This window comes from Klebsiella sp. Lac1, from assembly GCF_009825425.1.
Lineage (GTDB): Bacteria > Pseudomonadota > Gammaproteobacteria > Enterobacterales > Enterobacteriaceae > Klebsiella > Klebsiella electrica.
On record NZ_VJZJ01000002.1, the window covers coordinates 630552 to 688222 of the forward strand.

51 protein-coding genes (2 of these 51 cut by a window edge) are annotated in these 57671 nt (G+C 56.4%); 29 read left to right on the top strand and 22 right to left on the bottom strand.

Going from position 1 to position 57671, the window contains the following annotated elements:
* From lpdA to FNY10_RS18420, 8 genes are all read left to right on the top strand, one after another.
* Nucleotides 1-819, top strand: the 3' portion of a protein-coding gene (gene lpdA, locus FNY10_RS18385) for a dihydrolipoyl dehydrogenase (protein ID WP_100682540.1). 606 nt of this gene lie to the left of the window's left edge; only the last 819 of its 1425 coding nucleotides appear in the window; its start codon lies off the left edge, out of view; it ends in the stop codon at nucleotides 817-819.
* A 163-nt stretch (nucleotides 820-982) separates the two neighbouring features.
* Nucleotides 983-1267 (top strand): hypothetical protein, encoded by a 285-nt coding sequence (locus FNY10_RS18390; RefSeq protein WP_160702308.1) that lies wholly within the window; start codon nucleotides 983-985, stop codon nucleotides 1265-1267.
* Nucleotides 1268-1636: 369 nt separating this feature from the next.
* Entirely contained in the window at nucleotides 1637-4234 is a 2598-nt protein-coding gene (gene acnB / locus FNY10_RS18395; protein ID WP_131049246.1) for a bifunctional aconitate hydratase 2/2-methylisocitrate dehydratase, read from the top strand.
* Nucleotides 4235-4419: 185 nt separating this feature from the next.
* A complete protein-coding gene (gene yacL / locus FNY10_RS18400) occupies nucleotides 4420-4782 on the top strand; it encodes a protein YacL (RefSeq protein WP_100682537.1) in 363 nt (120 codons plus the stop codon).
* 174 nt (nucleotides 4783-4956) lie between these two features.
* A complete protein-coding gene (locus FNY10_RS18405) occupies nucleotides 4957-5916 on the top strand; it encodes a 2-keto-3-deoxygluconate permease (RefSeq protein WP_100682536.1) in 960 nt (319 codons plus the stop codon).
* Nucleotides 5916-7190 carry a D-threonate kinase gene (gene dtnK / locus FNY10_RS18410; RefSeq protein WP_160702306.1) on the top strand — a complete coding sequence of 425 codons (1275 nt, stop codon included), beginning with the start codon at nucleotides 5916-5918 and terminating at the stop codon, nucleotides 7188-7190. The genes FNY10_RS18405 and dtnK overlap by 1 nt, the downstream gene beginning before the upstream one ends.
* Nucleotides 7150-8163 carry a D-threonate 4-phosphate dehydrogenase gene (locus FNY10_RS18415; protein WP_160702304.1) on the top strand — a complete coding sequence of 338 codons (1014 nt, stop codon included), beginning with the start codon at nucleotides 7150-7152 and terminating at the stop codon, nucleotides 8161-8163. Before dtnK ends, FNY10_RS18415 begins: the two co-directional genes overlap by 41 nt.
* A 127-nt stretch (nucleotides 8164-8290) precedes the next feature.
* Nucleotides 8291-9049 (top strand): DeoR/GlpR family DNA-binding transcription regulator, encoded by a 759-nt coding sequence (locus FNY10_RS18420; protein WP_160702302.1) that lies wholly within the window; start codon nucleotides 8291-8293, stop codon nucleotides 9047-9049.
* A gap of 37 nt (nucleotides 9050-9086) precedes the next feature.
* Here FNY10_RS18420 and speD read toward each other — a convergent pair whose 3' ends face one another.
* From speD to FNY10_RS18435, 3 genes are all read right to left on the bottom strand, one after another.
* Nucleotides 9087-9881, bottom strand: coding sequence for an adenosylmethionine decarboxylase (speD, locus tag FNY10_RS18425; protein ID WP_100682532.1), 795 nt, complete (start codon nucleotides 9879-9881; stop codon nucleotides 9087-9089).
* Between the two features lie 14 nt (nucleotides 9882-9895).
* Complete coding sequence (gene speE / locus FNY10_RS18430) at nucleotides 9896-10765, bottom strand: polyamine aminopropyltransferase (protein ID WP_160702300.1); 870 nt, start codon at nucleotides 10763-10765, stop codon at nucleotides 9896-9898.
* A gap of 195 nt (nucleotides 10766-10960) precedes the next feature.
* Nucleotides 10961-11308, bottom strand: a complete 348-nt coding sequence (locus tag FNY10_RS18435; protein ID WP_015585138.1) for a YacC family pilotin-like protein — start codon at nucleotides 11306-11308, stop codon at nucleotides 10961-10963.
* A 146-nt stretch (nucleotides 11309-11454) separates the two neighbouring features.
* Between FNY10_RS18435 and cueO the strand changes: the two genes are divergently transcribed.
* Nucleotides 11455-13080 carry a multicopper oxidase CueO gene (gene cueO, locus FNY10_RS18440; protein WP_160702298.1) on the top strand — a complete coding sequence of 542 codons (1626 nt, stop codon included), beginning with the start codon at nucleotides 11455-11457 and terminating at the stop codon, nucleotides 13078-13080.
* Nucleotides 13081-13170: 90 nt separating this feature from the next.
* Here cueO and FNY10_RS18445 read toward each other — a convergent pair whose 3' ends face one another.
* A complete protein-coding gene (locus FNY10_RS18445; RefSeq protein ID WP_131049251.1) occupies nucleotides 13171-15561 on the bottom strand; it encodes a glucose/quinate/shikimate family membrane-bound PQQ-dependent dehydrogenase in 2391 nt (796 codons plus the stop codon).
* Between the two features lie 202 nt (nucleotides 15562-15763).
* Between FNY10_RS18445 and hpt the strand changes: the two genes are divergently transcribed.
* Nucleotides 15764-16300: a hypoxanthine phosphoribosyltransferase gene (gene hpt / locus FNY10_RS18450; protein ID WP_015585135.1), complete on the top strand. Its 537-nt coding sequence runs from the start codon at nucleotides 15764-15766 to the stop codon at nucleotides 16298-16300.
* A gap of 61 nt (nucleotides 16301-16361) precedes the next feature.
* Here hpt and can read toward each other — a convergent pair whose 3' ends face one another.
* On the bottom strand, nucleotides 16362-17024 hold the full coding sequence (gene can, locus FNY10_RS18455; RefSeq protein ID WP_100682528.1) for a carbonate dehydratase: 663 nt from the start codon (nucleotides 17022-17024) through the stop codon (nucleotides 16362-16364).
* Nucleotides 17025-17130: 106 nt separating this feature from the next.
* Between can and FNY10_RS18460 the strand changes: the two genes are divergently transcribed.
* The 6 genes from FNY10_RS18460 (at nucleotide 17131) to FNY10_RS18485 (ending at nucleotide 21687) form a co-directional block, all read left to right on the top strand.
* Nucleotides 17131-18057 carry an ABC transporter ATP-binding protein gene (locus tag FNY10_RS18460; RefSeq protein WP_100682527.1) on the top strand — a complete coding sequence of 309 codons (927 nt, stop codon included), beginning with the start codon at nucleotides 17131-17133 and terminating at the stop codon, nucleotides 18055-18057.
* The gene (locus FNY10_RS18465; protein ID WP_100682526.1) at nucleotides 18054-18824 is read left to right on the top strand and encodes an ABC transporter permease; all 771 of its coding nucleotides are present in this window, start codon (nucleotides 18054-18056) and stop codon (nucleotides 18822-18824) included. Before FNY10_RS18460 ends, FNY10_RS18465 begins: the two co-directional genes overlap by 4 nt.
* Nucleotides 18825-18943: 119 nt before the next feature.
* A complete protein-coding gene (locus tag FNY10_RS18470; RefSeq protein ID WP_141965309.1) occupies nucleotides 18944-19384 on the top strand; it encodes a PTS sugar transporter subunit IIA in 441 nt (146 codons plus the stop codon).
* Nucleotides 19385-19446: 62 nt separating this feature from the next.
* On the top strand, nucleotides 19447-20694 hold the full coding sequence (locus tag FNY10_RS18475; RefSeq protein WP_100682659.1) for a polysaccharide deacetylase family protein: 1248 nt from the start codon (nucleotides 19447-19449) through the stop codon (nucleotides 20692-20694).
* 505 nt (nucleotides 20695-21199) lie between these two features.
* On the top strand, nucleotides 21200-21445 hold the full coding sequence (locus FNY10_RS18480; protein WP_227699453.1) for a tlde1 domain-containing protein: 246 nt from the start codon (nucleotides 21200-21202) through the stop codon (nucleotides 21443-21445).
* Complete coding sequence (locus tag FNY10_RS18485; RefSeq protein ID WP_131049255.1) at nucleotides 21445-21687, top strand: hypothetical protein; 243 nt, start codon at nucleotides 21445-21447, stop codon at nucleotides 21685-21687. Before FNY10_RS18480 ends, FNY10_RS18485 begins: the two co-directional genes overlap by 1 nt.
* Before the next feature lie 59 nt (nucleotides 21688-21746).
* On the opposite strand, the gene panD is transcribed toward FNY10_RS18485, so the two are convergent.
* The 9 genes from panD to thpR form a co-directional block, all read right to left on the bottom strand.
* Entirely contained in the window at nucleotides 21747-22127 is a 381-nt protein-coding gene (gene panD / locus FNY10_RS18490; RefSeq protein WP_004858002.1) for an aspartate 1-decarboxylase, read from the bottom strand.
* Nucleotides 22128-22329: 202 nt separating this feature from the next.
* Entirely contained in the window at nucleotides 22330-23184 is an 855-nt protein-coding gene (gene panC, locus FNY10_RS18495) for a pantoate--beta-alanine ligase (protein WP_131049256.1), read from the bottom strand.
* A gap of 11 nt (nucleotides 23185-23195) precedes the next feature.
* A complete protein-coding gene (gene panB, locus FNY10_RS18500) occupies nucleotides 23196-23987 on the bottom strand; it encodes a 3-methyl-2-oxobutanoate hydroxymethyltransferase (protein ID WP_048024065.1) in 792 nt (263 codons plus the stop codon).
* Between the two features lie 123 nt (nucleotides 23988-24110).
* Complete coding sequence (folK, locus tag FNY10_RS18505) at nucleotides 24111-24590, bottom strand: 2-amino-4-hydroxy-6-hydroxymethyldihydropteridine diphosphokinase (protein ID WP_100682520.1); 480 nt, start codon at nucleotides 24588-24590, stop codon at nucleotides 24111-24113.
* Nucleotides 24587-25981: a polynucleotide adenylyltransferase PcnB gene (gene pcnB, locus FNY10_RS18510; protein ID WP_100682519.1), complete on the bottom strand. Its 1395-nt coding sequence runs from the start codon at nucleotides 25979-25981 to the stop codon at nucleotides 24587-24589. Before pcnB ends, folK begins: the two co-directional genes overlap by 4 nt.
* A gap of 111 nt (nucleotides 25982-26092) precedes the next feature.
* Complete coding sequence (gene gluQRS, locus FNY10_RS18515; protein WP_100682518.1) at nucleotides 26093-26974, bottom strand: tRNA glutamyl-Q(34) synthetase GluQRS; 882 nt, start codon at nucleotides 26972-26974, stop codon at nucleotides 26093-26095.
* Between the two features lie 62 nt (nucleotides 26975-27036).
* Nucleotides 27037-27492 carry an RNA polymerase-binding protein DksA gene (dksA, locus tag FNY10_RS18520; protein WP_004858018.1) on the bottom strand — a complete coding sequence of 152 codons (456 nt, stop codon included), beginning with the start codon at nucleotides 27490-27492 and terminating at the stop codon, nucleotides 27037-27039.
* 164 nt (nucleotides 27493-27656) lie between these two features.
* A complete protein-coding gene (gene sfsA / locus FNY10_RS18525; protein ID WP_160702296.1) occupies nucleotides 27657-28373 on the bottom strand; it encodes a DNA/RNA nuclease SfsA in 717 nt (238 codons plus the stop codon).
* Nucleotides 28373-28909 (bottom strand): RNA 2',3'-cyclic phosphodiesterase, encoded by a 537-nt coding sequence (gene thpR, locus FNY10_RS18530; protein ID WP_141965307.1) that lies wholly within the window; start codon nucleotides 28907-28909, stop codon nucleotides 28373-28375. Before thpR ends, sfsA begins: the two co-directional genes overlap by 1 nt.
* Before the next feature lie 72 nt (nucleotides 28910-28981).
* On the opposite strand from thpR, the gene hrpB reads away from it, so the two are divergent.
* From hrpB to fhuB, 6 genes are all read left to right on the top strand, one after another.
* Nucleotides 28982-31411 (top strand): ATP-dependent helicase HrpB, encoded by a 2430-nt coding sequence (gene hrpB / locus FNY10_RS18535; RefSeq protein WP_160702294.1) that lies wholly within the window; start codon nucleotides 28982-28984, stop codon nucleotides 31409-31411.
* A gap of 651 nt (nucleotides 31412-32062) precedes the next feature.
* Nucleotides 32063-34612 (top strand): bifunctional glycosyl transferase/transpeptidase, encoded by a 2550-nt coding sequence (gene mrcB / locus FNY10_RS18540; protein ID WP_160702292.1) that lies wholly within the window; start codon nucleotides 32063-32065, stop codon nucleotides 34610-34612.
* 228 nt (nucleotides 34613-34840) lie between these two features.
* On the top strand, nucleotides 34841-37093 hold the full coding sequence (gene fhuA / locus FNY10_RS18545) for a ferrichrome porin FhuA (protein ID WP_160702290.1): 2253 nt from the start codon (nucleotides 34841-34843) through the stop codon (nucleotides 37091-37093).
* A gap of 46 nt (nucleotides 37094-37139) precedes the next feature.
* A complete protein-coding gene (gene fhuC, locus FNY10_RS18550) occupies nucleotides 37140-37937 on the top strand; it encodes a Fe3+-hydroxamate ABC transporter ATP-binding protein FhuC (RefSeq protein ID WP_160702288.1) in 798 nt (265 codons plus the stop codon).
* Nucleotides 37937-38827 (top strand): Fe(3+)-hydroxamate ABC transporter substrate-binding protein FhuD, encoded by an 891-nt coding sequence (gene fhuD, locus FNY10_RS18555; protein ID WP_160702286.1) that lies wholly within the window; start codon nucleotides 37937-37939, stop codon nucleotides 38825-38827. The genes fhuC and fhuD overlap by 1 nt, the downstream gene beginning before the upstream one ends.
* The gene (gene fhuB, locus FNY10_RS18560; protein WP_160702284.1) at nucleotides 38824-40806 is read left to right on the top strand and encodes a Fe(3+)-hydroxamate ABC transporter permease FhuB; all 1983 of its coding nucleotides are present in this window, start codon (nucleotides 38824-38826) and stop codon (nucleotides 40804-40806) included. Before fhuD ends, fhuB begins: the two co-directional genes overlap by 4 nt.
* A 234-nt stretch (nucleotides 40807-41040) precedes the next feature.
* On the opposite strand, the gene hemL is transcribed toward fhuB, so the two are convergent.
* Nucleotides 41041-42321, bottom strand: a complete 1281-nt coding sequence (gene hemL / locus FNY10_RS18565; protein ID WP_131049267.1) for a glutamate-1-semialdehyde 2,1-aminomutase — start codon at nucleotides 42319-42321, stop codon at nucleotides 41041-41043.
* Between the two features lie 178 nt (nucleotides 42322-42499).
* Here hemL and clcA point away from each other — a divergent pair, with 178 nt between their 5' ends.
* Nucleotides 42500-43918: a H(+)/Cl(-) exchange transporter ClcA gene (gene clcA / locus FNY10_RS18570; RefSeq protein ID WP_141965300.1), complete on the top strand. Its 1419-nt coding sequence runs from the start codon at nucleotides 42500-42502 to the stop codon at nucleotides 43916-43918.
* An 81-nt stretch (nucleotides 43919-43999) separates the two neighbouring features.
* Nucleotides 44000-44344 (top strand): iron-sulfur cluster insertion protein ErpA, encoded by a 345-nt coding sequence (erpA, locus tag FNY10_RS18575; RefSeq protein WP_004858085.1) that lies wholly within the window; start codon nucleotides 44000-44002, stop codon nucleotides 44342-44344.
* 57 nt (nucleotides 44345-44401) lie between these two features.
* On the opposite strand, the gene FNY10_RS18580 is transcribed toward erpA, so the two are convergent.
* From FNY10_RS18580 to mtnN, 3 genes are all read right to left on the bottom strand, one after another.
* Nucleotides 44402-45025 carry a TRIC cation channel family protein gene (locus FNY10_RS18580; protein WP_131049269.1) on the bottom strand — a complete coding sequence of 208 codons (624 nt, stop codon included), beginning with the start codon at nucleotides 45023-45025 and terminating at the stop codon, nucleotides 44402-44404.
* A gap of 143 nt (nucleotides 45026-45168) precedes the next feature.
* A complete protein-coding gene (btuF, locus tag FNY10_RS18585) occupies nucleotides 45169-45969 on the bottom strand; it encodes a vitamin B12 ABC transporter substrate-binding protein BtuF (protein ID WP_160702280.1) in 801 nt (266 codons plus the stop codon).
* Nucleotides 45962-46660, bottom strand: coding sequence for a 5'-methylthioadenosine/S-adenosylhomocysteine nucleosidase (mtnN, locus tag FNY10_RS18590; protein ID WP_100682506.1), 699 nt, complete (start codon nucleotides 46658-46660; stop codon nucleotides 45962-45964). The genes btuF and mtnN overlap by 8 nt, the downstream gene beginning before the upstream one ends.
* Before the next feature lie 84 nt (nucleotides 46661-46744).
* Between mtnN and dgt the strand changes: the two genes are divergently transcribed.
* From dgt to FNY10_RS18605, 3 genes are all read left to right on the top strand, one after another.
* Entirely contained in the window at nucleotides 46745-48259 is a 1515-nt protein-coding gene (dgt, locus tag FNY10_RS18595) for a dGTPase (protein ID WP_160702278.1), read from the top strand.
* Between the two features lie 133 nt (nucleotides 48260-48392).
* On the top strand, nucleotides 48393-49832 hold the full coding sequence (gene degP, locus FNY10_RS18600; RefSeq protein WP_131049289.1) for a serine endoprotease DegP: 1440 nt from the start codon (nucleotides 48393-48395) through the stop codon (nucleotides 49830-49832).
* 190 nt (nucleotides 49833-50022) lie between these two features.
* Nucleotides 50023-51180: a CdaR family transcriptional regulator gene (locus FNY10_RS18605; protein WP_100682503.1), complete on the top strand. Its 1158-nt coding sequence runs from the start codon at nucleotides 50023-50025 to the stop codon at nucleotides 51178-51180.
* A gap of 70 nt (nucleotides 51181-51250) precedes the next feature.
* Here FNY10_RS18605 and FNY10_RS18610 read toward each other — a convergent pair whose 3' ends face one another.
* The 4 genes from FNY10_RS18610 to map all read right to left on the bottom strand — a co-directional run bounded on the left by FNY10_RS18610 (nucleotide 51251) and on the right by map (nucleotide 56345).
* Complete coding sequence (locus FNY10_RS18610; RefSeq protein ID WP_100682502.1) at nucleotides 51251-51637, bottom strand: DUF3461 family protein; 387 nt, start codon at nucleotides 51635-51637, stop codon at nucleotides 51251-51253.
* A 107-nt stretch (nucleotides 51638-51744) separates the two neighbouring features.
* Nucleotides 51745-52569: a 2,3,4,5-tetrahydropyridine-2,6-dicarboxylate N-succinyltransferase gene (gene dapD, locus FNY10_RS18615; protein WP_004858103.1), complete on the bottom strand. Its 825-nt coding sequence runs from the start codon at nucleotides 52567-52569 to the stop codon at nucleotides 51745-51747.
* Nucleotides 52570-52604: 35 nt separating this feature from the next.
* The gene (glnD, locus tag FNY10_RS18620) at nucleotides 52605-55268 is read right to left on the bottom strand and encodes a bifunctional uridylyltransferase/uridylyl-removing protein GlnD (protein WP_141965296.1); all 2664 of its coding nucleotides are present in this window, start codon (nucleotides 55266-55268) and stop codon (nucleotides 52605-52607) included.
* 282 nt (nucleotides 55269-55550) lie between these two features.
* Complete coding sequence (gene map, locus FNY10_RS18625) at nucleotides 55551-56345, bottom strand: type I methionyl aminopeptidase (RefSeq protein ID WP_100682500.1); 795 nt, start codon at nucleotides 56343-56345, stop codon at nucleotides 55551-55553.
* A gap of 322 nt (nucleotides 56346-56667) precedes the next feature.
* Here map and rpsB point away from each other — a divergent pair, with 322 nt between their 5' ends.
* Together rpsB and tsf are read left to right on the top strand one after the other, a co-directional pair.
* A complete protein-coding gene (gene rpsB, locus FNY10_RS18630; RefSeq protein ID WP_100682499.1) occupies nucleotides 56668-57393 on the top strand; it encodes a 30S ribosomal protein S2 in 726 nt (241 codons plus the stop codon).
* Nucleotides 57394-57510: 117 nt separating this feature from the next.
* Nucleotides 57511-57671, top strand: the 5' portion of a protein-coding gene (gene tsf / locus FNY10_RS18635) for a translation elongation factor Ts (RefSeq protein ID WP_095103655.1). 691 nt of this gene lie beyond the right edge of the window; the window shows 161 of its 852 coding nt (coding positions 1-161); the start codon lies at nucleotides 57511-57513; its stop codon lies off the right edge, out of view.

Sequence of the window (57671 nt, forward strand, 5' to 3'; positions counted from 1 at the left end):
GTGGTTGAGATGTTCGACCAGGTTATCCCGGCTGCCGACAAAGACGTGGTGAAAGTCTTCACCAAACGCATCAGCAAGAAATTCAACCTGATGCTGGAAACCAAAGTGACTGCCGTTGAAGCAAAAGAAGACGGTATCTATGTTTCCATGGAAGGCAAAAAAGCCCCAGCGGAAGCACAGCGTTATGACGCGGTGCTGGTGGCTATCGGCCGCGTACCGAACGGTAAAAACCTCGACGCAGGCAAAGCGGGCGTTGAAGTTGACGAGCGCGGCTTTATCCGTGTTGACAAGCAGCTGCGTACCAACGTGCCGCACATCTTCGCTATCGGCGATATCGTCGGTCAGCCGATGCTGGCGCACAAAGGCGTTCACGAAGGTCACGTTGCCGCCGAAGTTATCTCCGGTCTGAAGCACTACTTCGACCCGAAAGTGATCCCGTCCATCGCCTACACCGAGCCAGAAGTTGCCTGGGTTGGTCTGACCGAGAAAGAAGCGAAAGAGAAAGGCATCAGCTACGAAACTGCCACCTTCCCGTGGGCAGCCTCTGGCCGTGCGATCGCTTCTGATTGCGCAGACGGTATGACCAAACTGATCTTCGACAAAGAGAGCCACCGTGTTATCGGCGGCGCGATTGTCGGCACCAACGGCGGCGAGCTGCTGGGTGAAATCGGTCTGGCTATCGAAATGGGTTGTGACGCAGAAGACATCGCGCTGACCATCCACGCCCACCCGACTCTGCACGAGTCCGTTGGCCTGGCGGCAGAAGTCTTCGAAGGTAGCATCACCGATCTGCCGAACCCGAAAGCGAAGAAAAAGTAAGTTTTTCTTTCCGGCAAAATGCAAAAGCGGCTCTGAGAGCCGCTTTTTTTATGCCCGATGTTCAGAACTGTGTCTGCGTTAATAAATCGCCACACCTTATAGATACCCTGGTAATAATTACGTCGTAAACTTATAGGTGGTTAACTATATGGTGAGGTGTGTCATGAAACTCGTTTTAACAACAGCCCTGTTAGCCGCCACCCTGGCTTCCGGGGCGGCTTGCGCCGCAGATCCTGCCATTCCGTGGGCCGACAACAGCGGCGGCACGGAAAATACCCATATCGCCGCCATGGGGCAGAACCTGAATGCACAGCATCAGGCGATCAGCAAAACCCCGGAAGGCGTGTGGGCGGCGAACTCTGGCAGTATTCACCAGGATGAGGCGGCATTAAGCAGCAGCAAGCCGGCCTTCAGGGGCTATCCGCAGCTGATGCCGCATCAGGGCTAAACACTGTTTCAGCGTCTCAGATGTCCGGCGCAGGACGAGGCGCCGGGCATGTTTTTATGCCTTTTCTCCTGCAAGGGCGTGCCAGCCGTACGAGGGGATGAAGCGGCTGATTTTTTCCGGAATCCTGGTCAGCTATCGGCAGCGGCCTGAAATTTATATCCCGGGAAATGTACCTAAAGCCTGTAAAATCCTGCCCTTAACGATTCAGCTAAATTTTAATGTTGCTTTTTTGTAAACAGATTAACACCTCGCTGAAATCCTGCTATGCTGCCGACGCGGTATCGGGCATTTACCCTACAAACTGCTGTCTCACAGGAGCGTGAAGAGAATCGCCTACCGCATTTTACAATGAGAGCGAGGAGAACCGTCGTGCTAGAAGAATACCGTAAGCACGTAGCTGAGCGTGCAGCCGTTGGGATTGTTGCCAAACCCTTAGATGCAACCCAAATGGCCGCGCTGGTAGAACTGCTGAAGAACCCGCCTGCGGGTGAAGAAGAATTCCTGTTAGACCTGTTAATCAACCGTGTACCGCCGGGCGTCGACGAAGCCGCCTATGTTAAAGCCGGATTCCTTGCCGCTGTCGCCAAAGGCGAAGCAACCTCCCCACTGGTTACCCCTGAAAAAGCCGTTGAACTGCTGGGCACCATGCAGGGCGGTTACAACATTCACCCGCTGATCGATGCGCTGGACGATGCTAAACTGGCGCCGATCGCCGCCAAAGCGCTGTCCCATACCCTGCTGATGTTCGATAACTTCTACGACGTCGAAGAGAAAGCCAAAGCGGGTAACGAGTACGCTAAACAGGTGATGAAATCGTGGGCTGACGCCGAGTGGTTCCTGAACCGTCCGCCGCTGGCTGAGAAAATCACCGTCACCGTCTTCAAAGTGACCGGCGAAACCAACACCGATGATCTCTCTCCGGCGCCGGATGCCTGGTCCCGCCCGGATATCCCGCTGCACGCGCTGGCGATGCTGAAAAATGCCCGCGAAGGTATCGAACCGGATCAGCCGGGTTCCGTGGGCCCGATCAAGCAAATTGAAGCGCTTCAGCAAAAAGGTTTCCCGTTGGCCTACGTCGGTGACGTGGTGGGTACCGGTTCTTCGCGTAAATCCGCCACCAACTCGGTGCTGTGGTTTATGGGCGACGATATTCCGAACGTGCCGAACAAGCGCGGCGGCGGCCTGTGCCTGGGCGGCAAAATCGCACCGATTTTCTTCAATACCATGGAAGATGCGGGCGCGCTGCCAATTGAAGTGGACGTGAACAACCTGAATATGGGCGACGTGATTGACGTTTACCCGTTCAAAGGCGAAGTGCGTAACCACGAAACTAACGAGCTGCTGGCAAGCTTCGGGCTGAAAACCGATGTGCTGGTTGATGAAGTCCGCGCCGGCGGCCGTATTCCGCTGATCATCGGTCGCGGCCTGACCACCAAAGCGCGTGAAGCGCTGGGTCTGCCGCATAGCGACGTCTTCCGTCAGGCAAAAGACGTGGCAGAAAGCAGCCGCGGCTACTCGCTGGCGCAGAAAATGGTCGGTCGTGCCTGCGGCGTAGCCGGTATTCGTCCGGGCGCTTACTGCGAACCGAAGATGACTTCCGTGGGCTCCCAGGACACCACCGGTCCGATGACCCGTGATGAACTGAAAGACCTGGCGTGCCTTGGTTTCTCCGCCGACCTGGTGATGCAGTCCTTCTGTCACACTGCGGCCTATCCGAAGCCGGTTGACGTCACCACTCACCATACGCTGCCAGACTTCATTATGAACCGTGGCGGTGTCTCTCTGCGTCCGGGCGATGGCGTTATCCACTCGTGGCTGAACCGTATGCTGCTGCCGGATACCGTCGGTACCGGTGGTGACTCCCATACCCGTTTCCCGATTGGTATCTCCTTCCCGGCGGGCTCTGGTCTGGTGGCGTTTGCCGCCGCGACCGGCGTGATGCCGCTGGATATGCCGGAATCCGTGCTGGTTCGCTTCAAAGGTAAGATGCAGCCGGGGATCACCCTGCGCGATCTGGTCCATGCGATCCCGCTGTATGCAATTAAGCAGGGGCTGCTGACCGTTGAGAAGAAAGGGAAGAAAAACATCTTCTCTGGCCGCATCCTGGAAATCGAAGGTCTGCCGGATTTGAAGGTGGAGCAGGCGTTTGAGCTGACCGATGCTTCCGCAGAACGTTCTGCTGCCGGCTGTACCATTAAGCTGAATCAGGAGCCGATCGTTGAGTATCTCAACTCCAACATCGTCCTGCTGAAGTGGATGATTGCCGAAGGCTACGGCGATCGTCGTACCCTGGAACGTCGTATCCAGGGGATGGAAAAATGGCTGGCGGATCCGCAGTTGCTGGAAGCCGACGCTGACGCGGAATACGCGGCGGTGATCGACATCGATCTGGCGGATATCAAAGAGCCTATTCTGTGTGCGCCGAACGATCCGGACGATGCGCGTCTGCTGTCCGACGTACAGGGTGAGAAGATCGACGAAGTGTTCATCGGTTCCTGCATGACCAACATCGGTCACTTCCGTGCGGCGGGTAAACTGCTGGACAGCCATAAAGGCCAGCTGCCGACTCGTCTGTGGGTGGCTCCGCCAACCCGTATGGATGCGGCGCAGCTGACGGAAGAAGGCTACTACAGCGTGTTTGGTAAGAGCGGTGCGCGTATCGAAATCCCTGGCTGTTCCCTGTGTATGGGTAACCAGGCGCGCGTGGCGGACGGTGCGACGGTGGTGTCCACTTCGACCCGTAACTTCCCGAACCGTTTAGGGACCGGCGCTAACGTTTATCTGGCCTCTGCGGAACTGGCTGCGGTCGCTTCTCTGCTTGGCAAACTGCCGACGCCGGAAGAGTACCAGACCTTCGTCGCGCAGGTGGATGAGACCGCGGCGGACACCTATCGCTACCTGAACTTCAACCAGCTGGAACAGTATACCGATAAAGCTGATGGGGTTATTTTCCAGACGGCGGTCTAAGGTGAGGCGTCAGCTCGCCTGACGAATTGCCTGTAAACTCTCCAGTGCCCGGTGAACATTGCATCACCGGGCATTTTTATTTCCAATCCTTCATCCGCCCGGCTTTTTTTCTTCCCCGGTACTGCGATAATTACCCTATGGGTACAATGTAGCGGTGACGCATTGCCCTTGCAGAGGAAGACACTATGGATTACGAATTTCTGCGCGATATTACCGGAGTGGTAAAGGTGCGAATGTCGATGGGCCACGAGGTGGTAGGGCACTGGTTTAACGAAGAGGTGAAAGATAACCTCGCCCTGCTGGACGAAGTGGAACAGGCCGCGCGTACCGTACAAGGCAGCGAGCGTTCCTGGCAGCGTGCCGGACATGAATACACGCTATGGCTGGATGGCGAAGAGGTGATGATTCGCGCTAACCAGCTGGAGATTTCAGGTGATGAAATAGAAGAGGGCATGAGCTACTACGACGAAGAAAGCCTCTCTTTGTGCGGCGTTGAGGATTTTTTACAGGTCGTTGCCGCCTACCGTCGCTTCTTACAAGACCGCTAACTCCCCGGCAGCGCTCTTTCAGGCGCTGCCCGCACTACCCTTCTTGATTACATTTAATCAAATAATCATTAAACGGCTTAATATTGGCCTGGAACTGCGATCTGAGCCTTATTTTTCTTTTATTTGATTTAATATAATCATTTGTGATTATATTAAATCAACCAGGAGGGCGATGTGAAAATTAAAGCGACAATAGAAAAAATCCCGGGAGGGATGATGGTCGTCCCGCTTGTGCTGGGGGCTATGCTCAATACTTTCGCCCCCGAGGCGCTGCAGGTCGGGGGCTTTACCACGGCATTATTTAAGAACGGCGCCGCGCCGCTTATCGGGGCGTTTTTACTCTGCATGGGGGCGGGTATCCATATAAAAGCCGCCCCTAAATCTCTGTTGATTGGCGGCGGTATTACCTTCACTAAATTTGTTGTGGCGGTGGCGCTTGGATTTACCGTCGAGACGTTTTTTGGCGTCGACGGTCTGTGGGGGCTCTCCTCCGTCGCCATTATTGCCGCGATGAGCAACACGAATGGCGGCCTGTATGCCGCACTGGCCGGCGAGTTTGGCAGCGAGAATGAGGTGGGGGCTACGCCGCTGATGTCGCTGAGCGATGGCCCGATACTGACGATGATCGCTCTGGGCGCGGCGGGTATGGCTAATATTCCGCTGATGTCGATCGTGGTGGTGCTGATCCCCATGCTTATCGGCATGCTGCTCGGCAATCTGGATGTGCAGATGCGTGAATTCCTCACGAAGGGCGGCCCGCTGCTGATCCCGTTCTTTGCTTTTGCGCTAGGCGCCGGAATCGACCTGTCCATGCTGCTGAAGGGCGGGCTTGCCGGGATCCTGCTGGGCGTGCTGACCACTCTGGTAGGCGGTTTCTTCAATATTAAAGTCGATCGTCTGCTGGGCGGCACTGGTATTGCCGGTGCAGCGGCTTCCAGCACCGCGGGTAACGCCGTTGCCACGCCGATGGCCATTGCCCAGGCGGATCCCGCGCTGGGCGAGATCGTGGCGGTGGCAACGCCGCTGGTGGCCACGTCGGTGATTGTGACCGCCCTCTTAACGCCAGCGCTGACGTCGTGGGTGGCGAAACGTAACCAGCAGCAGGCGAAGGTAGTCCTCGGGGAGAAACCATAATGAAGATGATTGTTATCGCAGATGATTTTACCGGAGCAAATGATACAGGAGTCCAGCTGGCCAAAAAGGGCGCGCGTACTGAGGTCATGTTCAATGAGCGGCAGCAAGCGTCACGTCAGGCTGATGTGCTGGTGATAAATACCGAAAGCAGGGCGTTGGAGCCGGCTCAGGCGGCAGAGAAGGTGGGCGCGGTCGTCGCGCCCTGGTTTTGCGAGCGGGACAATTCACCGCTGGTATACAAAAAGATAGATTCGACGTTCCGCGGTAACGTCGGCGCGGAGGTCGAGGCGGCAATGCAGGCCAGTGGTGCCAGGCTGGCCATCGTGGCGGCAGCGATTCCCGCGGCGGGCCGGGTGACGAGGAACGGGCAGTGTCTGGTGCATGGCGTACCGCTCGTCGAAACAGAATTTGCCAGCGATCCCAAAACACCGATTATCTCTTCCCATATCAAGACATTGCTTGAATTACAGACCACCTGTCCGGTTTATGAGCTGGATCTGGCGACGGTACGTGGCGGTGGCTCAGGCGCCGAACTCCAGCGTATCGGTGAGAGCGACGGCGGGATTGTGGTCGTTGATGCCGAAAACGATGGCGATTTGGCTCTGCTGGCGCAGGCGGTGGCTGGGCTTAACCAGCGTTACTTACTCGTTGGCGCGGCGGGTTTTGCTAACGCGCTGCCGGCAGAGTGTTACCTCAGTCCACGGCTGCAGCTGCCGGTGCTGGTGGTTGCCGGTTCGATGAGTGAGGCAACCCGGCAGCAGATTGTGTTTGCGGCGAAAGAGAGGGCGCTGGGGATTGTCGATATTGATGTTGAGGCGCTGCTACAAACGGACAGCGATAGCATAAAGGAAAAGATAGTCCGCCAGGCCAGCGCTATTTTGCGCGACCGTCAGCATTGTGTGCTGAGAACCTGCCGCGACGCCGATGCGCGCGGGATGATTGAGACGCTGTGCGAACGCTACCAGCTTTCACGCCAGCAGCTAGGAGACAGCATTAGCTCAGCACTAGGCGGTATCACGCTCGCCGTCATCAACCGGGCGCAAATCGGAGGGCTGTTCCTCACGGGCGGAGATATTGCCATCGCCGTGGCGAGAGCGCTCGGGGCTGAAGGTTATCGTATCGCCGGCGAAGTGGCGCCCTGCGTGCCCTGCGGAACGCTGGTGAACAGCGAAATTGACGATCTACCGGTGATCACCAAAGCCGGCGGATTTGGCGGCGAAGCCACGCTTCGGGATGCACTTTATTTTATTGAGGAGCTGTACAGTGACAAATAACGTAATTGCCGTCACGATGGGCGACCCGGCAGGCATCGGGCCCGAAATCATTATCAAATCTCTGGCCGAAGGCGCGCTTTCCGGCACGCCGGCAGTGGTGGTGGGATGTTTACAGACGCTACAGCGTCTGCAGGCGTCCGGCGTCACGCCGCCCGTAGAATTACGTCCGATCAAGCAGGTTTCCCAGGCGCGCTTTGCGCCGGGGATCGTTAACGTCATTGACGAACCGCTGAAAGACCCGGCCAGGCTTATACCGGGAAAGGTGCAGGCTCAGGCTGGCGATCTGGCGTACCGCTGCGTTAAGCGGGCCACCGAAATGGCGCTGGCGGGAGAGGTTTCCGCCATTGCGACCGCGCCGCTGAATAAAGAGGCGCTTCATCTGGCGGGGCACATGTATCCGGGCCATACCGAACTGCTGGCCCGCCTGACGGACAGCCGTGATTATGCGATGGTGCTGTATACCGACAAGCTGAAGGTCATACACGTTTCGACGCATATTGCGCTGCGTAAGTTCCTCGATACGCTGAACGACGAGCGTATTAAAACGGTTATCTCGCTTGCCGACACTTTCTTACGGCGCGTGGGGGTCAGCTCCCCGCGTATCGCGGTCGCCGGCGTTAATCCTCATGCTGGTGAAAACGGTCTTTTTGGCGATGAGGAGATCAACATTGTCGGCCCGGCGATTGCGCAGATGCAGCAGCAGGGCGTGGCCGTTTATGGCCCTTGCCCGCCGGATACCGTCTTTCTGCAGGCCTGGGAAGGGCAGTACGATATGGTGGTGGCGATGTATCACGACCAGGGGCATATTCCGTTGAAGCTGCTTGGCTTCTATGATGGCGTTAATATCACCGCCGGGCTGCCGTTTATCCGCACCTCAGCGGATCATGGCACCGCGTTTGATATTGCCTGGACAGGTAAAGCTAAGTCTGAGAGCATGGCGATTTCTATCCAGCTAGCCGCTCAGCTTGCTTAATTTATAGACTGTTATCCGGATTCATTCAGGTTGCACAAGGCGGCAGTCCGCAGTGCCTGAGGCGGTTACCCGCGCCGGTTAAGCGCTGGCGTGGCTGTCGGCTTACAACGTGAAAGATGAAAGGGATATGAAGTCACAAAATCGCTTAGACCAGATTCTGGACTATCTGAAAGGCCATAATCTGGTCACCGTTGAACAACTGGTTACCGCTATTGACGCTTCGCCCGCGACCATACGTCGCGATCTGATTAAGCTGGATGAGCAGGGCGTGATTAATCGCAGCCACGGCGGCGTGGCGCTTAACCGCTTTATCCCGGCCCAGCCGACGACCAATGAAAAGCAGCTGCTGCATCCCCAGGAAAAGAGCGCGATTGCCCAACTGGCCCTGTCGATGATTAAAGCCGGCGATTCGGTCGTGCTGGATGCCGGGACGACGATGCTGGAGCTGGCGCGTAACCTGACTTCGCTGCCGCTGCGCGTAATTACCTCCGATTTACGCATCGCCCTGTTTCTCTCGGAGTTTAAGCAGATCGAGGTGACCATCATCGGCGGTCGCATCGATGACAGCAGCCAGTCATGCATTGGCGATCACGGTCGTAAACTGCTGCGCGGTATCTACCCGGATATCGCATTTATTAGCTGTAATTCATGGAGTCTGGAGAAGGGGATTACCACGCCGACGGAAGAGAAGGCGGGGCTCAAGCAGGATCTGGCGCTGAATGCGAGCCGCCGGGTGCTGTTAGCGGACAGCAGCAAATATGGCTCCTGGTCGCTGTTTTGCGTCACCCCGCTTGCCAGTCTGACGGATATCGTCACCGATCGCGGCCTGGCGACCCAGGCGCAGGAGGCGCTCGCCAACCTGCCTTGCCGGCTTCACCTGGCATAACCAGACAGGGCCACTGCCGTAGCCCTGTCTGCGTTTCTCAGATATGCGGAATGTTGCGGGCGTAGTAAATTTCTCGCATCTCTTTCCACAGTAGACTGGTGATGGACTTGCGCTCTTCTGCGCTGAGGTCTTCGGGCCTGGTGTGGAACATGTAGTGCTTCAGATCGAACTCTTTCAGCAGCATTTTGGTGTGGAAGATATTTTCCTGGTAGACGTTGACGTCTACCATGTCATACAGCGCTTTGATGTCCTCGGACATAAAGTTCTGAATGGAATTGATTTCATGGTCAATAAAGTGCTTCATGCCATTGATATCACGGGTAAAACCGCGGACGCGATAATCAATAGTGACAATGTCAGATTCCAGCTGATGGATGAGATAATTCAACGCATTAAGCGGTGAAATAACCCCACAGGTGGAGACTTCGATATCAGCACGGAAGGTGCACAGCCCGCCCTCGGGATGGCTTTCCGGGTAGGTGTGCACGCAAATATGGCTCTTGTCGAGATGGGCGACAACGGCTTCCGGGAGCGGGCCCGGGCGTTCGGTCTGGTCGATAAGCTGCGGATCAACCGGTTCTTCACTGACCAGAATCGTGACGCTGGCCCCCTGAGGTTCATAATCCTGGCGGGCAATGTTCAGAATGTTGGCACCGATGATCGAGCAGGTCTCTGACAAAATCTCGGTCAGACGGTTGGCGTTATAGAGTTCATCGATATAGGCGATGTAGCCATCGCGCTCCTCTGCCGTTTTGGCGTAGCAGATATCGTAAATACAAAAACTCAGGCTCTTGGTCAGGTTGTTAAAGCCGTGCAGCTTCAGTTTTTTCAATTTAGTTCACCCCCTTACTGAGGATCGCTGGCGGACAGCGCATCCTGTAAATATTGCGGTAGGGCAAAGGCCGCCTTGTGAATGGCCGGATTATAGTAACGGCACTTCAGGTTCGCTTTGTGAAAACGCGCCTGGATAATTTCATTGGACAGGTCGCGCAGGGCAGCATTATCGGTCGCCCACGCGAAGGTCATAATGCCGCCATAGTAGGTCGGAATCGCGGCCTGATAGAAGCTGACATCGCTGAAATAGTGGCCGAGTTTGCGGTGGCTGTCGATCGCTTCATCCTGTTGCAGGAAGCAGACGCCGTTCTGGGCGACAAAAATACCGCCGGGGTTCAGGCAGCGCTTGCAGCCTTCGTAAAAGGCCGAGGTGAACAGGCTCTCGCCGGGACCGATAGGGTCGGTGCAGTCGGAGATTATCACATCAAACGTTTGCGTGGTCTGGTTAACAAAATTGACGCCATCGTCAATCACCAGCGTAAAGCGCGGATCGTCATAAGCGCCCGCGTTATGATTTGGCAGATACTGGCGGCAGAACGAGACCACGCCAGCGTCGATTTCGACCATAGTGATGGTTTCGATGGTGCTGTGACGAGACACTTCTCGCAGCATCGCGCCGTCACCGCCGCCGATGATCAGCACATGTTTCGCCTGGCCGTGGGCCATCAGCGGGACATGGGTCATCATCTCATGATAGATAAACTCATCGCGTTCGCTGGTTTGTACCACCCCGTCCAGCGCCATCACGCGGCCAAAGGCTGCATTCTCAAAAATGATCAAATCCTGGTGATCGGTCTTTTCGTGATACAGCACCTTATCAACCGCAAAATACTGACCAAAATGGTCGTGCAGCGTTTCATGCCACAGATTGTTATCAGCCACAGGCGGGTTCCTCCATTGTGAACATCCGGTACGCTCGAAAAACGAGCGCAACATCATAGCCAACTCTGGATGATGATGCACGGTGGATATTTCAGCCGTTCGCATGGCGGCAGGCTGCATGGCAGGAATGGCGGGACGGGAAGACCATGCCACCTTATACAGGCGGCGGGATTGTGTTCGGGCCCGGCGGGTGGACTATTTCACGTAAGCGAGCAGGCTCAGCGAATCGCGGGCCAACGCCTTGCATTTTTTCGTCGTGGGGATTTTGATACCGCTGAGGTCGCGGTAGCTATCTTCACCGAGCGCCTTCATATTGAAGCTGTCGTAGTTGCTCAGATCCCATTGGTTCTGTTGAGCAAAAAAGACCAGCGCGCGACGAATTTGGGTATTCGGCAGATTCTGGTAACCGCAGTCGTTTTTCAGAAAGACAAATACCGCCGTTAAATCAGCCATATCTTCCGCTTCGGACTCACTTAACGCATAGCTATTGGCGGATAGAGCAAGCAGGCTGCCGAGCACTATTGTTCTGAAAAGCGTCTTCATTTTCTCTACCATTGAATCACGGACGCTCAACGTTAGCATACTTCTTTACACTACGTAGAGCTTTATTCTTACTCTTCTGCTTGACCTTCCTGCTGGTGGAAGGTTTAAGCTCAAAAGTTCACCAGCAGAATAAAAAGGATGTGAAAATGCAACGTCGTGAATTTATCAAATTAACCGCGGCGGCCAGCGTATTCAGCGCGCTGCCGCTGTGGAGCCGCTCGGTTTTCGCCGCCAGCCGCCCGGCTCTGCCGGTGCCCGATCTTCTGACCGCCGACGCACGTAATCGCATCACATTAACGATCCAGGCCGGAAAAACGCAGTTTGGTCCGCATCAGGCGACCACCTGGGGCTATAACGGCAATCTGTTGGGGCCGGCGCTGAAGCTCAAAAAAGGGGAGGCGGTGACCGTGGATATCCATAATCGCCTGGCCGAAGAGACCACCGTACACTGGCATGGGCTGGAGGTGCCGGGTGAGATCGACGGCGGTCCGCAGGGGATCATCGCGCCAGGCGCCTCCCGCAGCGTGAACTTTACCCCCAGCCAGCGGGCCGCCACCTGCTGGTTCCACCCGCACCAGCATGGAAAAACCGGTCGTCAGGTGGCGATGGGGCTGGCGGGGCTGGTGCTGATTTCTGATGAGGAAAGCGAGCGGTTGCTGTTGCCCAGGCAGTGGGGGATCGATGATGTACCGGTGATTGTGCAGGATAAGCGTTTTACCGCCGCCGGCGAGATCGATTATCAGCTCGACATCATGAGCGCGGCGGTCGGCTGGTTTGGCGATACCTTGCTGGCAAACGGGGCGCTCTACCCTGAACATGCCGCGCCGCGCGGCTGGCTGCGCTTACGTTTACTGAACGGCTGTAACGCCCGCTCGCTGAATTTCGCCACCAGCGATAACCGGTCGATGTACGTTATCGCCAGCGACGGCGGACTGCTTGCCGAACCGGTGAAAGTCAGCGAGCTGCCGGTGTTAATGGGGGAGCGCTTTGAAGTGCTGGTGGATACCCGCGACGGTAAAGCCTTCGATCTGCTCACCTTGCCGGTGAGTCAAATGGGGATGGCGATCGTGCCGTTCGACACCCCGCAGCCGGTCCTGCGCATCCAGCCGCTGACTATCCAGGCATCCGGCACACTGCCGGATTCTTTGGTCAGCATGCCGGCGCTGCCGTCGCTGGAGGGGCTGACACAGCGCACGCTCCAGCTGTCGATGGATCCGATGCTGGACATGATGGGAATGCAGGCGCTGATGCAAAAATATGGTGATCGGGCGATGTCCGGCATGAACCACGGTAGCATGATGGATCACGGCAATATGGGTCACGGCATGATGGGCAACATGAGCGCCAAGGGGCAGATGAATCATGGCGATATGGGGAACATGAACCACGGCGGCATGGGACAGATGAACCACGGTGCCGACGGTTTCGATTTCCATAATGCTAACCGGATCAATGGCCAGGCCTTTGATATGAATACCCCGCTGTTCGCCGCGGCGAAAGGGCAGTTTGAGCGCTGGGTGATTTCCGGCAAAGGCGACATGATGCTGCACCCGTTCCATATTCACGGCACCCAGTTCCGTATTCTGTCGGAAAATGGCGCTGCGCCTGCCGCGCATCGTTCAGGCTGGAAAGATACCGTCCGGGTTGAGGGGGGCGTTAGTGAAGTGCTGGTGAAGTTCGATCACGGGGCGTCGAAAATGCATGCCTATATGGCGCACTGCCACCTGCTGGAACATGAAGATACCGGCATGATGCTCGGCTTTACGGTGTAGGTTTTTCCCCGCCGGGGATATTCTGCCCGCATAATAAAGAGGCCCGGTGTTCACCGGGCCTTCTGTTTTGTTACCGCGTTTTACCTGGGCTTATTGCGCCTCATCAGGCAGCGCATAGGCGACGATATAGTCACCCATCTTCGTGCCAAACGAGCCGTGGCCGCCTGCGGCGATGACCACATACTGTTTGCCATTCACTTCATAGGTCATCGGCGTCGCCTGGCCGCCTGCCGGCAGACGGGCCTGCCACAGTTTTTCCCCGTTGCTCATGTTGTAGGCACGCAGGTAGTTATCGGCGGTAGCGCCAATAAACAGCACGTTGCCCGCGGTGGAGATTGGGCCACCAAGCATCGGCATACCGAGGTTAAACGGCAGCTGAACCGGCATCGGGAACGGCAGGCTATCCTGCGGCGTACCGATACGTTTTTTCCATACCACTTCGTTGGTTTTCAGATCCAGCGCGGAGATGTAACCCCAGGCCGGCTGTTTGCACGGCAGGCCAAACGGCGACAGGAAGGCGTTGAGGGTCACGCCGAACGGTACGCCATACTGCGGCTGTATGCCGGATTCGGTACCGGAACCTTTCGCGTCTTTTGGCGGCTCCATCGGGTTGCCCGGGCCGCGTGGGATCAGTTTCGATACAAACGGCAGCGCCATTGGGTTGGCGATGGCCACCTGACGGTTCGGATCAACGGAAATCCCGCCCCATTCAAACATTCCCAGGTTACCCGGGAAGACCAGCGTGCCTTGTTCTGACGGCGGGGTGAAGATGCCTTCATAACGCAGCTGGTGGAAGATAACGCGGCACACCAGCTGATCGAACATGGTGGCGCCCCACATATCCGCGCCGGTCAAATCTTTCTTCGGACGGAAGCTCAGGTCGGAGAATGGCTGAGTTTTCGAGACATAATCGCCTTTCGCTGCGCCCTGAGGAACCGGTTTTTCCGGTGCCGGGACAACCAGTTCGCCGTTACGACGGTCGAGAACGAAGATATTACCGGTTTTGGCCGGTGCGTAGATGACCGGAACAGTTTTACCGTTAACGTCGATATCCGCCAGCGTAGGCTGAGACGGCATATCCATGTCCCACAGATCGTGGTGAACGGTCTGATAGCTCCATGCCAGTTTACCGGTGGTCGCGTTCAGCGCCACGATAGAGCTGGCGTAGCGTTCCTGTTCCGGCGTACGGTTACCGCCCCAGATATCCGGCGTGGTCACGCCCATCGGCAGGTACACGAGGTCCAGCTTCGCATCATAGGCCGCAGGCGCCCAGGAGTTCGGGGAGTTCAGCGTGAAATGATGTTGATCATCCGGAATGGCGTTCGGATCTTTCGCGCCCGGATCGAAGACCCACAGCAGTTTACCGGTGTTGACGTCAAAGCCGCGAATAACGCCCGACGGTTCGCGCGTTGAGAAGTTATCGGTCACGGCGCCGGCAATGATAATGGTGGTATCGGTCACGATCGGCGGAGACGTTGGTTCATACATCCCCGGCGTGGTGACCGGCATATTGGTCTGCAGATTGAGAATACCTTTGTTGGCAAAGGATTCGCACAGCTGGCCGTTGTCGGCGTTAATCGCGAACAGGCGACCATCGTTGACCGGCAGGATAATCCGGCGCGGACAGTTGGCGACGACGTCTGCCGGCGCCTTGTCTGCTTTCGCTTCGTGATAAGAGACGCCGCGACAGGTGACGTGCTGGAAGGACGGATCCGCGTTCAGCTGCGGGTCAAAGTGCCATTTTTCTTTCCCGGTAGCCGCATCAAGAGCAAACAGACGCTGGTGGGCGGTACACAGGTACAGCATGTTCCCCACTTTAATTGGCGTCACTTCGTTGGTGATTTCACCCGGATCGTTCGGCTGCTTCAGGTCGCCGGTGCGGAACACCCAGGCTTCCTTCAGGTTTTTCACGTTATCGGCATTGATTTGCTTCAGCGGCGAATAACGCTGACCTTCCTGATTACGGCCATACGCCGGCCAGTCGCTATCGGCAACCGCGGAGATCGGCGCCGCAGGCGTCGCATCGGCATTCAGGGTACCGTTCACTTCCTGCGGGTCATTAAAACCGGCCCAGGTCAGGATGCCGCCGCTGATCAGCAGGGCAACGATCAGACCGGCGACCGCGCCGCCCGATGGGATCGGCAGACGACGCCAGACAAAAGGCAAAATAAGCCAGATGCCGAAGAAGACCAGGATATCGCTACGCGGCGTAAGCGCCCAGAAGTCAAAGCCGACTTCCCAGACGCCCCAGATCATGGTGGCGAGAAGCAGCGCAGCATACAGCCAGAGCGCTGCGCGTTTGCCCTGTAACAGCATCACGGTGACGGCCAGCATGACCAGGCCAGCAATAGGGTAGTACCAGGAGCCGCCAAGAGCCGCCAGCCATACCCCGCCAATAAGAAGATACAGGCCGCAGAACGCTGCAAAGAGCGCTGTCAGCGTCACGAGAAGCCGTGATTGTTGAGACTTTGTTTCTGCCATAGAAAGACACTCGGTTGTTTGTTAATTTTTAATTGCAATTAATTATAGGATTTAACAAGTGTGATCGGAATCACAAAATGGGCTTTATTATTCCCTGCATCGCATATTTCTTTTTACTGGTATACTGCATAGCTTGCCGGTCAATGTCGGTGCATTCGCAGCGGTATTGATGATTTACATTAAGAATCAAATGGTTAGTTTAATGAAACATACTGTAGAAGTGATGATCCCGGAAGCCGAGATCAAAGCGCGTATCGCCGAACTGGGTCGTCAAATCAACGAGTGCTACAAAGACAGCGGCAGCGAAATGGTGCTGGTGGGGCTGCTGCGCGGCTCATTTATGTTTATGGCCGACCTGTGCCGTGAAGTGCAGGTGCCGCATGAAGTCGATTTTATGACCGCCTCCAGCTACGGCAGCGGCATGTCGACGACCCGTGACGTGAAAATCCTGAAAGATCTGGATGAAGACATTCGCGGTAAAGACGTATTGATTGTGGAAGACATTATCGATTCCGGCAACACGCTGTCTAAAGTGCGTGAAATTCTCAGCCTGCGTGAGCCGAAATCTCTGGCTATTTGTACGCTGCTGGATAAGCCGAGCCGTCGTGAAGTGAACGTGCCGGTCGAGTTTGTTGGTTTTGCCATCCCGGATGAGTTCGTGGTCGGCTACGGGATTGATTACGCGCAGCGCTACCGTCATCTGCCGTACGTCGGCAAAGTGGTACTGCTGGACGAGTAAGGTTTCATGCGACCCCGGACGATGGCGCGCCGCGCTGCCGGGGTTTTCTCAAGCGGGTGGCTTACTTGTGGTTGGCGTGTTTGCTCTTGAGGTTGGAAATCCCGTGACGGTAGCGCTGTTCAAGGGTTTCACGGCTGACGGCGGTCACATCAAGATCGCGTAACATCCCGTCATGGATACCGTAGGCCCAGCCGTGGATGGTGACCTTCTGACCCCGTTTCCACGCCGACTGCATAATAGTCGAGTGGCCCAGGTTATAAACCTGCTCCATCACGTTCAGTTCACATAATGTATCCAGTCGGCGCTCTTCGGGCATTTCGCCCAGCAGCGAGCTGTGTTTGAACCAGATATCGCGAATATGCAGCAGCCAGTTGTCGATAAGCCCCAGCTCGGTGTTTTCTACCGCCGCCTGCACGCCGCCGCAGCCATAGTGGCCGCAGATGATGATATGCTCGACTTCCAGCACGTCGACGGCATACTGCACCACGGAAAGACAGTTCAGGTCGGTATGAATCACCAGATTGGCGACGTTACGATGGACAAACAGTTCACCGGGCTCAAGGCCGGTTAACCGTTCCGCAGGAACACGGCTATCAGAACATCCAATCCACAGAAAGCGTGGCTTCTGCGCTTGTGACAATTTTGCGAAAAAACCGGGGTCTTCTTCCACCAGCATTTTTGACCATAGTGCATTATTGCTGATGAGTGTATCTATATCATTCATGGACGTTTACGGCCTGTAACCAAGTAAGTGCGTTGGGCTAATATAGGTTAACCTCACTTTATTTAAAACAACCCATCGCGTGTCATGACACGAGAAGAGATATTTAATGACCATTGCTCTGGAATTAAAACAGCTCACCAAGACCTACCCCGGCGGGGTTCAGGCGCTGCGGGGAATCGATCTGCAGGTGGAAGCCGGGGATTTTTATGCGCTGCTCGGCCCTAACGGGGCGGGGAAATCCACCACGATTGGCATTATCAGCTCGCTGGTAAATAAAACCTCCGGCGAGGTCAACGTCTTTGGCTACGACCTGCAAAAGGACGTGGTGAACGCCAAGCGTCAGCTCGGGCTGGTGCCGCAGGAGTTCAACTTCAACCCGTTTGAAACCGTCCAGCAGATCGTCGTGCATCAGGCGGGCTACTACGGCGTGGAGCATAAAGAAGCGCTTCTGCGCAGCGAAAAGTACTTAAAACAGCTCGATCTGTGGGAAAAACGCAACGAACGCGCAAGGATGCTCTCCGGCGGGATGAAGCGACGCCTGATGATCGCCCGCGCGCTGATGCATGAACCTAAACTGCTGATTCTCGATGAACCCACCGCGGGCGTGGATATCGAACTTCGCCGCTCGATGTGGGGTTTTCTCAAGGATTTGAACGATAAAGGCACCACCATCATCCTGACCACCCATTATCTGGAAGAGGCGGAGATGCTGTGTCGCAATATCGGGATTATTCAACGGGGAGAGCTGGTGGAAAACACCTCGATGAAGGCGCTGCTTGCCAAGTTGAAATCAGAAACGTTCATCCTCGATCTGGCGCCGAAAAGCCCGCTGCCGACGCTGGAAGGTTACCAGTATCGCCTGGTGGATACCTCCACGCTGGAAGTCGAAGTGCTGCGCGAGCAGGGGATTAACAGCGTATTTGCCCAGCTGAGTGCCCAGGGCGTTCAGGTGTTAAGTATGCGTAACAAAGCCAACCGGCTGGAAGAGTTGTTTGTCACGCTGGTGCAGGACAGAAAAGGAGAATCAGCATGATGCAGCTTTATTGGATCGCGCTGAAAAGCATCTGGACCAAGGAAATTCACCGCTTTATGCGTATCTGGATCCAGACGCTGGTGCCGCCAGTGATCACCATGACCCTCTATTTTGTCATCTTTGGCAATTTGATCGGCTCGCGGATCGGCGAAATGCATGGCTTTACCTATATGCAGTTTATTGTGCCGGGTCTGATCATGATGGCGGTGATCACCAACGCCTATGCCAACGTGGCCTCCTCGTTCTTCAGCGCGAAATTTCAGCGCAATATCGAAGAGCTGCTGGTGGCGCCGGTGCCGACGCACGTGGTTATCGCCGGTTATGTTGGCGGCGGGGTTGCGCGCGGGCTGTGCGTAGGGATTCTGGTTACCGCGATCTCGTTGTTCTTCGTGCCGTTCCAGGTGCATTCCTGGCTGTTCGTTGGGCTGACGCTGATTCTGACCGCGGTCCTCTTTTCGCTGGCGGGTTTGCTGAACGCGGTTTTTGCCAAAACCTTTGATGATATCAGCCTGATCCCCACCTTTGTGCTGACGCCGCTGACCTACCTCGGTGGGGTATTTTACTCCCTGACCCTACTGCCGCCCTTCTGGCAGGCGCTGTCGCACCTTAATCCGATTGTGTACATGATCAGCGGCTTCCGCTATGGATTCCTCGGTATCAACGATGTTCCGCTGGTTACGACTTTTGGCGTGCTGGTGGTCTTTATTGTTCTGTTCTACGCGCTGTGCTGGTATCTGATCCAGCGTGGACGCGGTCTGCGCAGCTAACCGCGCGTCGGCGAATAGCGCCTGGCCTTCAGGCGAGGCGCTATCTGCTAATCTTGACTGCCATCACTCATCTGCTTCATCCCCTTTGTTACAGTGTTTCTCTGCTAAGGAGGCTGTCTATGTTGGGGTGGGTGATTACCTGTCATGATGAGAAGGCGGAAGTGCTGCTGGATCGTCTGGAAAAAAAGTTTGGCCCGCTGGCGCAATGTCGGGCGGTAAATTACTGGCGTAATCTTAGCAGCAATATGTTGAGCCGGATGATGTGCGATGCGTTGCACGCCACGGACAGCGGCGATGGGGTGATTTTTTTGACCGATAACACCGGAGCGCCTCCCTATCGCGTGGCGGCCCTGATGAGCCATAAACATACCCACTGTGAAGTGATCTCCGGCATCAGCTATCCATTGCTGGAGCGCATGTATCTTCTGCGCTACACCCTGAGCAGCGAAGCGTTTCGCGATGCGATCGTGAGCAGCGGAAGCCCGGTCGTCAGCAGCCTCTGGCACCAGCAGCAAAAAAATCCGCCTTTTCGCCTGCGTCATGATGCGTTCGGGAATTAAGCATTGGTATTGATGCCGCTTTTGTTACAATGGCGGTTGATTTCTCTAGCGGTCCGACCTGCATGTTTGCCCGAATTTTTGCCCTGCTCCTTTTACTGACATCACTCAGCGCTTCAGCCAGTCTGCTTAGCCAGCAGGGCATGCCCGCCCGCTACATGCAGACGACGGAAGATGCGGTTATCTGGGCGCAGATCGGCAATGACGTGGTGAGCGTGGGGAACATTCGGGCCGGGCAAATTATCGCCGTGGTGCCGACATCCGCCGATTATTATGAATTCAGCTTCGGTTTCGGCACCGGCTTTATCGATAAGGGCCACCTCGAACCGGTGCAGGGCAAGCAGCGGGTTGAAGACAGTCTTGGCGATTTGCATAAACCGCTGAGTAACCAGAATCTGCTTACCTGGAAAGATACGCCGGTGTACGATGCGCCTGCCGTCGGCAGCGCACCGTTTGGCACCCTGGCGAATAATCTGCGCTATCCCATTATCAGCAAGCTGAAAGACCGCCTTAACCAGACCTGGTTTCAAATTCGCCTTGGTAACCGGCTGGCGTGGGTCAGCAGCCTCGACGCGCAGGAAGATCGCGGTATTCCGATGCTGACCTATCATCACATTCTGCGCGATGAAGAGAACACCCGTTTTCGCCACACCTCTACCACGACTTCGGTACGTGCCTTCAGCAACCAGATGACCTGGCTCCGCGATCGGGGCTACACCACGCTGACCATGTATCAGCTGGAAGGCTATCTGCGTAATAAAATCAATCTGCCGGCCCGCTCGGTGGTGATTACCTTTGATGATGGTCTGAAGTCGGTTAACCGCTATGCGTACCCGATTCTGAAGCAGTATGGCTTTCACGCGACGGCATTTATTATCTCATCGCGTATCAAGCGCCACCCGCAGAAGTGGGAGCCGAAATCGCTGCAGTTTATGAGCGTTTCCGAGCTCAAGCAGATTCAGGACGTTTTTGATATACAGTCCCATACGCACTTCCTGCACCGGGTGGATGCGCTACGCCATCCGATTTTGTTGAGTCGCAGCTACCATAATATTCTGTTTGATTTTGAGCATTCACGGCGCGCGCTTTCGCAGTTCAATCCGCATGTGCTCTATCTTTCTTATCCCTTCGGCGGCTATAACGCGACGGCGATCAAGGCGGCGAACGACGCCGGTTTTCATATGGCGGTGACCACGGTGAGAGGGAAGGTGACGCCGGGGGATAACCCGTTCTTACTAAAAAGGCTCTATATTCTGCGGACCGATTCGCTGGAGACGATGTCGCGGTTGATCAGCAATCAGCCGCAGGGATAAAGGATGTCGGTGATACGAAACCGGCCACCCCGCTAATAAATTCCTGACAAGGTTTTCCAGAGAACATCTTATTTATTTTCAGAATTTGTTGTCTGGCATAAAGTCCATTTTTCATTTATGGTTATTTGATTTAATTCGCCCACAATACAGGAAGTTGCGTCATTAACTGCTTTCGGTACCGTACAGGTGTTCTCATGAAGCCAATACAATACGTACTATTATGGTTTGGGCAAGCATTGCTGTTTACAGTTGTGTTTGTCCTGTTATACGTGCTGATACCAGAAATAAAGATGTACAGACTGATTACAGAATTAACAGGATTCATGTCCGATTTTACATGGGATAAGTATTATTTTTTGGCTCTTTGTATTGCTTCACTATTCATCGTGGCAATAGTGGTTTATGTAACGGCTGCAATTAAAAGACGTTTAGCCTGACTGTTCTATTATAAATAAACGGTGCCCCGCCTGGGCGGCGCACCGTCAGCGATTGGCTATCAGGCAACCTGCACCGAAATGATTCGCGAGCCACGTTCAGCGGCAATGGCATGATAGACGATCTAACATGGGTGGGAGAAGTACAGAGAGGACATTTCAGACTTCATCCAGCAGGTTATAAGGGGGTTAGTGAAGGTTGTATTACCCTACCTCGACTATCTGATTTTATGTTGTTACGTGCTGCGTTGCTTAATACGCCAACAATACAGGTAACAGCGTCATTAACTGCTTTCGGTACCGTACAGGTGTACTAATGAAACCGATACAATACGCGCTATTATGGATTGGCGAAGCATTATTATATACAGTAGTATTCGTGCTGCTGTTTTTATTTATGCCTGAAGTCAAAACCTACTATCTGATCAGGCGCTATACAGAAGTTATACCTGGTGATATATGGGATAAGTATTACTTTCTGTCGCTTTGTATTGCTTCACTATTCATCGTGGCAATAGTGGTTTATGTAACAGCTGCAATTAAAAGATGTTTATCCTGACTATTCTATTATAAATAAACGGTGCTCCGCCTGGGCGGTGCACCGTCAGCGATTGGCTATCAGGCAACCTGCACCGGAATGGCCTTTGCCTGGCGCTTCATTTCGTTGTCGCCTTCGAAATAGGCCACTTTCGGCTGCCAGCGGCGGGCTTCTTCATCAGGCATGGTGACGAAGCTGGCAATAATCAGAATGTCACCCACGCTGGCGCAGTGTGCGGCAGCGCCGTTCACCGAAATGATTCGCGAGCCACGTTCGGCGGCAATGGCATAGGTGGAGAAGCGGTTGCCATTGGTCACGTTCCAGATGTGGATCGCTTCGTTTTCAAGAATACCGGAGGCATCCAGAAAATCCTGGTCAATGGCGCAGGAACCTTCATAGTGCAGGTCGGCCTGCGTGACTTTTACGCGGTGGAGTTTGCCCTGCAGCATATTACGAATCATGATGTCTACCTTTCTTCCCGTTCTGCTCCAGCGTACAGGGGCTGGCGGGCGAGCGACTTTCCCTGCCGGGGGACCGTAATGCTCTTGCCTGCCGCCGCTCTGCAAGCGGATGAGTCAGGGTCTATACCTTAATGATACGAAGCGGACATGACATCCGCTTTGAGTAAATGTCCGGCAATATTGCCAGATTTTTAACCCTTGTCTACTGACCCAGCTCGACGATGTGGTTATCGATCAACCGCGCCTGTCCCAACCATGCGGCCATCAGGATCACCGCACGTTGACTGGTTGCCGTCAGCTCCAGCAGCGTATCCGCATCCCGGATCTGGATATCGTCGGCGCGGAAGCCTTTCTCGTTCAGCTCCTGCCCGGCAAGGGTAATGATTTCATCCAGGTTACGTTCACCGGCGGCGAGCTTGTCGGCGACGGCGCTCAGCACTTTATACAGGCCCGGCGCAATTTTACGCTGCTCTGTGGTGAGGTAGCCGTTGCGCGAGCTCAGCGCTAAACCATCTTTAGCACGAATAATCGGTACGCCGATTATCTCAATATCGTAACCCATGTCGGCAACCATTTTACGAATCAGCGCCAGCTGCTGGAAGTCTTTCTCGCCAAAGCAGGCGACGTCTGGCTGCACCAGGTTAAACAGCTTGCTGACGATGGTCGATACGCCGCGAAAGTGGCCTGGACGACTGGCGCCCTCAAGCATGGTCGACAGCCCCGGCACATCCACACTGGTCTGGTTTTCGGTGCCGTGCGGATAGATCTCTGCCGGCGCGGGGGCGAAAACAAAATCCACCTTACGTTTGTTCAGCTTTTCGCAATCATCCTGCAGGGTACGCGGATAGCGCGACAGGTCGTCAGGACGATCGAACTGCATCGGGTTGACGAAAATAGTGACCACCACGACATCGGCGCTGGCTTTTGCGGTATCTACCAGCTGCATATGACCGTCGTGCAGGTTGCCCATAGTGGGAACCAGCGCGATACGCTTACCTTCCTGGCGCAAACGGCGAATATGCTGGCGTAGCAGCGGCAGGGATTCAATAATCAGCACAACAAGACTCCTTAATGGAAACTGTGTTCTTCGCCCGGATAAACGCCGGACTCCACGTCGGCAATATACTGCCGCACTGCGGCGCGCATGTCGCCCGCTTCAGCCAGGAAATTTTTAGCAAATTTAGGGATATGGCCGCCGGTGATCCCGAAAGCGTCATGCATCACGAGGATCTGCCCGTCGGTGACGTTGCCCGCACCAATGCCGATAACCGGAATGGTTAACGCCTCGGTGATACGTTGAGCCAGCTCGACCGGGACGCACTCAAGGACCAGCAGCTGTGCGCCTGCCGCTTCCAGTGCCAGCGCGTCGTCGAACAGCGCCTGCGCCGCATCGCCGCGGCCCTGCACTTTATAGCCGCCAAAAATATTGACCGACTGCGGGGTCAGACCGAGGTGGCCGCAAACCGGCACCGCGCGTTCCGTCAGCATTTTTACCGTTTCCGCAAGCCAGGCGCCGCCTTCAAGCTTGACCATGTTGGCGCCTGCGCGCATCACGATGGCGGCGTTAGCGAAGGTCTGTTCCGGGGTGGCATAGGCCATAAACGGCAGGTCAGCGAGCAGCAGGCAATGGGGGGCGCCGCGGCGTACTGCCTGGGTGTGATAGGCGATATCTTCCACGGTCACCGGCAAGGTCGAGTCGTGCCCTTGCACCGTCATGCCCAGCGAGTCACCTACCAGCATCACGTTGATCCCTTCATCGGCAAACAGCTTCGCAAAGCTGTAGTCATAGGCGGTGATGGTGGCGAAGCGCTGCTTCTCCTGTTTGCATTTCTGCAGCAGGGCGATAGTGGTCGGTTTCATAACGTTTCCTGATGATGAAAGTCATATTAACCGGCATTCTAACAGCAGCGTTCAGAGGGGCAATGGTTTTAGGCAACCGATAACAACGATCGCCGTAATGGCTAAAAATGGGGAAGGGGGAAACTACCAGATCGCCGGCTTTTCGGCGCCAAGGTTTTCCAGCACCTGACGCAGAGTGGCGCCGTCAGGGAAATGGAGCGTCGGGGCAATCTCATACAGCGGCCACAGCATAAAACCACGGTTTTTCATATCGTAGTGCGGTACCGTCAGGCGCTCGCTGTGAATCACCGCATCACCAAACAGCATGATATCGAGATCCAGCGTGCGGGGGCCCCAGCGTTCGGCTTTGCGTTGGCGACCCTGCTGCAGTTCGATGCGCTGGGTATGATCCAGCAAGGCTTCAGCCTGCAGTTCCGTCTCCAGGGCGACGGCGGCGTTGAGGTAGTCAGGCTGATCCTGCGGCCCCAGCGGCGGCGTGCGGTAAAAAGAGGAGACGGCGACCATCCGGCTGTCCGGGATGGCCGCCAGCGCCGTCACGGCAGCATTGACCTGCTCCAGAGGAGAAGCCAGATTACTGCCGATCGCGATGTAGACGCGGGTCATGCGCCACCCTGACGCGGAGCGCGTTTACGCGGGCGGCGATGGCGGCGGCGCGGTATGGGTTCGTCATCAAGCTCGTTAAGCATCTCTTTTTGATCTGGCGGCGCGGCAACCTGGAACTCGCCCCACCATTTGGTCAGACGCTGCAGTTCGCCATTCTTCTCGGCGCCGGCACGCAGCTCCAGCAGATCGTAGGCGGCGCGGAACTTCGGATGTTCCATCAGCTTCCAGGCGCGTTTGCCCTGGCGGCGGGACATGCGCAGCTGCAGCTGCCAGATATCGCGGACCAGAGTGGTAATACGCTTCGGAATGGCCAGCGTACGGCAGGCTTCATCCAGCACATCGTTCATCGCCAGGGCGAAAGCGTCGTTGTAGGCCAGACCGCTCTCCTGGGTGATTTTCTGCGCCATTTCCAGCAGCGGATACCAGAACATGACCGCGAACAGGAAAGCCGGGTTAACGCGCATATCGTTATGGATGCGGTTATCGGTATTCTTCAGCACCTGGGTAATGATGTGTTCCATCGGGCTATCGCCGCGCTCGGTAAAGTAGCGGGTGATGGTCGGGAACAGCGGCTGGAACAGGTTATATTCACGCAGCAGCATGTAGGTATCATAGCCATAGCCCGCCTGCAGCAGCTTCAGCACTTCTTCGAACAGACGCGCCGGAGGAACGTCGTGGAGCAGTGCGGCAAGACGCGGAATCGGCTCGGCGGTTTCCGCGCTGATGTTCATATTGAGCTTGGCGGCAAAACGCACAGCGCGCAGCATGCGGACCGGATCTTCGCGGTAGCGGGTTTCCGGATCGCCAATCAGGCGAATCATGCCCTCCTGCAGATCTTTCATGCCGCCGACGTAGTCGCGCACGGTAAAATCGGCCACGCTGTAATACAGGCTGTTAATGGTGAAGTCGCGACGCTGGGCATCTTCTTCGATCGAACCGAAGATGTTGTCGCGCAGCAGCATCCCGTTCTGGCCGCGCTGTGAAGTCACACGGTCGGTGGTGTGCCCTTCATGGTGGCCGCGGAAGGTGGCGACTTCGATGATTTCCGGCCCGAACATCACGTGCGCGAGGCGGAAACGACGGCCCACCAGACGACAGTTGCGGAACAGTTTACGTACCTGATCCGGCGTCGCGCTGGTTGTCACGTCAAAATCTTTCGGTTTTTTACCAAGCAGAAGGTCACGTACGCCACCGCCGACGAGATAGGCTTCATAGCCCGCCTTGTTCAGTCGATAGAGCACCTTGAGGGCATTATCACTGATATCTTTGCGGGAAATTGCATGCTGTTCACGCGGGATAACCGTCATATGCGTTTGTTCAACGGCGGCTTCTGCGTCGCGCTCTTCACGGCTTAGCACCTTACGGCAAAAATTAGCGACTCGGGTAAAAATGTTGCACCTCGTAGTGTCAGACGGACTTCAGATCAAAATATTACTCTAGGCATTTCGGGTTGCAGCCAATGCAGGAGCAACTTGAAAGGCGACGAGAAAAATAGCGGCTAATCATAGCTCAGAGAGAGCCATTTGAGAATGCTGGATTTTTTGCAGGTCCCAGTTGGCTACCGCATTCTTCAGCAGATCCTCAATAGTCAACGCTCGCCATTCCTGCTCAATATCCTGATTAAGAAACATTAACGCCCGCATAATTTCGGGGCGCGGATCGCCCTCCGGCAGCGCCGGGGCGTGGTTTTGTTTGGAGAGTTTATTCCCCTGGGCATTCACTGCCAGCGGCAGATGGACATAATCCGGGGCCTGCCAGCCAAAATGCTGATACAGCGAAATCTGACGCACCGTCGGTTCGATAAGGTCCGCCCCGCGGACGATTTCGCTGACCCCCTGGAAATGATCGTCCACGACCACCGCCAGATTATAGGCGAACAGGCCGTCGCGGCGGTGGATAATGAAATCCTCCCGCGCCAGCGCCTCATCGGCGACGAGGGGACCGCGCAGACGGTCATCAAACGCGAGGACCGGCCGCGTCTGACGTAAACGCAGGGCGGCGTCATGTGCGCCGAGTCGTAAATCGCGGCAGTGACCGTCATACACACCGCCGACGGCGTGTATGCGCGCCCGGGTGCAGGTGCAGTAATAGCAGAGTCCCTGTTCGTGCAGCCAGGCCAGCCGTTCGCGGTAGGCTTCGTGACGCTGCGACTGCCACAGCACTTCGCCGTCCCAGTGCAGGCCGTAGTGCTCTAGCTGGCGCAGAATCGTACTGGCGGCGCCGGGGACTTCACGCGGCGGATCGATATCTTCAATGCGTACGCGCCAGATACCGTTGTGCGCACGGGCCTGAAGATAGCTGCCGAGAGCGGCAATCAAAGAGCCGAAATGAAGTTCGCCGGAAGGTGAGGGGGCAAAGCGGCCAATATAGTGTGAGTCATTCATGAGTGACGAATAAAACATGTAGGCGGGAGAGACTCCCGCCGGAGATACGATAGCGAAGCGAATTAGCCAGCCATCTGCTTTTCGCGAATTTCCGCCAGCGTTTTGCAGTCGATGCACAGGTCAGCGGTCGGACGCGCTTCCAGACGGCGAATGCCAATCTCAACGCCGCAGGATTCGCAGAAGCCGAAATCCTCATCTTCGACTTTCTTCAGCGTTTTCTCGATCTTTTTGATCAGTTTACGTTCGCGGTCGCGGTTACGCAGTTCCAGGCTGAACTCTTCTTCCTGAGCGGCACGGTCTACCGGATCCGGGAAGTTAGCCGCTTCATCCTGCATGTGCGATACGGTGCGATCCACTTCATCCCTGAGTTGATTACGCCATGCTTCAAGAATACGCTTGAAGTGCGCCAGCTGGGCTTCGTTCATATACTCTTCGCCCGGCTTCTCTTGATACGGCTCCACCCCAGCGATGGCGAGAATACTCAGGGACGATGTTTTACGGTTTTGCCCTTCTTGCATGTTGCTTCTCCTTAACACGCACTATCGATCCCCATGTTGGGGGAAAAATCAGGCCGCTATAAATAGCAGATGCTTTTCCGGATAGCAATTATCTAAACGTTACACTTGACAACCCTGTGAAGAAAAGCGTATTTGCGCTCGCGACCCGGACATAATTTAGCCGTTTATTTACCGGGGGTTAACACCGCGGCAATCGGCTTATTCAGAGTCATCATCTCGGTAGAAAGTTCCGCTTTATAAACGAGAATTTCTACCCCCTTGGTTTGCGCCTCAATCAACAGCTGTGCGTATCTGGCATCAATATGATGCGCGGGTGAGAAACAGTCGATCGCCGAATGGAGCACGGCGAACAAGATTACGGCCCGGTCGCCTGCCGCCGCCACGCTCATCAGCTCCCGAAGGTGCTTTTGACCGCGTTCGGTCACAGCATCGGGGAAATAACCGCTGTCATTTTCCGCCAACGTAACCGATTTCACTTCAATATAGCAGTTTTGTCGATCTTCTGCCTGTAACATTATGTCAATGCGACTCTTTTCCTCGCCATATTTTACTTCACTTTTCAGCGTGTTATAGCCAGAAAGTTCGATAATATTCCCCGCAAGTATCGCCTCTTTTGCCAGTATATTCGCGCGTAGAGTATTAACACAAATTATCGCGCCGCGCTGGGTTTGCGTTAATTCCCAGGTATGAGCGTATTTGCGTTTCGGATTATCCGACGTTGAGTACCAGACGGTATCGCCGGGAGTCGCGCAGCCGGTCATCGCGCCGGTATTCGGGCAGTGCAGCGTAAGCTCCCGGCCGTCGGGGGTGACCACATCCGCCAAAAACCGTTTGTAACGCTGAATCAGGGTGGCGGATTGTAAAGGTGGATTGAACTGCATCAGCTTTCCTTGTTAAAGGGGTAACGTTCCAGCGCGGTATAGCGGGTGCGTCCGCGGGAAAAACGGGATTCATAAAGCACAAATTCGCTGACGGCAAAGGTCCAGCTGAAGCCCGGCGGCGGAATGGGCACCGCGTGGCGGGCCTCGCGCAGCAGGGTGATGTGCGGATGAAACGGCTGCGGACTTTGATAGCAGCCGCTGCGTGCCGCCTGGGCGCGCAGCAGGCTGGCCAGCTGTAACAGGCCGCGCGGAGGCCGGCGGGTGCCAAGCCACACCACGCGGGAACGCAGCCACTGGCCGGCATCGTCGAGGGTGAGCGTAAATCCGGGCTGGTGGATGCGTCCGGCCAGCGCCGCCAGCGCACGCTGCTTGTCCGCGCTGACTTCGCCGAGAAAGGCCAGCGTCAGGTGCAGGTTATCTGCGGCCACCGGCCGTCCGGCATCTTCCGCAAAGTTCGCCGCGCGCCAGTGAACGATTTGCCGCTGGGCTTCAGCCGGTAGCTCAAGGGCGAAAAACAGCCTTTTCGGCTCGGACATGATAGAGACTCGGTAATGAATTATCAGGATGCTACAATGCTTGCCCGCAAATGTTAACCTCCGGAGCCATTCGTGTCCCAATTGCCGGTTGCCGCCGTCCTCCCTGAACTTCTTTCCGCACTGCAGCAGGCGCCGCAGGTATTGCTCAATGCGCCAACCGGCGCCGGGAAATCGACCTGGCTGCCGCTGCAAATACTCGCCGATGGTCATATCGACGGGCGCATTATCCTGCTGGAGCCGCGGCGATTGGCCGCCCGCAACGTGGCCCAACGCCTGGCGGAGCTGCTGGGCGAGAAACCGGGGGAGACCGTCGGCTACCGGATGCGCGCCGAAACCTGCGTTGGACCAAATACGCAGCTGGAGGTGGTGACTGAAGGCATCCTGACGCGGATGATCCAGCACGATCCCGAACTGAGCGGCGTCGGGCTGGTGATCCTTGATGAATTCCACGAGCGTAGTCTGCAGGCGGATCTGGCGTTGGCGCTATTGCTGGATGTCCAGCAGGGGCTACGGGAGGATCTTAAACTGCTGATTATGTCAGCGACGCTGGATAACGATCGCCTGCAGCGGCTGTTGCCTTCGGCTCCGACCATTTGCTCTGAAGGGCGTGCGTTCCCGGTGGAAAAACGATTTCAGGCGCTTGCCGCGCATCAGCGTTTCGATGAAGCGGTCGCCATCGCTGCTGCGGAACTGCTGCGCCAGGAGCGCGGCTCGCTGCTGCTGTTCCTCCCGGGCGTGGGGGAAATTCAGCGGGTACAGGCGCAGCTGGCCGAACGGGTGGCCGACGATGTGGTGCTGTGCCCGCTGTACGGAGCGTTGCCGCTGAGCGAGCAGCGCAAAGCGATTCTCCCCGCAGCGGCAGGCAAACGTAAGGTGGTGCTGGCGACCAATATCGCCGAGACCAGCTTAACCATCGAAGGCATCCGGCTGGTGGTCGATAGCGCCCAGGAGCGCGTCGCTCGCTTTGACGCCCGTACCGGCTTAACCCGCCTGATGACACAACGCATCAGCCAGGCGTCGATGACCCAACGCGCCGGTCGCGCCGGTCGTCTGGAGCCGGGGATTTGTCTGCATTTGCTTGGCAAAGAGCAGGCGGAACGCGCGGCGGCCCAGAGCGATCCGGAGATACTGCACAGCGATCTCTCCGCGCTGCTGCTGGAGCTTTTACAGTGGGGATGTCCCGATCCGGCGCAACTGAACTGGCTCGATTTGCCGCCTGAGGCAAACCTGGCCGCGGCGAGGCGCTTGCTGACGGCGCTATCGGCGCTGGAGGGGAACAGACTATCGGCGCGCGGGCGCGAAATGGCCGCCCTGGGTAACGATCCGCGTCTCGCGGCGATGTTGACTGCGGCCACTGATGCGGATGATGCGGCGACCGCGGCGAAACTGGCGGCGATCCTCGAAGAGCCTCCGCGCGGCGCAAGCAGCGATCTCGGCGCGGCGTTTGCCCGCCAGCAGCCGAACTGGCAGCAGCGGGCCCGGCAGCTTCTGAAGCGGCTGGGCAGCCGCGATGGTCAGCCCGATGCACAACGCCTGGCGCCGCTGCTGGCCCCGGCATTTGTCGACCGGATCGCCCGTCGCCGCGGTCAGGAAGGGCGCTACCAACTCGCCAACGGGATGGGGGCGATGCTGGACGCCGACGATGCGCTCGGGCGCCACGAATGGCTGATTGCGCCTCTGCTCCTGCAGGGAAGCGCCTCGCCGGACGCGCGGATTCTGCTGGCGCTGCCGCTGGACGTCAATGCGCTGCTGGCGCAGTGCCCTGGGCTGGCGCAATGTTCCGATACCGTCGAATGGGATGAGGCGCAGGGGACGCTGAAGGCCTGGCGACGCACCTGCATTGGTCAACTGGTGTTAAAAACCCAGCCGCTGGCGAAGCCCTCGGAAGAGGAGCTGCATCAGGCGATGCTCAACGGCATTCGCGATAAGGGGCTCGGCGTGCTTAACTGGACGGCGGAAGCCGAACAACTGCGCCTGCGCCTGCACTGCGCGGCACAATGGTTGCCAGAAGAGGCGTGGCCGGCCGTCGATGACGCCTCGCTGCTGGAGTCGCTGGAAGCCTGGCTGCTACCGCAGATGAGCGGGGTGCACTCGCTGCGCGCGCTGAAAGCGTTGGATATGCGCCAGGCGCTACAAAACTGGCTGCCGTGGTCGTTGCGCCAGACGCTGGACAGCCAACTGCCAACCCACTACACGGTGCCGACCGGGAGCCGGATAGCGATCCGCTACCATGCCGACAATCCGCCCGCGCTGGCGGTACGTATGCAGGAGATGTTTGGCGAAGCCGCCACGCCGACGATAGCCCAGGGCCGGGTTGCGCTGGTGCTGGAGCTGCTGTCGCCTGCGCAGCGTCCGCTGCAGATTACCCGCGACCTCAGCGCTTTCTGGCAGGGGACCTATCGCGAGGTGCAAAAAGAGATGAAGGGGCGTTACCCCAAACACGTCTGGCCGGACGATCCGGCCAATACCGCGCCGACGCGGCGCACCAAAAAGTATTCGTAGCGGACGGGCCGGGAGGCATTATTGAAGACAGCCCTCAAGGGGAATAAAACGGTGTGAAATAAAACACAGGTAGGCTATTTGGTCATGACTGACGGCGTAGGCAATCAATAAATGGCGCCAGCGGGCGATTAAACTGGCTGCATTCTGCGGCTTCCGGCGTACTGTTGCTCTTCACTTCTTTGCCCGAATATTTCTGGTTACCGGCGGAATATCATATTCATCCAGCGCTGAAGCCGTTGTTTTTTATCGCCGAAGAGGCCCTCAGGCAGACCGCTGAGGCGATGAACGGCGAAGGATATTTTTATGTTATTAAAAAACATAATATTTTCGCTTTTGTTACCTCGTGAGGGAGTAAAATGCTGGTTAAGCCTGTCCCGGTTTAGTGCTATCCTGTGTCACCTGGACTATTTGTGCTATGTCCCAAAATTCTCGTCAGGCGATGTGTGTAAGATGATGATTTATATTATGAATTCTCAGCGAGTGCATAAGCGTACATCATGACCGCGCCCTGAGACGCGACGTGCGGTGATACCAGGGGCGTTGTCTGCGGATGGCGACCTCCGGGCGTGAATTTGAGAGATATCTTCTTCCTCTTTCAAGAGGAAGTATTGAGAATCAGGCTTTTACGCCTGAAAGTTGCGGAGAAGAAGCATGGCGGGAGATGACCGCGAGCCTATCGGACGTAAGGGAAAGCCCTCGCGTCCGGCAAAACAAAAGGTGACTCGTCGTCGGGTCCGGGATGAGGACTATGACGATGATTACGACGACGATGATTATGAGGATCAAGAGCCGATGCCGAAGAAAGCAAAAGGCAAAGGTAATAAGCCTCGCCGTAAACGGACCTGGCTATGGCTGCTGTTCAAGATAGGGGTCGTGATTGCGGTGCTGGTTGCCGCTTACGGTGTCTATCTCGATCAGAAAATCCGTAGCCGTATCGACGGCAAGGTTTGGGAGCTTCCGGCGGCGGTTTATGGCCGCATGGTTAACCTCGAACCGGATATGCAGATCAGCAAAAGCGAGATGGTTCGTCTGCTGAATGCCACGCAGTACCGCCAGGTCAGCGCGATGACGCGTCCGGGCGAGTATACCGTGCAGGCCAACAGCATTGAGATGATCCGTCGTCCGTTTGATTTCCCTGATAGTAAAGAAGGGCAGGTGCGCGCGCGCCTGACCTTTGACGGCGATCACCTGGAGACGATCGAGAATATGGAGAACAACCGCCAGTTCGGTTTCTTCCGTCTCGATCCGCGGCTGATTACCATGCTGCAGTCGGCAAATGGCGAACAGCGTCTGTTTGTCAAGCGCAGCGGCTTCCCGGATCTGCTGGTGGATACGCTTCTGGCGACCGAAGACCGTCACTTCTATGAACACGACGGGATTAGCCTGTACTCGATTGGTCGCGCGGTGCTGGCGAACCTGACGGCCGGGCGCACGGTGCAGGGGGCCAGTACGCTGACCCAGCAGTTGGTGAAAAACCTGTTCCTTTCCAGCGAGCGCTCTTACTGGCGTAAAGCGAACGAAGCCTATATGGCGCTGATCGTTGATGCGCGTTACAGCAAGGATCGTATCCTTGAGCTGTATATGAACGAGGTGTACCTCGGTCAGAGCGGCGACAACGAAATTCGCGGTTTCCCGCTGGCGAGCCTTTATTACTTTGGCCGCCCGGTCGAAGAGCTCAGCCTCGATCAGCAGGCGCTGCTGGTCGGGATGGTGAAAGGCGCATCGATTTACAACCCGTGGCGTAATCCGAAGCTGGCGCTGGAAAGACGCAATCTGGTGCTGCGTCTGCTGCAGCAGCAGAACGTGATCGATCAGGAGCTGTATGACATGCTGAGCGCGCGTCCGCTGGGCGTGCAGCCGCGCGGCGGCGTGATCTCGCCACAGCCGGCGTTTATGCAGATGGTTCGTCAGGAACTGCAGGCGAAACTGGGTGATAAGGTGAAAGATCTCTCCGGCGTGAAGATCTTTACGACCTTTGACTCCGTCGCGCAGGATGCGGCGGAAAAAGCGGCGACCGACGGCATTCCGCTGTTGAAGAAACAGCGTAAGCTGCCGGATCTGGAAACCGCGATGGTGGTGGTTGACCGCTTTACCGGTGAAGTGCGGGCGATGGTCGGCGGTGCGGAACCGCAGTTTGCCGGTTACAACCGCGCGATGCAGGCCCGCCGTTCAATCGGTTCTCTGGCGAAGCCAGCGACCTATCTGACGGCGCTGAGCTTGCCGAACCAGTATCGTCTGAACACCTCGATTGCCGATGCGCCGATCACCATCCGTCTGCCCAACGGTCAAACCTGGTCCCCGCAGAACGACGATCGCCGTTTTAGCGGTCAGGTGATGCTGGTGGATGCGTTGACGCGCTCGATGAACGTGCCGACCGTTAACCTCGGGATGGCGCTGGGTCTGCCGGCGATAACCGACACCTGGGTCAAACTGGGGGCGCCGAAAGATCAGCTGCACCCGGTGCCGGCGATGATTCTCGGGGCGCTGAACCTGACGCCGATCGAAGTCGCGCAGGCGTTCCAGACTATCGCCAGCGGCGGTAACCGCGCGACGCTTTCGGCGCTGCGTTCGGTCATCGCCGAAGATGGTACCGTGCTGTATCAGAGCTATCCACAGGCAGAGCGGGTGGTGCCGGCGCAGGCTGCGTACATGACGCTGTGGACCATGCAGCAGGTTGTGCTGCGCGGTACCGGCCGTCAGCTTGGAGCGAAGTATCCGGGTCTGCATCTGGCGGGGAAAACCGGGACCACCAACAATAACGTCGATACCTGGTTTGCCGGGATTGACGGCAGCCAGGTGACCATTACCTGGGTGGGTCGCGATAACAACCAGCCGACGAAACTCTACGGTGCCAGCGGCGCAATGTCTATTTACCAGCGCTATCTGGCTAACCAGACGCCGACGCCGCTGGCGTTGACGGCACCGGAAGACGTGGTGGATATGGGCGTGGACAGCAATGGCAACTTCGTGTGTAGCGGGGGAATGCGTTCGCTTCCGGTCTGGACAACCACCCCGGATGCGCTGTGTCGCCAGGGCGAGCAGATGCAACAGCAGCTGCTGGAGCAACAGCAGCAGAACAATCCGTTCAATCAGTCCGGGCAGCAGCAACCGGCGCAACAGCAACAGCAGCAACAGCCAGCGAAGCAGGAAAAGAGCGATGGCGTAGCTGGCTGGATTAAGGATATGTTCGGCGGTAACTGATCGTCGTCACCAGGCCCCCTGATAGCAGAGTATCAGGGGGCTTTTTTATTTCTGCGCATGACTTAACAGTCACTTATCCCCACAGTACTGCCTGGTTATTATTTCATCCTTCGGTCTGCCGCATGGGGCATAGCTCTTGCCTTGCATTCTGCGTTTCGCCTATCATGGAAATAGTCATAATAATAATTCTCGTTTACGTTATCATTCACTTTCATCAGAGATATCCCCATGGCGCGTCCAAAAACTGCTCAGCCAAATCACTCGCTGCGTAAAATCGCAGTCGTAGTAGCCACGGCGGTTAGCGGCATGTCTGTCTATGCGCAGGCAGCAGTTGAACCGAAGCAAGAAGAAACCATCACCGTTATCGCGGCGCCAGCCCCGCAAGAGAGTGCCTGGGGTCCGGCGGCGACCATTGCCGCACGGCAATCCGCCACGGCGACTAAAACCGATACCCCGATTCAAAAAGTACCGCAGTCTATTTCCGTGGTAACCGCCGAGGAGATGGCTCTGCATCAACCGAAATCAGTTAAAGAAGCGTTGAGTTACACCCCTGGCGTCGCCGTAGGAACACGTGGTGCTTCTAATACTTACGATTATCTCATCATTCGCGGTTTCGCAGCAGACGGTCAAAGCCAGAATAACTATTTTAATGGCCTGAAAATGCAGGGCAATTTCTACAATGATGCGGTGATCGATCCCTACATGCTGGAGCGAGCCGAAGTCATGCGTGGTCCTGTTTCCGTTCTCTACGGAAAGAGCAACCCGGGTGGCCTGCTGAACATGGTCAGCAAGCGTCCGACTACGGAGCCGTTGAAAGAAATTCAATTCAAACTGGGTACCGACAACTTGTTCCAGACCGGTTTTGACTTCAGCGATGCGCTGGATGATGACGGTGTTTATTCCTACCGCTTAACTGGCCTGGCCCGTTCTGCGAATGCTCAGCAGAAGGGAGCGGAGGAGCAACGTTACGCCATTGCGCCATCTTTTACCTGGCGTCCGGATGACAAAACCAATTTTACGTTCCTCTCCTACTTCCAGAACGAGCCAGAAACAGGCTACTACGGTTGGTTGCCGAAAGAGGGGACGGTTACACCACTGCCGAACGGTAAGCGTCTTTCTACCGATTTTAACGAAGGGGCTAATAACAATACCTATTCTCGTAACGAGAAAATGGTGGGTTACAGCTTCGATCATCAGTTCAATGAGACTTTTACTGTGCGCCAGAATCTGCGTTACGCGCAGAATAAAGTTTCACAGAACAGCGTCTACGGCTACGGCATGTGCTCCGATCCGCTCTACTCGGGTAATCCAACCACCAGCCCGTGTGCCAGTATCGCCCCCTCTGAATGGGACCACTACCTGACCCGGCAATACGTTATTGATAATGAGAAACTGCAGAATTTCTCCGTAGACACCCAGTTGCAAAGCAAGTTCGCGACCGCTTCCGTAGATCACACTCTGTTGACCGGTGTGGACTTTATGCGCATGCGTAATGATATCGATTCCTGGTTTGGCTATGCCGGTTCAGTCCCGCCGTCCGATATCTATAACCTCAATCGTAGTGACTTTGATTTTGGTTCACACCCGAGGCCGTCAGGTGCTTACCAGGTGCTGAACAAACAGAAACAGACCGGTCTGTACGTCCAGGATCAGATGCAGTGGGATAAGGTGCTTGTTACCCTCGGTGGCCGTTACGATTGGGCGAAGCAGGACTCTCTCAGCCGCGTAACTGCGACTCAGAACTCCCGGGATGATAAAGAGTTCACCTGGCGTGGCGGTGTTAACTATCTGTTCGATAACGGCGTGACACCATATTTCAGTTATAGTGAATCGTTTGAACCAGCTTCTCAGACGGGCGCGAACAACAACATTTTCACACCATCCAAAGGCAAGCAATACGAAGCGGGCGTGAAATACGTTCCAAACGATCGTCCCATCGTTGTTACCGGCGCAGTCTATCAATTGACCAAAACCAACAATCTGATGGCCGATCCAGCCGGATCGTTATTTTCGGTTGAAGGTGGTGAAATTCGCTCGCGTGGCGTTGAAGTAGAAGCGAAAGCGGCACTCTCTGCGAGTATCAATGTGGTCGGTTCCTACACTTACACCGATGCCCAATACACCACGGATACTCACTATAAAGGCAATACGCCTGCTCAGGTGCCAAAACATATGGCGTCACTGTGGGGCGATTACACGTTCTTTGACGGTCCTCTGTCCGGCCTGACAGTGGGTACTGGCGGTCGTTTCACGGGCTCCAGTTATGGTGATCCGGCTAACTCCTTCAAAGTGGGTAGCTACACGGTGGTGGATGCATTAGTGCGCTACGACCTGGCACGCGTAGGCATGGCGGGTTCTAATGTGGCGCTCCACGTAAACAATCTCTTTGATCGTGAGTACGTCGCCAGCTGCTTTAACACCTACGGCTGTTTCTGGGGCGCAGAGCGTCAAATCGTTGCAACTGCAACCTTCCGCTTCTAATCACTTACCGGGCGCGGTTCGCCGCGCCGTTCACCAGGTCGCCGCTATGCAGGAAAACTCTCCGCACGCTGATACCACGTTTTCGTTGAATCACGTTACCTTTCGCGTACCTGGCCGTACGCTGCTGCATCCTCTCTCCTTAACTTTCCCGGCGGGAAAAGTGACGGGGCTGATTGGCCATAACGGCTCCGGCAAATCCACGCTGCTGAAAATGCTCGGCCGCCATCAGCCGCCGTCGCAAGGCGATGTACTGCTGGACGGGCAGCCGCTGGATAGCTGGGGCAGCAAAGCCTTTGCCCGTAAAGTGGCCTATCTGCCGCAGCAGCTGCCGCCAGCGGAAGGGATGACGGTGCGCGAGCTGGTGGCCATTGGCCGCTATCCGTGGCACGGTGCGTTGGGGCGTTTTGGCGCCGCCGATCGGCAGAAAGTTGAAGAGGCGATTGCGCTGGTCGGCCTGAAACCGCTGGCGCACCGGCTGGTTGACAGCCTGTCCGGCGGCGAACGCCAGCGGGCGTGGATTGCTATGCTGGTGGCGCAGGACAGCCGTTGTTTACTGCTGGATGAACCCACCTCGGCGCTGGATATTGCCCATCAGGTTGATGTCCTGGCGCTGGTACACCGTCTGAGTCAACAGCGCGGGTTAACGGTGATAGCCGTCCTGCACGATATCAACATGGCCGCCCGTTACTGCGATTATCTGGTCGCGTTACGCGGCGGTGAGATGATTGCGCAGGGAACGCCCGCGCAGCTGATGCGCAGCGAAACGCTGGAGCAAATTTACGGTATTGCGATGGGTATTCTGCCGCATCCGGCGGGTAGCGCGCCGGTAAGCTTTGTCTATTGATGGAAAAGACCCCTTTAATCACCCGTCGCCGTCTGCTGGCGGCGATGGCCCTGTCGCCCCTGCTGTGGCAGATGCGCGGCGCCCAGGCCGCAAGCTTCGATCCGCAGCGTATTGTGGCGCTGGAGTGGCTGCCGGCAGAACTCCTGCTGGCGCTTGGCGTGACGCCCTACGGCGTGGCCGATATCCCGAACTATAACCTGTGGGTGAATGAACCGGCGCTGCCCTCCTCGGTGATTGATGTCGGGCTGCGTACGGAGCCGAATCTTGAGCTGCTGACGCAGATGAAACCGTCATTTATCGTCTGGTCGGCCGGATATGGACCGTCGGCAGAGAAGCTGGCGCGCATTGCCCCGGGGCGGGGATTCACCTTCAGCGACGGTAAACGACCGCTGCTTATGGCGCAGCAATCCCTCAACGAGATGGCCGGGCTGATTGGCCGGCAGCAGGCGGCGAAGCGCCATCTGGCGGAATTTGATGCGCTGATGGAGAACCTGCGCCCGCGTTTCGCCCATCGCGGCGAGCGTCCGCTGCTGATGATCACTGTGCTCGATCCCCGTCATGTCCTGGTTTTCGGCCAGAATTGTCTGTTCCAGGAAGTGCTCGATCGCTTCGGCATTAAAAATGCCTGGCGCGGTGAAAGCGCCTTCTGGGGCAGCGTCAGCGTGGGAATCGATCGGCTGGCCGCCTACAAAGAGACCGATGTCATCTGCTTTGACCATGGTAATCATGCCGACATGTGCCAACTGATGAGTACGCCGCTATGGCAGGCGATGCCGTTTGTCCGCGAAGGGCGCTTCCAGCGCGTGCCGGCTGTCTGGTTCTACGGCGCGACGCTGTCGGCGATGCATTTTGCCCGCGTGCTGGCGGATGCCCAGGGAGGTGCGGCATGAGATCGCGACTGTCTCCTCTGGCGGCTCTGCTGCTGACCGTGCTGGCGATTGCCGCGTTTGCGCTCAGCTTCTTGAATCTCCAGGCGGCGCTGCCGCAGCACGAGTGGCGTCAGGCGCTGTGGCAGCCGGATATCGACAATATCGCTCAGATGTTATTCCACTACAGCCTGCTGCCGAGGCTGGCGGTGTCGCTGCTGGTTGGCGCGGGACTCGGACTGGTGGGTGTGCTGTTCCAGCAGGTGCTGCGTAACCCGCTGGCGGAACCGACCACCCTCGGGGTGGCGACCGGCGCCCAACTGGGGATGACGGTGACGACGCTGTGGGCGATTCCCGGGGTACTGGCTTCGCAGTTTGCCGCGCTGGCGGGGGCCTGTCTTGTCGGAGCGCTGGTTTTCGGCGTCTCGTGGGGGAAGCGGCTCTCGCCGGTGACCCTGATTCTTGCCGGTCTGGTGGTCAGTCTGTACTGCGGGGCGCTGAATCAACTGATGGTTATTTTCCATCACGATCAGCTGCAAAGTATGTTTCTGTGGAGCACCGGTACGCTGACGCAAACCGACTGGAGCGTGGTGCAACGGCTGTGGCCGCAGCTGCTCGGTGGCTTCATCTTAACGCTGCTGCTGCTGCGCCCCCTCACGCTGATGGGACTGGATGATGGCGTGGCGCGTAATCTTGGACTGGCGCTTTCCCTGGCGCGCCTGGCCACGCTGACGCTGGCGATCGTTATCAGCGCGATGCTGGTGAACGCGGTGGGGATTATCGGTTTTATCGGCCTGTTTTCGCCGCTGCTGGCGAAAATGCTCGGCGCGCGTCGTCTGCTGTCGCGTCTGCTGCTGGCGGCGCTGATTGGCGCGCTCATTCTCTGGTTGTCGGACCAAATTATTCTGTGGCTGACCCGGGTGTGGCGGGAGGTTTCCACCGGCTCTGTGACGGCGCTGATCGGCGCGCCGCTGCTGCTGTGGCTGCTGCCGCGCTTGCGCAGCATCAGTGCGCCGGTGATGAATGCCGGCGATAAGGTGCCGGTGGAACGGCAAAACGTATCGGGATTTGCGTTGGGGGGCGTGCTGATCCTGCTGCTGGCGCTCCTCGTTGCGCTGGCCTTTGGGCGGGATGCTCAGAGCTGGCACTGGGCGAGCGGCTCGCAGCTGGATCAACTGATGCCGTGGCGCTGGCCGCGGGTGTTCGCCGCGCTGTTCGCCGGGGTGATGCTGGCGGTCGCGGGCTGTATTATCCAGCGCCTGACCGGTAACCCGATGGCCAGTCCGGAAGTGCTGGGCATCAGCTCCGGCGCAGCTTTTGGTATTGTCCTGATGCTGTTTTTCGTTCCCGGTAATGCTTTCGGCTGGCTGCTGCCTGCCGGTAGTCTGGGGGCGGCGGCGACGCTGCTGGTGATCCTCGTTGCTGCCGGGCGCGGCGGTTTCTCGCCGCACCGGATGCTGCTGGCGGGGATGGCGCTCAGCACCGCCTTCACCATGCTGTTGATGATGCTGCAGGCCAGCGGCGATCCGCGAATGGCGCAGATTCTGACGTGGATCTCCGGGTCGACGTACAGCGCAACGCCGGAAATGGTGATACGTAGCGGGATCGCCATGGTGCTATTCCTGATTCTGCTGCCGCTGTGTCGGCGCTGGCTGACGATTCTGCCGTTGGGCGGTGAAGCCGCGCGCGCGGTAGGCATGGCGCTGACATCGTCGCGGGTTGTTCTGCTGCTGCTGGCCGCCTGTCTGACGGCAGCGGCTACGCTGACCATCGGTCCGTTAAGTTTTGTTGGCCTGATGGCGCCGCATATTGCGCGCATGATGGGCTTTCGCCGCACGATGCCGCAGATGGTGATGGCCGGGCTGATCGGTGGGTTGCTGTTGGTCTTTGCCGACTGGTGCGGGCGGATGATGATGTTCCCGTATCAGATCCCAGCCGGGCTATTGTCGACCTTTATCGGTGCGCCGTACTTTATTTATTTGCTGAGGAAACAGAGCCGGTAATGCCCCCGGTGGCGCTTTGCTTACCGGGGCTACAAAAACGCATCCCGGTGGTGCTTCGCTTAACAGGGCGACATAAATGCCCCCCGGTGGCGCTTCGCTTACCGGGGCTACAAAAAAAGTATTCCTGGTGGCGCTTCGCTTACCGGGGCTACAAAAAAGTATCCCTGGTGGCGCTTTGCTTACCGGGGCGATAAAAATGTAGGCCGGGCAAGCGAAGCGCCGCCCGGCATTGCGTTACAGCTTCGCAAACGCCTTGCGGGCGGCGGCGATGGTGTCGTTGATATCATCGGGGGTGTGGGCAATCGACATAAAGCCGGCCTCAAATGCCGATGGCGCCAGATAGACGCCTTCGTCCAGCATCAGATGGAAGAAACGCTTAAAGCGCTCAACGTCGCACTTCAGCACATCCTGATAGCAGGTGACCGTTTCGGCATCGGTAAAGAAGAGGCCAAACATACCGCCGACATTATTCACCACCAGCGGAATGCCCGCTTCGCGTGCGGCATCCAGCAGCCCTTGCGAGAGCTGGTTGGTTAAATCGGTCAGCGTTTCGTGGACGCCCGGCTGCGCGACTTCGTTCAGGCAGGCAAAACCGGCCGCCATGGCAATCGGGTTACCAGACAAGGTCCCGGCCTGATACACCGGGCCGGTCGGGGCCAGGGCATCCATCACATCGCGACGACCGCCAAATGCGCCGACCGGCATACCGCCCCCGATGATTTTGCCCAGACAGGTCAGATCCGGGACCACGTCATAGTATGACTGCGCGCCCGCCAGCGCCACGCGGAAGCCGGTCATCACTTCATCGATAATCAGCAGCGCGCCAAATTCGTCGCACAGTGCACGCAGGCCCGGCAGGAACGCCGGCAGCGGTGGGATGCAGTTCATGTTGCCAGCGACCGGCTCCACGATGATGCAGGCAATCTCTTGCGGATACTGCTCGAACGCGGCGCGAACGGAGGTCAGATCGTTATAGGTGCAGGTCAGGGTATGTTTAGCGAAATCAGCCGGTACGCCCGGCGAGTTCGGCTGGCCCAGCGTCAGTGCGCCGGAGCCTGCTTTCACCAGCAGACAGTCGGCATGGCCGTGATAGCAGCCTTCAAACTTGATGATTTTGTCGCGGCCGGTAAAGCCACGAGCCAGGCGAATGGCGCTCATCGTCGCCTCGGTACCGGAGTTCACCATCCGCACCATATCCATCGTTGGGACCAGCTCGGTCACCAGCTCCGCCATTTTGACTTCCATTTCCGTCGGCGCGCCAAAGCTCAGGCCGCGCTCTGCGGCTTCAATCACCGCGTTGCGAATGGCCGGATGGTTATGGCCCAGCACCATAGGTCCCCAGGAGCCGACATAATCGATATATGCTTTACCGTCGACATCGTACAGTCTGGCGCCGTCGGCGCGTTCGATAAACAGCGGCGTACCGCCCACGCCGCTAAAGGCGCGAACCGGCGAGTTCACGCCGCCGGGGATGAGTTCACGTGCGGCGCTATAGAGAGTTTCAGATTTGCTCATTGCCATGATCCTGGTTCGTGATAAATGTTTTGCTGGTTATTCTAAGTTATTCCCGGATAGTTATGAAAGTTTTGCCCAATTGAAACAAGGCGTAGCAGGCGCATTTTCTCCGCGACGCGAGACGTTCAGAAGGCTAAACTGTCCTCTTCGTATTGGTATGACTATTGACGATAAGAGTATGAAAACAGAAGCCTCTACTTTTGAAGCAAAACAAATCGTGCGCTTGCGTCGTGGCGATGTGGTACGTCGTTTAGTTCAACGTGACAAAACGCCGCTGGCGGTGCTGCTGATGGCCGCCGTAGTCGGTACGCTGGCCGGGCTGGTGGGGGTCGCTTTTGAAAAGAGCGTCAACTGGGTGCAGAACATGCGCATCGGTTCGCTGGCGCAGGTGGCGGATCACGGGTTCCTGATTTGGCCGTTGGCCTTTATTTTATCTGCCTTGCTGGCGATGGTGGGCTATTTTCTGGTGCGACGTTTTGCGCCGGAGGCGGGGGGATCCGGCATACCGGAGATCGAAGGGGCGCTGGAAGAGTTGCGTCCGGTTCGCTGGTGGCGAGTGCTGCCGGTAAAATTTATTGGCGGGATGGGGACGCTGGGCGCTGGCATGGTGCTCGGTCGCGAAGGGCCGACGGTGCAGTTGGGCGGCAACGTCGGGCGAATGGTGCTGGATATCTTCCGTATGCGCAGTCCCGAAGCGCGTCATACGTTGCTGGCCACCGGGGCAGCGGCGGGGCTCTCTGCGGCATTTAACGCGCCGCTGGCGGGGATCTTATTCATTATTGAAGAGATGCGCCCGCAGTTTCGCTACAACCTGATTTCGATTAAAGCCGTCTTTACCGGCGTGATTATGTCGAGCATCGTGTTCCGTATCTTTAATGGCGAATCGGCGATTATTGAAGTCGGCAAGCTGAGCGATGCGCCGGTGAATACGCTGTGGCTGTACCTGATCCTGGGGATGATTTTTGGCTGCGTCGGCCCGCTGTTTAATAGCCTGGTGCTGCGCACCCAGGATATGTTCCAACGTATTCATGGCGGCAATACAAAGAAGTGGGTGCTGATCGGCGGGTTAATCGGCGGGATGTGCGGCGTCCTCGGGCTGATTCAACCGGCGGCGACGGGGGGCGGCTTTAACCTGATTCCGATTGCGGCGGCGGGCAATTTTTCCGTCGGACTGCTGCTGTTTATCTTTGTCGCCCGCGTGATTACCACGTTACTCTGTTTCTCCTCCGGGGCGCCCGGCGGCATTTTTGCGCCGATGCTGGCGCTGGGAACCTTGCTGGGAACCGCCTTCGGGATGGCGGTAACGCCGATGCTGCCGGCCTATCATCTGGATGCCGGGACCTTTGCGATTGCCGGAATGGGGGCTCTGCTGGCGGCATCAATCCGCGCTCCGCTGACCGGGATTGTGCTGGTACTGGAGATGACCGATAACTATCAGCTCATTTTGCCAATGATTATTACCTGTCTTGGCGCAACACTACTGGCGCAATTCCTTGGCGGTAAGCCTTTGTATTCGACGATCCTGGAGCGCACGCTGGCGAAACAGGCCGCAGAACAGGCGGCAAAAGCGCAGCAGGTTGCCGGGGAGAATACTTGAACGATTTGACCCCGTATTAGATAATGGCTCATAAGGTCGGGTTATTATTTAACCGGTCAGAAGTATCAATGGGAGCATAAAATGAGTGATGACGTAGCGTTGCCGCTGGAGTTTACTGAAGCTGCAGCCAAAAAAGTAAAATTCCTGATTGCAGATGAAGACAATCCAAACCTGAAACTGCGTGTGTATATCACCGGTGGTGGTTGCAGTGGTTTCCAGTACGGCTTCACCTTCGACGATCAGGTTAACGAAGGCGATATGACCATCGAAAAACAGGGCGTCGGCCTGGTGGTCGATCCGATGAGCCTGCAGTATCTGGTCGGCGGTGCCGTCGACTACACCGAAGGCCTGGAAGGCTCGCGTTTTATCGTGACCAACCCGAATGCGAAAAGTACCTGCGGCTGCGGGTCCTCATTCAGCGTCTGATCCCCGCACTGGATTCTCGCCCCGGTAGAGTGTCTCCGCCGGGGCAATTCCCCCGTTTTAGCGCCCGTTATCGTCGAGAGCAAAAGTCGGCAGCTTCAGATGCCAACGGATGGCCGCAAGGCGAATCATCAGCGTGACGACCATGCCCATCATCGCCGAATTTTGTAGCGAAACATGAAACGCGTCATAGGCCGTGGCGTGCACAATACCGCCGGCAATACAGGCCGTGGCATAGATTTCCGTGCGTAAAATCATCGGAATTTCGCGGGCCAGCACGTCGCGAATAATCCCGCCACCCACGCCGGTGACGACCCCCATACAGATAGCGACCAGCGGGCCGCTGTGGGCCAGAAATGCTTTATTCACCCCGATGCCGACAAACACCGCCAGCCCAACGGCATCAAGCACCGGCAATATCCATTTCGGCAGCCGACGCGGCTGACGCACCAGCAGAATGGTCATCATGCTGGTGACCATCGCCACCACCAGGTCGGTGGGGTCTTTGACCCAGAACACCGGGCCGTTGGCGAGCGCCATATCGCGAATGGTTCCACCGCCCACGGCGGTGACCACGCCGAGCACCAGTACGCCAAAGGGGTCCATCCGGAGTTTACCGGCCAGTAATACGCCCGAGATAGCAAATACGGCGGTGCCAATAATATCCAGCCAATAGACTAGCATCGTCAGTTCTCGTTAAGCGCCCGGTTCTCTGGGCTGTTTTACTCATCAAATTAAATCGGCACAGTGTCCGCCAGGCGTTCGTATAGCGGTTACGCGCTGGCGTTCTCTGTGCCGGATGTTGTTTTACCCTGCGCAAACGGTGCTTATTTAACCTGCCCGAGCGCCTCGCAGAGCTGTTTTGCGGCGAGGATAATACGCGGGCTTGCGCGTTCAAACCAGTCGCCATCGACTGCAATCAGGGAAATTTTTAACTGATTATGCCAGTAGCGTTCAACTTCAGGGAGTTGGCGGGCATCACCGGCGATAACAATGGCCTGAGGCTGTCTCGCCAGGACCTGTTCACGGCTCACCTGGGGCCAGGGAACCGGGCTGGAGGCAAATATATTGTCACCGCCGCACAACGTCAGCACCTGGTCCTGAATCGACCCCCGACTGCTGGTGAAAAGAGGATTGGCGCCAAACTGCAGAAAGACGCGTTTTTTCGGCGTATGGGCGTAGCGGGCTTTGAGAACATCATAGTCGTCCTGCATGCGCTGTGCGGATGCGCGGGCCTTTTCCGGCTGCGGACTCCACTGCGCCAGCTGCCGCAGCGTCGCAATGATCTCTTCAATAGTGGCGGTATTGACCCACAGTACCTTGATCCCCAGTGCGCTCAGTTGATTAACCTGCCGCTCGGCATTGCCGCCGCGCCATGCCAGAATCAGATCCGGTTTCAGCGCGACGATGCGCTCAAGGTTCATCCCTTGCCAGCTGGCAACCTGCTCGATACCGACAGCTTCCGCTGGATAATCGGAATGGCTGCTGACGCCAACCGGCGTAATGCCAGCGGCAAAGGCCAGTTCGGTATTGGACGGTGACAGCGTGATTACCCGCGGCGCGGCGAAGAGCCACGCCGGGGTCATCAGCAGCAGAGCGGCAAGCGCCCGTTTTAGCGACTTAGCCACGCGCCAGCGTCTGTACCAGCTTTTCCACCATCAGCGTGGACTGTCTGGCGGCAACGGCGAGGAACTCATCAAAGCTCAGATGAGACTGCTGATCCGCCACGTCGGAAATCGCGCGTACCACCACGAACGGCACGCCGAAGTTGTGGCAAACATGGGCGATCGCCGTGGCTTCCATTTCAACCGCTACGGCCTGCGGGAAGTTGTGGCGGATTTTCGCCAGTCCGACCGAGCCGTTGATGAAGGCGTCGCCGCTGACGATCAGGCCGCGGACCGCGTGCAGATTCAGCGCTTCGATGCAGCTTTGCGCGGCGGCAATCAGCTTATCGTCGGCTTTGAAGCCTGCCGGGCAGCCGGGCAGCTGGCCATACTCATAACCAAAGGCGGTGACGTCAGCATCGTGGTAGCGCGTCTCGTCGGAGATGACGATATCACCCACTTTCAGCGTCGACGCCAGCCCGCCTGCGGAACCGGTGTTGATAATCACGTCCGGCTTACAAATCTCCAGCAGCAGGGCTGCGCCCATGGCCGCAGCCACTTTGCCAATGCCTGATTTGAGCAGGACAACATCGGTGCCGTTCAGCTGACCGGTGTAGATTTCGCTCCCGCCATGAGTCAGAGTCTGGCGGTTTTCGATTTTGTCGCGCAGAAGGGTAACTTCTTCTTCCATAGCGCCAATAATGCCGATTTTCATAGATTTACTCGCGATGTGTCAGGTTTAGTTGCATAGTCTATCATGCACTCAAAGGGAAACGTTATTGCTCGCGCGGGAGAGGCCATGGCAAAGATTGATTTTCGCAACAAGATTAACTGGCGTCGGCGCTACCGCTCGCCGCAAGGGGTCGAAACGGAACGTGAGATCCTGCGTATTTTTGAAAGCGACCGCGGGCGAATTATCAACTCGCCGTCCATCCGCCGTTTACAGCAAAAAACCCAGGTCTTCCCGCTGGAACGTAATGCCGCGGTGCGTACCCGGTTAACCCACTCCCTTGAAGTTCAGCAGGTGGGACGCTATATCGCCAAAGAGATCCTCAGCCGCCTGAAAGAGCAGCGTCAGCTGGAGGCGTACGGGCTGGATGATCTCACCGGGCCGTTTGAGAGCGTGGTGGAAATGGCCTGTCTGATGCATGACATCGGCAATCCGCCGTTCGGCCATTTTGGCGAGGCGGCGATAAATGACTGGTTCCGTCAGCGGCTCGCGCCTGACGATGCGGCCGGCGCGCCGTTAGCGCACGATCGTTGTACGGTGGAGGCGCTCCGTTTGCAGGAGGGCGCTGCCGGGCTGAATGCGCTGCGGAGCAAGGTTCGTCAGGATCTGTGCTGGTTTGAAGGCAACGCGCAGGGGATTCGCTTAGTGCATACCCTCATGCGGATGAATCTGACCTGGGCGCAGGTTGGCTGCATTCTAAAATATACCCGCCCGGCGTGGTGGCGGGGAGAACTCCCCGCCAGCCACAGTTATTTAATGAAGAAGCCTGGTTATTATTTAGCCGAAGAGGGGTATATTGAGAGGTTGCGTAAAGAACTTGCTCTGGCTCCTTACAATCGCTTCCCTTTGACATGGATTATGGAGGCGGCGGACGATATCTCATATTGTGTGGCCGATCTTGAGGATGCGGTAGAAAAACGTATTTTCAGCGTAGAGCAACTCTATCAACTCCTTCACGAGGCGTGGGGACAGCATGAGAAAGGCTCTTTATTTTCGCAGGTGGTGGAAAATGCCTGGGATAAATCGCGCTCTAATTCTCTGAGTCGGAGTACGGAAGATCAGTTCTTTATGTATTTACGAGTCAATACGCTGAATAAACTGGTGCCGTATGCGGCCCGCCGGTTTATCGATAATTTACCGAAGATCTTTACCGGTGATTTTAATCACGCGTTGCTTGAGGACGATAGCGACTGCAGTCAACTGCTGGAGCTATATAAAAACGTCGCGATAAAACATGTGTTTAGTCATCCCGATGTTGAGCAGCTGGAATTACAAGGCTATCGGGTGATTAGCGGTCTTCTGGATATCTATGAGCCGTTGCTAAAATTATCGCTGGAGGAGTTCAGCTTATTAGTGGAGAAAGAGCGGGTGAGGAGTTTACCTATCGCCTCGCGCTTGTTCCAGAAACTTTCGACGCGTCATCGGTTGGCCTATGTTGAAGCAGTAAATAAGGTTTCACGAGATGCTGAGGAATTTCCGGTGATGGAATATTATTATCGCTGTCGCCTGATACAGGACTATATCAGTGGGATGACGGATTTGTATGCATGGGATGAATATCGGCGCTTGATGGCGGTGGAATAGGTACAGGTTTTGTAAAGACGGACAATAAATTTTTACTTTTTCCAGATACTTAATTCCGGAACTTAGCGCGATAAAATGACTCTGATGGTCACATACATAGCAATTTTCGTTATCTAAAATAGAGTGAGACATGATGAAAAAAACCACGTTAGCAATGAGTGCACTGGCTCTGAGTTTAGGTCTGGCGTTATCACCGCTCTCTGCGAGCGCGGCAGAAACGTCCTCTTCGGCCTCAAGTACACAGCAAATGCCAAGCCTGGCTCCGATGCTGGAAAAAGTGATGCCGTCGGTTGTCAGCATTAATGTTGAGGGCAGCACGACCGTCAACACTCCGCGGATGCCGCGTAACTTCCAGCAGTTCTTTGGTGATAATTCACCGTTCTGCCAGGATGGTTCGCCGTTCCAGAGTTCCCCGTTCTGTCAGGGCGGTGGACAGGGCGGCGGGGCACCGGCTGATGGCAGCCAGCAGCAGAAATTTATGGCGCTGGGCTCCGGGGTCATCATTGATGCTAATAAAGGCTATGTCGTGACCAATAACCACGTTGTCGATAATGCGACCACGATTAAAGTCCAGTTGAGCGACGGACGGAAGTTTGATGCCAAAGTCGTCGGCAAAGATCCGCGTTCCGACATTGCGCTGATCCAGATTCAGGATCCGAAAGATTTGACGGCGATTAAGCTGGCAGATTCCGATGCGCTGCGCGTCGGCGACTACACCGTGGCTATCGGTAACCCGTTTGGTTTGGGTGAAACCGTCACGTCGGGGATTGTCTCCGCGCTTGGCCGTAGCGGTCTGAACGTTGAAAACTACGAAAACTTTATCCAGACCGATGCGGCGATCAACCGCGGTAACTCCGGCGGCGCGCTGGTGAACCTCAACGGCGAACTGATTGGGATTAATACCGCGATCCTGGCGCCGGACGGCGGCAATATCGGTATCGGTTTTGCCATCCCGAGCAACATGGTCAAAAACCTGACCGAGCAGATGGTCAAGTATGGCCAGGTGAAACGCGGCGAGCTGGGTATTATGGGAACCGAGCTGAACTCTGAGCTGGCGAAAGCCATGAAGGTTGATGCGCAGCGCGGCGCCTTCGTCAGTCAGGTTATGCCGGGTTCCGCGGCCGCGAAAGCGGGTATCAAAGCCGGTGACGTGATTACCTCGCTGAACGGTAAGTCTATCAGCAGCTTTGCTGCGCTGCGTGCGCAAGTCGGCACTATGCCTATCGGCAGCAAAGTCGAGCTGGGGCTGGTCCGCGATGGCAAAGCGGTCAATGCGACCGTCGAGCTGCAGCAGAGTAGCCAGAATCAGGTTGACTCCAGCACCATCTTCAATGGTATTGAAGGTGCGGAAATGAGCAACAAAGGTCAGGACAAAGGTGTGGTGGTCAATAATGTGAAAGCGGGGACTCCGGCGGCACAAATTGGCCTCAAGAAAGGTGACATCATCGTCGGCGCTAACCAGCAGCCGGTGAAAAATATCGCCGATCTGCGCAAAATCTTTGATGCCAAACCTTCGGTACTGGCGCTGAACATCCAGCGTGGCGATAGCACTATCTATCTGCTGATGCAGTAATCGCCAACGGCTAAGCCCGCCCCTTCTCCTCGTTGAGGGAAGGGGCTTTTTTTGGCCCCGCTATCCGGTGCGTTTCCCTTTCTGTGACTCCACACGCAACTCCATACTTCTCTGTCATGCTTTATGCGTATGCACAATGCAGCGTCCAGCCGACTCTTTTATGCTGGCCTCCTGTTGACGGGAGGATTACATGGCTGGCTGGCATCTTGATACCAACATGGCGCAGGATATTGTGGCGCGTACGATGCGCATCATTGATACCAATATCAACGTAATGGACGCCCGCGGGCGCATTATCGGCAGCGGCGATCGCGAGCGGATTGGGGAATTGCACGAAGGCGCGCTGCTGGTGCTTTCCCAGGGACGGGTTGTGGATATTGATGATGCGGTCGCTCGCCATCTGCACGGCGTGCGTCAGGGGATTAACCTGCCTTTGCGCCTGGAGGGGGAGATCGTCGGCGTCATCGGCCTGACCGGCGAACCCGAAACGCTGCGTAAATATGGCGAGCTGGTGTGTATGACTGCCGAGATGATGCTGGAGCAGTCCCGGCTGATGCACCTTCTGGCCCAGGATAGCCGCCTGCGTGAAGAGCTGGTTATGAACCTGATCCAGGCCGAAGAGAATACGCCCGCATTAACCGAGTGGGCGCAGCGGCTGGGTATCGATCTGAACCAGCCTCGCGTGGTCGCCATGATTGAAGTGGATAGCGGTCAGCTCGGCGTAGACAGCGCTATGGCCGAACTGCAGCAGTTGCAAACCGCCCTGACCACGCCCGATCGCCACAATCTGGTGGCGATTGTCTCACTGACCGAGATGGTGGTGCTCAAACCGGCATTGAATGCTTTTGGCCGCTGGGACGCGGAGGATCACCGCAAAAGGATCGATCAGCTGATCGCCCGAATGAAAGAAAACGGCCAGCTGCGTTTTCGCGTGGCGCTAGGGAACTTCTTTACCGGTCCCGGCAGCATCGCCCGTTCCTGGCGCACCGCCCGTACCACAATGATGGTCGGCAAACAGCGTATGCCTGAGAGCCGCAGCTATTTTTATCAGGATTTAATGTTGCCGGTGCTGCTCGATAGCCTGCGCGGCGGCTGGCAGGCGAATGAGCTTGCCCGTCCACTGGTGCGGCTGAAGGCGATGGATAATAACGGTCTGCTGCGACGCACGCTACAAGCCTGGTTTCGCCATAACGTGCAGCCGCTGGCGACGTCAAAGGCGCTGTTTATTCATCGCAATACGCTGGAGTATCGCCTGAATCGTATTGCTGAACTGACGGGGCTGAACCTGGGGAATTTTGATGACCGCCTGCTGCTGTATATCGCGCTGCAGTTGGATGAGCAAAGATAGTCTGTTTTAGACAAAAAAATGCCGGGTGGCGGCTTCGCCTGACCCGGCCTACAGCGACATCCGCGTACGGCTATTTGCGCGTCAGTTTTTCCAGATCGGCTTCAATTTCACTGATCTTATGGGTGACGACGCTTTCCAGATGACGCAGATCGTCGAGGATCTTACGTTTGAGGTCGACTTCGGTACGATCGCGCTGGCAGATCTGATCCAGCTCATCGATAACGTAGCGCAGATTCGGGCTAATTTCCTGAACCTCTTTATACCCCTGGCCTACGCCATCGGCGACAACGGTCTTACGCTGGCGCGGGTATTTAAACTTGACGCTTTTGGCGAAGAACTCGCCTTTGTCTTTCTGAAAATAGATTTTCAGAATGTCGTTGTTGGCTTCCTGCCGCAGGCTATAGCGATCGATCTCATCGGGATTGGTAATGCCAAGACTTTTCAGATTATCGTACATAACGGTACCTTTGATATCATCATAACCTTTGAATAATTAACGAAAAGATCCATCTTCGCCAGCTTCAAATATAAAAAAAGCGGGATATCTCCCGCTTTTTATTCTGCTTAGTCGATGGTACGCAGCAGTTCGTTAATGCCGACCTTGCCGCGAGTTTTCGCATCCACTTTCTTCACGATAACGGCGCAGTACAGGCTGTACTTGCCATCTTTCGACGGCAGGTTGCCGGAAACCACCACTGAACCCGCCGGAACGCGGCCGTAATGGACTTCGCCGGTTTCGCGATCGTAAATTTTGGTGCTCTGACCCAGGTACACGCCCATGGAGATCACGGAACCTTCTTCAACGATCACGCCTTCAACCACTTCAGAGCGCGCGCCGATGAAGCAGTTGTCTTCGATGATGGTCGGGTTAGCCTGCAGCGGCTCGAGGACGCCGCCGATACCGACGCCGCCGGACAGGTGCACGTTTTTACCAATCTGCGCGCAGGAACCCACGGTGGCCCAGGTATCTACCATGGAGCCTTCGTCCACGTAGGCGCCGATGTTGACGTAGGACGGCATCAGCACGGTGTTGCGGGCAATAAATGCGCCCTGGCGAACCGCCGCCGGCGGAACCACGCGGAAGCCTTCTTTCTGGAAACGCGCTTCATCATAGTCAGCGAATTTCATCGGCACTTTATCGAAGTAGCGGCTTTCAGCACCGTCGATAACCTGGTTATCGTTAATACGGAAAGAGAGCAGAACCGCCTTCTTCAGCCATTGATGGGTGACCCACTGGCCATCGATCTTTTCAGCGACACGCAGCGCGCCGGAATCAAGCAGAGAAATCACCTGGTTAACCGCTTCGCGGGTTACGGTATCCACATTTGCCGGCGTGATGTCGGCGCGACGCTCAAAAGCGGACTCAATAACATTCTGTAATTGCTGCATTGTTTTACTCTTTCTCTTTACACATTAAAAGTTCGTCACCCTTTATCGTTTGGATTGAGGGCCTCTGTCAACCGTTGTTGTACTTCTTGTTGCAGCGCATTATTAAGCGCACGCCGGTCCGCCGTCGCGATTATAAATAAATCTTCTACTCGCTCACCGATTGTCGTAATTCGCGCTCCGTGAAGCGAAATATTGAGGTCGGCGAACACCTGACCCACGCGCGCCAGCAGGCCCGGCTGATCGAGTGCAATCAGCTCAAGAAACGATTTTCTGTCGGTGTGTGTCGGCAGGAAATTGACTTCCGTAACGACGGAGAAATGGCGAAGTTTCGCCGCCTGACGGCGCGGGGCCGGCGGCTGCCAGCTGCGCTGGGTAATGGTCTGTTCCAGACCGTGACGGATAATCTCATGGCGATCGGCGGAAAGCGGACTGCCGTCCGGCTCCAGCACAATAAAGGTATCCATCGCCATGCCGTCGCGGGTGGTAAAAATCTGGGCATCGTGAACGCTGAGGTTGCGGCGATCCAGCTCGCCACAGACGGCGGCAAACAGATACGGGCGGTCCGGGCTCCAGATAAAAATTTCGGTCCCGCCGCGCGTGGCCTGCGAGCTGAGCAGGATCATCGGTTTGCTCAGGTCGTGTTTGAGCAAATTGCGGGCGTGCCAGGCGAGCTGGTTGGGCGTATGGCGCACGAAGTAGTTGGCGCGGCAGCGATTCCAGATTTGATGCAGCGCCTCTTCATTAATATTTTCCATCCGTAGCAGCGCCAGCGCCTGCAACTGATGGTGGCGAACCCGTTCGCGCATATCCGGCGTGCTTTGCATGCCGCGGCGCAGCTGTTTTTCGGTGGCGAAATAGAGCTCGCGCAGCAGGCTCTGCTTCCAGCTGTTCCACAAGGTTTCGTTGGTCGCACAGATATCGGCGACGGTCAGGCATACCAGGTAGCGCAGGCGGTTTTCGGTTTGCACCTCTTCGGCAAACTGCTTGATGACCTCGGGATCCTGAATATCACGGCGCTGGGCGGTGACCGACATCAACAGATGATGGCGCACCAGCCAGGCCACCAGCTGGGTTTCCCGCGAGTTAAGCCCGTGCAGCTCGGCGAATTTCAGCACATCCTGGGCGCCGAGGACCGAATGATCGCCGCCGCGACCTTTGGCAATATCATGGAACAGGGCGGCAATCAGAATCAGCTCCGGGTGCGTCAGGCGAGGCCACAGTTCCACGCACAGCGGATGGCGGCTGCGGGTCTCTTCTTTAGCGAAGCTTTCCAGCTTCAGCAGCACGCGGATCGTATGCTCATCGACCGTATAGGCATGGAACAGGTCAAACTGCATCTGGCCCACGATATGCGACCACTGCGGCATATAGGCCCACAGTACGCTGTGGCGGTGCATCGGCAACAGCCCCCGGCTGACCGCTCCCTGGTGACGCAACATACTGAGGAAAATCGTGCGCGCTTCCGGGATATAGCACAGCGGCTGCGTCAGGTGGCGCCGCGCGTGACGCAGGTGGCGAAGCGTCGTCGAGTAGATGCCGGTGATGCTGCTGTTACGCACCATAATATAGAACATGCGCAGGATAGCCTGCGGTTCGCGGATAAACAGCGTGTCGTCGCGCAGGTCAATCAGCGTGCCGCGCAGCTGAAAATCATCATCGATGGGCCGCGGCTTTTCATCTTCGGTGAGGGCGAGGATGGCTTCATCAAACAGCTGGAGCAGCATGTGATTCAGTTCGCTGACCCGCCGGGTGACGCGGAAGAAATCCTTCATCATGTATTCGATAGGCTGATTGCCTTCGCCTTCGTAGCGCAGTCGGCGGGCGACGCTGAACTGGCGATCGAATAACAGACGGTTGTCGTAGCGGTTTAACTCGAGGTGCAGCGCAAAGCGAATCCGCCACAGCTGGTGCAGACATTCGTTAAGCTCGTTGCGTTCGGCTTCGGTAAGAAAGCCGAAACCGACCATTTCATCCAGCGAAGTGGCGCCGAAGTGACGACGGGCGACCCACTGCAGGGTGTGGATATCGCGCAGGCCGCCGGGACTGCTTTTCACGTCCGGTTCGAGGTTATAGCTGGTGCCGTGGTAGCGCTGGTGGCGTATATTCTGCTCTTCGACCTTGGCGGCGAAAAACTTCTCCGAGGGCCAGAAGCCATCGCTGAAAATATGTTTTTGTAGCTCCAGAAATAGCGCGACGTCGCCAATCAGCAGACGCGTTTCGATCAGGTTGGTGGCAACGGTCAGATCGGACAGTCCTTCCAGCAGGCACTCTTCGAGCGTGCGCACGCTGTGGCCGACTTCGAGCTTGATATCCCACAGCAGCGTCAGCAGTTCGCCCACTTTCTGCGCCTGCTCATCGGAGAGTTTTTTGCGGCTGAGAATCAGCAGGTCGATGTCGGAGAGCGGGTGCAGCTCGCCGCGACCGTATCCTCCAACCGCGACCAGCGCCAGATCGCTGACTGAACCAAAACCGTAATCCACCCACAGGCGCTGGAGCAACTGGTCGATAAATTCGGTTCGCGCTTCGATGAGCTCCCCGGCGGGGATACCGCTATCAAATGCTTCGCCCAGCCAGCGCTGGAAAGTATCGAGATGTGCCTTGATGGCGGCACAGTTCAAATCCCCTTGTGGCCAGCTACCTGGATTCTCAGGTTGAGCGGAGAGGGTAGGGGAGACAGTATCAGGTAAAGAGTTACTCATCGCGTCACCATATGAAAAAACTATCAACTATCGCCCATAAAAAATCGCCGGGAGCGATTTTTAACGTCGCCTGCGGCGGCCCGTAGGGTGACGGGCAGGACGCCCGTCATACAAAATCGCCGGGAGCGATTTTTAACGTCGCCTGCGGCGGCCCGTAGGGTGACGGGCAGGACGCCCGTCATACAAAATCGCCGGGAACGATTTTTAACGTCGCTTGCGGCGGCCCGTAGGGTGACGGGCAGGACGCCCGTCATAAAAAAGCCGGCGGGCGCCGGCTTTTCGTTATGCGTTGTGCGAGATTATCGCCGGGATGGTGTCATCCTTGCGTAGCGTCAGAATCTCACAGCCGTTCTCTGTCACCACAATAGTATGCTCGTACTGCGCAGACAAGCTCCGGTCTTTGGTTTTCACCGTCCAGCCGTCTTTCATACTGCGGATCTCTTTCTTGCCGGCATTGACCATCGGTTCGATGGTAAAGGTCATGCCTGGCTTGAGCACCACATTGGTCTCAGGCGAGTCGTAGTGCAGCACCTGCGGCTCTTCATGGAAACCACGACCGATACCGTGACCGCAATACTCACGCACCACCGAGAAACCTTCCGCTTCGACGAATTTCTGGATGGCTGCGCCGATGGCGCGCAGGTTAATTCCCGGCTTAACCATCTTCAGGGCCAGATACAGGCTTTCCTGAGTGATGCGGCACAGGCGCTCGCCAAGAATCGTCGGTTTGCCGACGATGAACATTTTAGAGGTGTCGCCGTGGAAATCATCCTTAATGACCGTGACATCAATGTTGACGATGTCGCCGTCTTTCAACAGTTTTTCGTCGTCAGGAATCCCGTGACAGACGACTTCGTTAATAGAGATACAGACGGATTTCGGGTAGCCGTGGTAGCCGAGGCAGGCGGAGATCGCTTTCTGTTCGTTAACAATGTAATCGTTACAGATACGGTCCAGTTCGCCGGTGCTGACCCCAGGTTTAACGTAGGGTTCGATCATTTCCAGCACTTCAGCGGCCAGGCGGCCGGCGACGCGCATTTTTTCGATGTCTTCAGATGTTTTGATAGATATAGCCATGGATTGTGTCCAGCTGTGTCGGTTTTTTCGACAATAATAGAGTTATTCCTGCCAATGTTAACAGTCCGGGTGTCCTGGTGCCAAATTGAGAATCATTAACAGCACTCAGCGTCAACAACAGTTGGTTTCCGATCGGATTTTGTGGTATAAAGCGCGCCGGACTTCCGTTCCATTTGGTACTACACAGGATGGACTGAAGCGACAAATCTCACTTTGTGTAAATAACACACACGTATCGACACATATTCCGGGGTGCCCTTTGGGTCGGTAATATGGGATACGTGGAGGCATAACCCCAACTTTATCTATAGAGGTTTTAAACATGGCAACTGTTTCCATGCGCGACATGCTCAAGGCTGGTGTTCACTTTGGTCACCAGACCCGTTACTGGAACCCGAAAATGAAGCCTTTCATCTTCGGCGCGCGTAACAAAGTTCACATCATCAACCTTGAGAAAACTGTACCGATGTTCAACGAAGCTCTGGCTGAACTGAACAAGATCTCTGCTCGTAAAGGTAAAATCCTTTTCGTTGGTACTAAACGCGCTGCAAGCGAAGCGGTAAAAGAAGCTGCTAACAGCTGCGACCAGTTCTTCGTGAACCATCGCTGGTTGGGCGGCATGCTGACTAACTGGAAAACCGTTCGTCAGTCCATCAAACGTCTGAAAGACCTGGAAACTCAGTCCCAGGACGGTACTTTCGAGAAGCTGACCAAGAAAGAAGCTCTGATGCGCACTCGTGAGCTGGACAAGCTGGAAAACAGCCTGGGCGGTATCAAAGACATGGGCGGCCTGCCGGACGCACTGTTTGTTATCGACGCTGACCACGAGCACATCGCTATCAAAGAAGCAAACAACCTGGGTATCCCGGTATTTGCTATCGTTGATACTAACTCCGATCCGGACGGCGTAGACTTCGTTATCCCGGGTAACGACGACGCAATCCGCGCTGTTAGCCTGTACCTGGGCGCTGTAGCTACAACCGTGCGCGAAGGTCGTTCTCAGGATCTGGCTTCTCAGGCGGAAGAAAGCTTCGTAGAAGCTGAATAATAAGGTTTCACCCCTTATTAGTACCGTGTATGAATAGGGGCCCATTTTTGGCCCCTTTTTTCAATTTATACTGTTTGGCCCCCGGCCGGGCAGTTCACATCTCCCGAGGATTTAAGAATGGCTGAAATTACCGCATCCCTGGTAAAAGAGCTGCGTGAGCGTACTGGCGCAGGCATGATGGATTGCAAGAAAGCGCTGACCGAAGCGAACGGCGACATCGAGCTGGCAATCGAAAACATGCGTAAATCCGGTGCGATCAAAGCAGCTAAGAAAGCAGG

Coding starts and splice junctions, on each gene's coding strand:
- FNY10_RS18390 (WP_160702308.1), top strand. CDS start 983: ATGAAACTCGTTTTAACAACAGCCCTGTTAGCCGCCACCCTGGCTTCC.
- yacL (WP_100682537.1), top strand. CDS start 4,420: ATGGATTACGAATTTCTGCGCGATATTACCGGAGTGGTAAAGGTGCGA.
- dtnK (WP_160702306.1), top strand. CDS start 5,916: ATGAAGATGATTGTTATCGCAGATGATTTTACCGGAGCAAATGATACA.
- FNY10_RS18415 (WP_160702304.1), top strand. CDS start 7,150: ATGCACTTTATTTTATTGAGGAGCTGTACAGTGACAAATAACGTAATT.
- FNY10_RS18420 (WP_160702302.1), top strand. CDS start 8,291: ATGAAGTCACAAAATCGCTTAGACCAGATTCTGGACTATCTGAAAGGC.
- FNY10_RS18435 (WP_015585138.1), bottom strand. CDS start 11,308: ATGAAGACGCTTTTCAGAACAATAGTGCTCGGCAGCCTGCTTGCTCTA.
- cueO (WP_160702298.1), top strand. CDS start 11,455: ATGCAACGTCGTGAATTTATCAAATTAACCGCGGCGGCCAGCGTATTC.
- FNY10_RS18445 (WP_131049251.1), bottom strand. CDS start 15,561: ATGGCAGAAACAAAGTCTCAACAATCACGGCTTCTCGTGACGCTGACA.
- hpt (WP_015585135.1), top strand. CDS start 15,764: ATGAAACATACTGTAGAAGTGATGATCCCGGAAGCCGAGATCAAAGCG.
- can (WP_100682528.1), bottom strand. CDS start 17,024: ATGAATGATATAGATACACTCATCAGCAATAATGCACTATGGTCAAAA.
- FNY10_RS18460 (WP_100682527.1), top strand. CDS start 17,131: ATGACCATTGCTCTGGAATTAAAACAGCTCACCAAGACCTACCCCGGC.
- FNY10_RS18465 (WP_100682526.1), top strand. CDS start 18,054: ATGATGCAGCTTTATTGGATCGCGCTGAAAAGCATCTGGACCAAGGAA.
- FNY10_RS18470 (WP_141965309.1), top strand. CDS start 18,944: ATGTTGGGGTGGGTGATTACCTGTCATGATGAGAAGGCGGAAGTGCTG.
- FNY10_RS18475 (WP_100682659.1), top strand. CDS start 19,447: ATGTTTGCCCGAATTTTTGCCCTGCTCCTTTTACTGACATCACTCAGC.
- FNY10_RS18485 (WP_131049255.1), top strand. CDS start 21,445: ATGAAACCGATACAATACGCGCTATTATGGATTGGCGAAGCATTATTA.
- panD (WP_004858002.1), bottom strand. CDS start 22,127: ATGATTCGTAATATGCTGCAGGGCAAACTCCACCGCGTAAAAGTCACG.
- panB (WP_048024065.1), bottom strand. CDS start 23,987: ATGAAACCGACCACTATCGCCCTGCTGCAGAAATGCAAACAGGAGAAG.
- folK (WP_100682520.1), bottom strand. CDS start 24,590: ATGACCCGCGTCTACATCGCGATCGGCAGTAATCTGGCTTCTCCTCTG.
- gluQRS (WP_100682518.1), bottom strand. CDS start 26,974: ATGAATGACTCACACTATATTGGCCGCTTTGCCCCCTCACCTTCCGGC.
- dksA (WP_004858018.1), bottom strand. CDS start 27,492: ATGCAAGAAGGGCAAAACCGTAAAACATCGTCCCTGAGTATTCTCGCC.
- sfsA (WP_160702296.1), bottom strand. CDS start 28,373: ATGCAGTTCAATCCACCTTTACAATCCGCCACCCTGATTCAGCGTTAC.
- thpR (WP_141965307.1), bottom strand. CDS start 28,909: ATGTCCGAGCCGAAAAGGCTGTTTTTCGCCCTTGAGCTACCGGCTGAA.
- mrcB (WP_160702292.1), top strand. CDS start 32,063: ATGGCGGGAGATGACCGCGAGCCTATCGGACGTAAGGGAAAGCCCTCG.
- fhuA (WP_160702290.1), top strand. CDS start 34,841: ATGGCGCGTCCAAAAACTGCTCAGCCAAATCACTCGCTGCGTAAAATC.
- fhuC (WP_160702288.1), top strand. CDS start 37,140: ATGCAGGAAAACTCTCCGCACGCTGATACCACGTTTTCGTTGAATCAC.
- fhuD (WP_160702286.1), top strand. CDS start 37,937: ATGGAAAAGACCCCTTTAATCACCCGTCGCCGTCTGCTGGCGGCGATG.
- fhuB (WP_160702284.1), top strand. CDS start 38,824: ATGAGATCGCGACTGTCTCCTCTGGCGGCTCTGCTGCTGACCGTGCTG.
- hemL (WP_131049267.1), bottom strand. CDS start 42,321: ATGAGCAAATCTGAAACTCTCTATAGCGCCGCACGTGAACTCATCCCC.
- clcA (WP_141965300.1), top strand. CDS start 42,500: ATGAAAACAGAAGCCTCTACTTTTGAAGCAAAACAAATCGTGCGCTTG.
- erpA (WP_004858085.1), top strand. CDS start 44,000: ATGAGTGATGACGTAGCGTTGCCGCTGGAGTTTACTGAAGCTGCAGCC.
- FNY10_RS18580 (WP_131049269.1), bottom strand. CDS start 45,025: ATGCTAGTCTATTGGCTGGATATTATTGGCACCGCCGTATTTGCTATC.
- mtnN (WP_100682506.1), bottom strand. CDS start 46,660: ATGAAAATCGGCATTATTGGCGCTATGGAAGAAGAAGTTACCCTTCTG.
- dgt (WP_160702278.1), top strand. CDS start 46,745: ATGGCAAAGATTGATTTTCGCAACAAGATTAACTGGCGTCGGCGCTAC.
- degP (WP_131049289.1), top strand. CDS start 48,393: ATGAAAAAAACCACGTTAGCAATGAGTGCACTGGCTCTGAGTTTAGGT.
- FNY10_RS18605 (WP_100682503.1), top strand. CDS start 50,023: ATGGCTGGCTGGCATCTTGATACCAACATGGCGCAGGATATTGTGGCG.
- FNY10_RS18610 (WP_100682502.1), bottom strand. CDS start 51,637: ATGTACGATAATCTGAAAAGTCTTGGCATTACCAATCCCGATGAGATC.
- dapD (WP_004858103.1), bottom strand. CDS start 52,569: ATGCAGCAATTACAGAATGTTATTGAGTCCGCTTTTGAGCGTCGCGCC.
- glnD (WP_141965296.1), bottom strand. CDS start 55,268: ATGAGTAACTCTTTACCTGATACTGTCTCCCCTACCCTCTCCGCTCAA.
- map (WP_100682500.1), bottom strand. CDS start 56,345: ATGGCTATATCTATCAAAACATCTGAAGACATCGAAAAAATGCGCGTC.
- rpsB (WP_100682499.1), top strand. CDS start 56,668: ATGGCAACTGTTTCCATGCGCGACATGCTCAAGGCTGGTGTTCACTTT.